This is a genomic window from Streptomyces sp. NPDC006193 (assembly GCF_040613915.1).
Lineage (GTDB): Bacteria > Actinomycetota > Actinomycetes > Streptomycetales > Streptomycetaceae > Streptomyces.
The window spans coordinates 13130-70800 of sequence record NZ_JBEXTB010000010.1 but is presented as its reverse complement, the minus strand read 5'-3'; the positions used below and the strand labels follow the sequence as shown (position 1 = coordinate 70800).

The following is a 57671-nucleotide window of genomic DNA, read 5'->3' as shown; positions in this document are numbered from 1 at the left end:
CAGCAGTACCGCGACCGCCGACAGCGCCATGCGGCCCTTGTGCGCGAAGAAGTTGCGCAACGACGTTCTCAGGACGGTCATGACGTGCGCCCCCGGGCGTCGAAGTCCTTCATGCGGTCCAGCACCTGCTCGGCCGTCGGGTTGTGCATCTCGTCGACGATCCGGCCGTCGGCGAGGTACAGCACGCGGTCGGCGTAGGAGGCGGCCACCGGGTCGTGGGTGACCATCACGATGGTCTGCCCGAGCTCGTCCACGGAGCGGCGCAGGAAGCCCAGGACCTCCGCGCCCGCACGCGAGTCGAGGTTGCCGGTCGGCTCGTCCCCGAAGATGATCTCCGGGCGGGCGGCGAGCGCGCGGGCCACGGCGACGCGCTGCTGCTGGCCGCCGGAGAGCTGGGCCGGCCGGTGCTTGAGGCGTCCGGCGAGCCCGACGGTCTCCACGACCCGCTCCAGCCACGCCTTGTCGGGCTTGCGGCCGGCGATGTCCATGGGCAGCGTGATGTTCTCTATCGCGTTGAGCGTCGGCAGCAGGTTGAACGCCTGGAAGATGAAGCCGATCCGGTCCCGGCGCAGCTGGGTGAGCTTCTTGTCCTTCAGGCCGGTGATCTCGGTCTCGTCCAGGTGGATCCGACCGCTGGTCACCGTGTCGAGGCCGGCGAGGCAGTGCATCAGGGTGGACTTGCCGGACCCGGAGGGGCCCATGATCGCGGTGAACTGGCCGCGGGCGATGTCCACGTCGACGTGGTCCAGGGCGACGACGCGGGTCTCGCCCGACCCGTACGCCTTAACGACCTGCCGGGCCCGCGCGGCAACGGCCGTACGCCCTCCAGTGCCCCCGTGCCTGGGAATGGTCACAGCCGATGTCACGGTTCGTCTCCTATTGGTTCGGCGAAGTCGGTGGACGCCGCCCCGGCTCGGGGGGTCGTCCTGTTCACGTCGATCAGTCTCGCGGCCGGCGAGGCGTCGCGCGCTGGTGCGCGGCCCCGTCCTTCCGGGGGGAAAACCCCACCCCCGCCGGTGCGGTCCGCCGCCCCCCAGCGGCGTGAAGCCAGGTTAAGGACGGCGCCCGGCCCAGGGCGTCCTCCGCCAGGACGACCCCTCCCCGAGCCGGGGTACGGAGACACCCCTAGGGGTGCTCCACCGACGGGAGGAGCCGTCGCGGCAGCCGTCTCCCCCCTCCGGTGCGGTGAGCCTCCACCCTGCCGTCGCGTCAGGGTCAAGTCACCGTGCCCGTGGGAAGCTTGCGTCCCGGTGACGGGTGCAGGGGACACGGGGCACGGGACGGCGTCCCGGCCGGGACCACGGGAGGGATGTGCGGTGGGGGGTACGACACCGGCGATTCGCGACGGAGCCGGCCGGCGGCAGGACACCCGGCGGCGGCGGGCGGTGGTCGCCGCGCTGATGCTGACGATGGCGCTGGCGGCGCTCGACGCCACCGTCGTCTCCACGGCCGTGCCGCAGATCGTCGGCGACCTGGGCGGGTTCTCCGTCTTCTCCTGGCTGTTCTCCGGCTATCTGCTCGCCGTCACCGTCACGCTCCCCGTCTACGGCAGGCTGTCCGACACCTTCGGCCGCAAGCCGGTGCTGGTGGTGGGCGCGGCCGTGTTCCTGCTGGGGTCGCTGCTGTGCGCGGCGGCCTGGAACATGGGGGCGCTCATCGCGTTCCGCATCGTGCAGGGCCTGGGCGGCGGGGCGTTGCAGGGCACGGTGCAGACACTGGCGGCCGATCTGTACCCGCTGGCGGAGCGGCCGAAGATCCAGGCCAAGCTGTCCACGGTCTGGGCGGTCTCCGCGGTGGCCGGTCCGTCGGTCGGCGGCGTGCTCGCCGCGTACGCCGACTGGCGCTGGATCTTCCTGGTCAACCTGCCGATCGGCGCCGCCGCGCTGTGGCTGGTCGTCCGTCATCTGCACGAGCCGGAGCGGGAGAGCGCGCGCCGCGCACGCGTCGACTGGGCCGGCGCGCTCGCGGTGTTCGCGTGCGGCGGGGTGCTGCTGACCGCGCTGGTGCAGGGCGGCGTCGCCTGGCCGTGGCTGTCGGCGCCGTCGCTGCTCCTGTTCGGCGCCGGCCTCGCCCTGCTCGCCGTGGTGGTGGCCGTGGAGCGGCGGGCCGCGGAGCCGATCATCCCCGGCTGGGTGTGGCGGCGCCGGACGATCGCGGCCGTCAACCTGGCGCTCGGCGCGCTGGGACTGCTGATGGTGGCGCCGGCGGTGTTCCTGCCGACGTACGCGCAGTCGGTGCTCGGACTCGCGCCCGTGGCCGCCGGGTTCGTGCTGTCGGTGTGGACGCTCAGCTGGCCGGTGTCGGCCGCCCTGAGCCAGCACGTCTACCGCAAAATCGGCTTCCGGGACACCGCGCTGCTCGGCATCGGCCTGGCGGCGCTGATCCTGTGCGCCTTCCCCTTCCTGCCGTACCCCGGGTCCTGGTGGCAGCCGGCGCTGCTGATGCTGCTGCTGGGCGGCGCGCTGGGGCTGTTCCAGCTGCCGCTGATCGTCGGGGTGCAGTCCACGGTGGGCTGGTCGGAGCGGGGCACCACCACCGCGTCGGTGCTGTTCTGCCGGCAGACCGGGCAGACCGTGGGCGCGTCCCTGTTCGGCGCCGTCGCCAACGGGGTGCTGGCCGCCCGCCTCGGCGGCGCCGGCGACCTGGACTCCGTCACGCGCGCGCTGGACGCCGGCCCCGCCCCCGAGGCCACCCGGCGGGCGATCGCCGAGGCGGTGCACGCGGTGTACCTCGGCGCGGCGGGCGCGGCGGCGCTGGCGTTCGCGGTGCTGCTGGTGGTGGCCCCGCGGCGGTTCCCGGTGCGCACGCAGTGAGCGCCCGCCCCGGCGCAGCAGCGACACGTGCGCCGGGTGCGCCGGGTGCGCCCGCGGCTATTCGAGGGCGGCCCTGCCGGTGAGCGAGATGAGCCGGTCGCGCACGGAGTCCATGTGCGCCTGGACGTCGTCCCAGGTCTCCCCGTGCTCACGCAGCACCCGCTCGGTCTCCCGGGCAATGCGCTCCTCCTGCGCACGGGCCCCGGCGACGATCTCGTCGGCACGCGCGCGCGCCTCCTCCTCGCAGCGGCGCGCGTACTCCCCGGCCTCCCCGAGCGCCCGCTCGGCGTCGCACAGCCCGGCCTCCGCCCGGCTCGCCCGCTCGGCGTGCCGGGCGTCCAGCGCCGCGATCCGCTCGGCCTCCTCGCGTTCGGCCTCGGCCCACCGTCCGGCGTGCTCCCGGGCCTGCTCGTCGAGGACGCCGGCGGTGCGCTGCCGCACGTCCCGCAGTGCCGCGAGGGCCTCACCGCGCCGCTCCTTCACCTCCCGCCGGGCGCCGACGCGGATGCCGTCGGCCTCGGCGCGCGCGGCGAGCAGCAGCTGGCGGGCGCGTTCGTCGGCCTCCGCGCGGAGCGCGTCCGCGGCTTCCCGCGCCTCCCGGCGCACTCGCTCGGCGTACGCCTCGGCCTGCGCGAGCCGGTCCAGGGCCTCCTGCCGCGCTCGCTCCCCGACGGCCGCCGCCTCCTCCAGCGCCAGCTGGAACAGGCTCCGGGCGCCCTCCCCGAGCGTCTCGTACGTCTGCGGCTCCAGCCGGGCCACCGCCTCGCGCGACCGCACGGCCTCCGCCTCCATCTCCCGCGCGAGCACGGTCAGCCGGGCGGCCCGCTCCCACGCGGCGTCGCGGTCCTCGGACAGCGCCTCCAGGTACGCGTTCACCTGGGCGGGGCGGTAACCGCGCCGGACGGTCACGAAGCCGTGCGGCGACATCGATGCGCTGCTCACCCTGGGAACCCCTCTCCACCGGACATACACGACAGGACGATTTCGCGCACATCTTGATGGACAGGGCGTAAGTGTTCATAACGCGACACTCCGCAGCCGTGTCACGGCCGGAAGCCCGCACGCCGGGAGCGGTGCGGCGGACGTTCACCCGAAGCGCCCGCCACCGGAGGGTGACGGCCGTGCGCCGAACGGGCGCACCGCACGGACGCCGCCCGGGAACGCGTCGTGCCCTCCACGCAGCACGCGTGAAGGGCACGAGGGCTCACACCGGGCCGGTGCGGACCGTACGGGCGGCGGCTACAGCAGCCCGTCCCACATCTGCTCCAGCAGCACCGACCACCAGCTCTCCGGCGAACCGAGCGCCGCCGGGTCCAGGGCGGCCAGCTGCGCCTGGAAGTCGACGGTCCAGCGGCCCGCCTGCTCCTGGTTCAGTCCGTACCGCAGCCGCCACATCCGGCCCAGCAGCGCCAGGCAGCGGACGAACTCCGGCAGGCCGGTGTTCACGAACTGCGGCGGCACCGGCGCACCGCCCGGCCCCGCCTCCACGGGCACGGCCACGATGTTCGCCGTGCCGTACTGCACACAGACCGCCTTGCCGAAGTCGGTCCCCATGACGAGGTACGACGCCGCGTCCGCGGCAGGCTGCACCCCGCGCTCGGCGGCCAGCTCCGCCAGCGTCGGCACCGGCCGGCCCGGCTGGGCCTGCGCCCAGAAGAACGGGCCCATGTCCAGCGGCAGCCCCGCCACGACCAGGGTGTGCGCCACGACCGGCGGCACGCCCTGCCGGGACACGGCCTGCTGCTCGAACCGGAAGATCCCCGGCCCGAACGCCGCCGCCAGCTCCTGCGCGATCGCCTCCGGCGGCAGCGGCGGCGCGGCCTGCACCGGCGGCAGCGGCGCCCGCACCGGCGCCGGCCGCGCGGGACCGTCCGCCACCTGGTGCAGCTCGCCCTGGTGCACCAGGAGCTGCTGCATGCCCTCCTGCCGGCTCGCGTGGTCCGTGCCGTACGGCGCGATGCTCGTGATCCGCGCCTGCGGCCACTGCTCCCGGATCATCCGCGCGCAGTAGGCGCCCGGCAGCTCGCACGACTCCAGCTCCGTGTGCAGCTCCAGCACCTGGTCCGGCGGCACGTTCATCGCCCGCAGCTCGTGGAAGATCTGCCACTCCGGGTGCGGCGTTCCCGGCGCCGAACGCCGGATCAGCTGCTGCTCCGAGCCGTCCTGCGCGCGGTAGCGCAGCACGGCCTGGTAGCCGGGGCCGACCGTCGGCTGCGCCTGCTGCGGATGCCCGTACGCGGGGGGCTGCCCCGGCACGGGGCCGCCCGGCGGCGGCATCGCACCCGGCGGCACCGGCGGCGGCATGACACCGGCCGGCATCCCGGGCGGCGGCATCACACCGGCCGGCATCCCCGGCGGCGGCATCGCACCGGCCGGCATCCCCGGCGGCGGCATCGCACCCGGCGGCGGCATCGCACCGGCCGGCATCCCCGGCGGCGGCATCGCACCCGGCGGCGGCATGGCACCGGCCGGCACCGGCGGCTGAGCACCCGGAGCGGCCGGGGGCATGCCGGGGGCGGGCGGCGGGGGCGCGCCCGGGCCGGTCACCGGCGGGGCGGACAGCACCGTCTCCGCATGATGCACGCCGCCGCCCGGGGCTCCCGGGGCGTGGGGCGGCTGGGGGGCGCCCGGAGGCTGCGGCGCGCCGGGCGCGCGGCCGGGACCGGACAGCATGGTGGCCGCGTGGTGGACGCCGCCCGGAGGCGTGCCGCCCGGAGCTCCCGCAGGCGAGGCGGGGGCACCCGCAGCGTGCGGCGCACCCGGCGCCTGCCCGCCGTCCGCGCTCCCCGGACCGGCCGGCGCGGCGCTGTCTCCGGACCCCTCCGGACCGAGCGCCGAGACCAGCTGCGTCGGCACGTACCCCGCCCCGGACCCACCCGGCGCGGGCGGTGCCGCCGCGCCCCCTGGGCGCACGCCCGGCGCTCCCGGGGCGCCCGGCGGCGGAGGCGGCGCGCCCACACCACCGCGCGCCTTCCTCGGCGGCGGCGCCGCCTTGCTCGTCGCGGCGTCCGCGATGTCCCCGGCATGCGGCGCAAGCCCCCGCTCCGGAGCACCCTGGGGAGCCCCGGGTCCCTGCGGGAAACCGTGCGGCGGGGCGGGCGGCGTGCCGCCCTGCGCCGGAGCCTGGGTGGGCACGCCCGCGGGAGGTGTGCCCGCGGCCCCCGGCGCCTGCGGCTGCCCGTACGCCGGCGCACCGGACGGCGAAGGGGGCGTGCCGCCCTGCCAGGCGCCCGGCGCGCCCGGCGCGGAGTCCTGCACTCCCGGCGCGTGCGGCACGTCGAGCGCCGGCGCGACCGTCGTCGGCGGCAGCTGGCTGCCGCCCGCCAGCAACGCCGTCGGCGCGTCCGGCGCCGCCCCCCGCGGACGCGGCGCCCCGCCGTCCGCGTCGCTGAGCGGCGGCGCGAACACCGTCGCGGGCAGCGGCACCGAACGGTCGTCCTCACCGCCGTCCGCGTTCGTGTCGGTACCGGCCCACGGCGTGGCCCCCGGCGGCGCGTCCACGGCAGCGGACGCCCCGGACGCCGGCGGCGCAGCCGTAACCCCGGACGCGCCCGGCATCCCGGCCTGCGTCCGCGCCGGCCCGGCCCCGCCCGGCGGCTCCGCGTCCGGCGCCGCCCCGCCGCCGGACCCGCGCCCCCCGTCGCCGGCGGACGCCCCCGCCTGCGCCCCGGACGCCGGCGACGCAGCCGCAACCCGGCCCGAACCCCCGGCGGCGGCCTCCGGCCCGCCGCCCGGGATCCCCAGCTTGTCCGCCGCCTCCTGCAGCCACTGCGGAGGGGTCAGCAGGAAGGACGTCTGGTTCAGATCGACCCGGGCGGCCGGCGCCGCGGCCGCGTCCCGGACCTCGTCGCCGCGGCCGTACTCCTCCTCGTACCGGCGGATCACCTCACCCACCGGCAGAGCGGGCCACAGCGTCGCCTCCCCGCTGTCCCGAGCGATCACCAGACGCTGACCGCCCGCGTCCGCACGCGGACCCTCCGCCCGGTCCTCGCCCCACACCACGAAACCCAGGTCGAACTCCCGCACCCGCACCTCACGGTGCTGGTACGCGGGCACATCACCGTTGATCCACTCCTCGGCGCGCTCCTGCGCCTGCGCGTAGGTCACCATCGTCCGCAGCTCACTCCCCCGCCGGATCCGACGACGCCGCACCGGAGGACACCGGAACGACCCGCGCGAAACCACCGTCGACCATCAGATTCGCCACCGTCTCCAGCTCCGGCGGATGACCCGCCAGCCGGGACAGGAAGACGTCGAAATCGTCACCGCACGGCAGCAGCAGCCGCTCCACCCGCTCCGCCGGCGACCACGACGGATCCACGTCCCGCACATCGTCGTACGCGCAGAACCACACCGAGCCGGCCCGCTCGCCCCGCACCTTCACCGCGAGCAGCCCGCCCTGCACGAAAGCGACCCCCAGGTAATCCTTCGTCAGATGGTCGCGCAGGCACTTGTTCACGTACACCAGGTCGTTGACCGCCGCCTCGTCCCGCACCGTGAAGAACGGCTGGTCCAGCAGCAGCCCCAACCCGGCGTCCAGCGCCGTGCCGACGGGCGCACAGCCGCCCGCCGCCTTCAGGAACGAACGGTAGGCGCCGGGAAGCCGGTAGCCCAGCTCCTCCTCGACCCCCTGCACCTGCGCCTCCGTCACCGCCACACCCGACTTCGGCAGCCGGAAGTGCGCCGGCCGCGCCTCCTGCAACGGCCGCGTCCCCCGCTTGCCGTGGTCCACCCGCGCCGTCGCCACCCCGCCGTGATGCCGCAGCAACGCCTTCACCTCGACCGGGACCAGCTCCAGCCGCCGCGTCCCCGCCACGTGGTGCCACGTCCAGCCGTGCGGCGTCGCCACGTCCGGCACCGTGTCCCACAACGCGTGCCCCGCGGCCGCCAGCGCCGCGTTCGCCGACACGTAGTCCGTCAGCCGCAGCTCGTCGACCCCGAACCCCTCCGGCGGCTCGGCGATCTCCACCGCCACACGCGCGTACGGCGAGAAATCCGGGTAACCGCGCTCATCGACCCGCACCCCCCGCGGATGACGCGCCGCCCGGACCGGATCCGGGAAGTGCACGACCTGCCCCGCATAGGCCGCGTTCGGCGGCGCGGCCCGTCCCCCGGCCTGGCTGCTGGACGGCGCCCCCAGCCCGAGCCGACCTGTCGTCATGGCGGTTGCCCCCTGCGGCGTTGTCTCTGGCCTGAACGGCGTCGTCGATCGCGGACGCCGACAGCCTATGCGGTACCCGCACCCCGGTCACCGGCCCACCGCGTCCCCGCGGACCCCACCCCTGCGCCGACACCGCGACCACTCGCCCGCCGGAGTGACCCCCCGTCACCCCGCCGTCACCACTCACTCTTGCACGGGCGTGTCGCACCGCCCCAGCTTCCCCCCCGGCCACGGCATTTGGCACCCTGTGTCCGTCGGGGGGATGCCCGGGGAGGAAGAACGACCATGAACACCTTGCAGACCGGAGGGGCCGACATGCGGGCCGGCGACCCTCGCATCGACTGGAGCGGCGCCGACACACCCCCCGCCCCCGCGCTCCGGCACCGCCGCGACGGCATCCTGCCCGCCGTGGCCGCCGCCCTCTCCGTCCGCGGCACCACCCTCACCGGCACCGCCGCCCGCGGCGACCGGCCCCCCGCCCTGCACCCCCTCGTCCAGGACTTCCTCGACACCCTCACCAGCGCCCAGCGCGACCGCTTCACCGGCCGCTGCGCCGAGACCATCCTCATCTCCCGGCACCTCGCCGCCGCCGACGCGGCCCGCAGCAGACGCGCCGCCCGCAGACCCATGACCAACGGCGAAGCCCGCAAAGCCCTCAAACACGCCAAACTCACCGCCCGCCGCATACGCGAGGACGGCGACCCCCTCCACGGCAGCTTCGCCGCCCCCTGCCGCGCCTGCACCGCCCTCAGCGCCCACTTCGGCGTCCGCATCGTCGACCCCACCCCGACCGGCGGCTGAACACCGCCGACCACCCCCGTACCACCCCGCGAGCACGACGAACGAAGGGCAGATGCACCCCGACCGCACCTCCTCCCCGCACCCGGCTCCACTCGTGCAGGGGGCGGCCCCACCCCGCTTCCCCGTCCCCGTCGACGCCGCCCTGCGCGCCGCCGGCTGGCACCCCGGACGCTGGGACATACAGCAGGCCGAGATCTGGGCCGACACCCTGCGCGCACACACCTCCCCCGCCGGACACCGGCACACCGTGTTCCCCGCAGCCGTCGAAGCCTGGGCCGAATTCGGCGGCCTCACCATCACCCCGACCGGCCCCGGCCGCCAGATCGCCCCCGCCACCCTCCACCTCGACCCCCTGCACGGCCTCCACCTCGCCCGCACCCTCGGCGACCTCGGCCGCGCCCTCGGCACCGAGCTCTGCCCCCTCGGCGAGGAGACCGACACCGCCGCCGCCCTCGCCATCGACGCCGAGGGCCGCGTCTACGCCATCGACCACACCGGCGACTGGTACCTCGGCCCCGACCTCGACCACGCCCTGGCCACCCTCGTCACCGGCATCCCCCCCGTACGCCTCACCGCCGGCTGAACACCGGCACCGGCCGAGGACACGACAGCGACCGAGGAGCACGCCAGCGGCCGAGGACACGCCACCGGCCGACCCCACGCCACCGGCCGGGAAAGGGGGCCTACGCCGCCGGAATCACCGCCGACACCCGGAACCCGCCCGCGTCCGTCGGCCCCGACACGAACACACCGCCCAGCGCCACGACCCGCTCCCGCATCCCCAGCAGACCGTTCCCGCCCGACGGCAGCCCCGCCGCCGACGCCGACGCGGGCTCCGGCGGCGGCTCGTTCTCCACCTGCATCGCGATCTCCGACGCCCGGTGCGCCAGCCGCACATACGTCTTCGCGCCCGCCGCGTGCTTGTGGACGTTCGTCAACGCCTCCTGCACCACCCGGTACGCCGTCTGCTCGACCTCCGCCGCATACCGCCGCGGCTCCCCCTCCACCGACAGATCCACCACCATCCCCGCGGCGGCCGACTGCCCGACCAGCTCCTCCAGCTCCTCCAGCCACGGCCCCTCCGCCGCGTGCTCCGCCTCCGCGACCCGGGAAGCCGCCGCCACCGCGGCCTCCCCCACCGCCGCCGCCGGCACCGGGGCGGCACGCCGGCCGGCGCCCTCCCCCGCCCGCAGCACCCCGAGCATCTCCCGCAGCTCGGTGAGCGCCTGACGGCCCATGTCCCCCACCAGAGCCGCGTTCCGCACCGCCTTCTCCGGATCCTTGCGCGCCACCGCCTGCAGGGCCGCGGCATGCACCACCATCAGACTCACCCGGTGCGCCACCACGTCGTGCATCTCCCGCGCGATCCGCGTCCGCTCCTCGTTCCGCGCCCACTCGGCGCGCTCCTCCGCCCGCTCCGCGAGCAACTGCAGCTCCCGCTCCAGCGAGTCCGCCCGCTCCCGCAGACTCTCCATCAGCCGCCGCCGCGCCCCCACGTACAGGCCCAGCAGCACCGGCGGAGCCGTCAGCCCCAGCGCCGTCGTGACCGCCGCGAACGGCACGAACCAGTCACCGAGGGTCAGATCCCCCCGCGCCATGTCCTGCCGCGCCCGCACGAACGTCACCACCGCCGTGCCCAGCAGCGACATCCCCGCCAGCGCGACGACGATCCGCCGCGGCACCTCGCACGCGGCCAGGGTGTACAGCCCCACGACCCCGAGCAGGAACCCCATCTGCGCCGGCGTGATCGCGATCGCCACCAGGACCACGGCGACCGGCCACTTCCGCCGCACCAGCAGCACCGCGCCGGCGATCACCCCGAAGACGATCGCCACCGACGCCGGGATCCCCGCGTCCCGCGCGAACGGAATCCCCTCCGCGGCGCACTCCGCCGCCGACGCCAGCGCGAGACTCCCGTCGAGCACCGCGCTGCGCCACCGTGTCCACCACCAGGGGCCGGTCAGAGCCCTGGTGTGGTCTTCCCCCGTCGTGGTCATGGCTCCAGCCTACGGGCGGCGGGTGCGGCTTTTCCGGTGAGTTTCGCCTACCTCCACACACCACCCCCGGTGACCGAACGGCCTCGAAACCGCCCACTGTCCCCCGAACCGGTGAACCGTCCCCGTTCGACCACGGAACACACCATTCCGTCCGGACGGTATGCCCATGACCCATACCCCCGCCCGCCCCACCGATGTCGAGAGCCTCCACCGACAGGCCATCGCCCCGCCCAGCAGGCACCCGCGGGCCAGGGACGACCTGCGGACCCGGGCGCGCGAGCTGCGGCTCCGGGGCTGGACGTACGACCGGATCCAGGCCGAACTGGGGTGCTCGAAGAGTTCGGTCTCGCTGTGGGTGCGGGACCTGCCGAGGCCGGAGCGACGCGGACCGGCGGAGCAGGCGAGACACGCGGCGCGCATGAGGTGGGATCACGAACTGGCGCTCCGCGACGAGGCGCGGCGGCGGACGAAGGCAGCGGCGGCAAGGGAGATCGGCGCGCTGTCCGACCGTGAGCTGTTCATCGCCGGCGTCGCCCTCTACTGGGCCGAGGGCACCAAGGACAAGCCCCACGCCCGCCGGGAGCGCGTCGCCTTCGTCAACAGCGACCCGGCCGTGATCCGCCTGTTCCTGGCCTGGCTCGACCTGCTCGGAGTGGAGCGCGACACCGTGGGCTACCGGGTGATGATCCACGAGTCCGCCGACGTCGCGGGCGCCGAGAGGTACTGGGCGGACCTGGTCGGGGCCGATCCCGGCGCTTTCGGCAAGACGACCCTGAAACGGCACAACCCGAACACCGTACGGAAGAACACCGCCGAGGGCTATCGCGGCTGCCTGGTCGTCACCGTCCGGAAGAGCGCCGAGCTGTACCGTCGCATCGAAGGCTGGTGGTACGGCATAGTAGGGGCTGCCACCGCTGCCGATCCAGCGAATCGGACATAGCGGCAATCCCGGGTCGTCTAAGGGCAAGACGTCAGATTTTGGTTCTGATCATGGGGGTTCGAGTCCTCCCCCGGGAGCTCACGGCACACGCCACCCGGCTCCGGCTCCCGACCGGCGATCCCACCGCCGGGGCCCGTGCTCGTATGGGGTGCTTCGCCCCCCGGTATCCTGCGGCTGTCACCCCCACCCATCCAGAGCCGAAGGGCAACCCCGTGAGCGCCATCCGCCCGGCAGCCGTCGTCGTTCTCGCAGCGGGTGAGGGCACCCGTATGAAGTCGGCCACACCCAAGGTCCTGCACCAGATCTGCGGCCGTTCCCTGGTCGGCCATGTGCTGGCCGCCGCCCGCGAGTTGGACCCCGAGCAGCTCGTCGTCGTGGTGGGCCACGCCCGCGAGCAGGTCACCGCGCACCTGGCCGAGATCGACCCGGGCGTGCGGACGGCCGTGCAGGCGGAGCAGAAGGGGACCGGGCACGCGGTGCGGATGGGCCTGGAGGAGCTGGGCGGGGCCGTGGACGGCACCGTCGTGGTGGTCTGCGGGGACACCCCCCTGCTGACCGCGGACACGCTCCGGCGGCTGGCCGGGACGCACCACGCCGACGGCAACGCGGTGACCGTGCTGACCGCCGAGGTGCCGGACGCGACCGGGTACGGCCGGATCGTGCGGGACCGGGCGACGGGCGCCGTGACCGCGATCGTGGAGCACAAGGACGCGACCGAGGCCCAGCGGGCGATCTCGGAGATCAACAGCGGGGTGTTCGCGTTCGACGGGGCGCTGCTGGCGGACGCGTTGAAGAAGGTGCGGACGGACAACAGCCAGGGTGAGGAGTACCTCACGGACGTGCTGGGGATCCTGCGGGAGGCCGGGCACCGGGTGGGGGCCTCGGTGGCCGCCGATCACCGGGAGATCGCCGGGATCAACAACCGGGTGCAGCTGGCCGAGGCGCGCCGGATCCTGAACGACCGGTTGCTGACGCGGGCGATGCTCGACGGGGTGACGGTGGTGGACCCGGCGACGACCTGGGTGGATGTGACGGTCACCTTCGGGCAGGACGCGGTGGTGCATCCGAACACGCTGCTGACGGGGTCGACGCACGTGGCCGAGGGCGCGGAGGTCGGTCCGAACAGCCGGCTGAAGGACACGCGGGTGGGGGCGGGCGCCCGGGTGGACAACACGGTGTCCGAGGGGGCCCGGATCGGCGCCGGGGCGAGTGTGGGGCCGTACGCGTATCTGCGGCCCGGTACGCGGCTGGGCGCGAAGGGCAAGATCGGTACGTACGTGGAGACGAAGAACGCGTCGATCGGTGAGGGGACGAAGATCCCGCACCTGTCGTACGTGGGGGACGCGACGATCGGTGAGTACACGAACATCGGCGCCGCCAGTGTGTTCGTGAACTATGACGGTCAGGACAAGCACCACACCACCGTCGGGTCGCATTGCCGGACGGGTTCGGACAACATGTTTGTGGCTCCTGTCACGGTCGGGGACGGCGCCTACACGGCTGCCGGGTCCGTGATCACGAAGGATGTGCCGCCCGGTTCGCTGGCCGTGGCCCGCGGTCAGCAGCGGAATATCGAGGGTTGGGTGGCGCGCAAGCGTCCGGGGAGCGCTGCGGCGAAGGCGGCCGAGGCGGCGTCCCGGCGTGGTGGGAGCGAGGACTGACCGGAAACGGGTGCGCCAAACACGGCGTACCGTGATAAGTGCACATGCGCGCACGTGGACCTGCGCCGTTGTGCACTGCACCCCTACCAGCTGATACGGCCTCTCATGCCCAGCCGAGAGGTCGCCGAGCAGCCGGCTGGCTGAGACAACCTCTGAGGAGACTGTGCTGTGACCGGGATCAAGACGACCGGCGAGAAGAAGTTGATGTTCTTCTCCGGCCGCGCCCACCCCGAGCTTGCCGAGGAGGTCGCCCAGCAGCTGGGTGTCGGGGTCGTCCCGACGAAGGCCTTCGACTTCGCCAATGGTGAGATCTACGTCCGTTACCAGGAGTCGGCGCGTGGTGCGGACTGCTTCCTGATCCAGAGCCACACGGCTCCGATCAACAAGTGGATCATGGAGCAGCTGATCATGATCGACGCGCTGAAGCGCGCGTCGGCGCGTTCGATCACGGTGATCGTGCCGTTCTACGGTTACGCGCGGCAGGACAAGAAGCACCGGGGTCGTGAACCGATCTCGGCGCGTCTGATCGCGGATCTGATGAAGACGGCGGGCGCCGACCGGATTCTGACGGTGGACCTGCACACGGACCAGATCCAGGGTTTCTTCGACGGGCCGGTGGACCACCTGTTCGCGCTGCCGCTGCTGGCGGACTACGTGGGCAAGAAGGTGGACCGGGAGAAGCTGACGGTCGTGTCGCCGGACGCGGGCCGGGTGCGGGTGGCGGACCGGTGGTGCGACCGGCTCGGTGCGCCGCTGGCGATCGTGCACAAGCGGCGTGACAAGGACGTGGCGAACCAGGTGACGGTCCACGAGGTCGTGGGCGAGGTCAAGGGCCGGGTGTGCGTGCTGGTCGACGACATGATCGACACGGGTGGGACGATCTGTGCGGCTGCCGACGCCCTGTTCGCGCACGGTGCGGAGGATGTGATCGTGACGGCGACGCACGGTGTGCTGTCGGGTCCGGCCGCGGACCGGCTGAAGAACTCGCGGGTGAGTGAGTTCGTGTTCACGAACACGCTGCCGACGCCGGGTGAGCTGAACCGCGAGCTGGACAAGATCACGGTGCTGTCGATCGCGCCGACGATCGCGAGCGCGGTGCGTGAGGTGTTCGAGGACGGGTCGGTGACCAGCCTCTTCGACGAGCAGTGAGGTTTCTGCGCGGCTCCTGCCGGGGCTAGCTGGAGATCCTTTTGGGTGCGGCCTCCCCTCCGAGTAAACTGCTGGAGTTGCTCGGCGAGGGAGGCCGTGTCCGTGTGTGCGGGCATGGCGGTCCGTTATCGACGCGCTCTTCGTAGCAGGCCGTTCGTGGCCGGGTGACCACGTCCGTTCCGATTTCCTACGAGGAGTGATCCGCATGTCCGAGGTGAAGCTCACCGCCGAGACCCGCACCGAGTTCGGCAAGGGCGCCGCCCGTCGCATCCGCCGTGACAACAAGGTTCCGGGTGTCCTGTACGGCCACGGTTCCGAGCCGCTGCACCTGACCCTGCCGGGTCACGACCTGCTGCTGGCGCTGCGTACCCCGAACGTCCTGATCTCCCTGGACATCGACGGCAAGTCCAACGAGCTGGCGATCCCGAAGGCCGTGCAGCGCGACCCGCTGAAGGGCTTCCTGGAGCACGTCGACCTGCTGCTGGTCAAGCGGGGCGAGAAGGTCACGGTCGAGGTCCCGGTGCACACCGAGGGCGAGCTGGCCCCGGGCGGCAACCTGCTGGAGCACGTCCTGGACGCGCTGCCGGTCGAGGCCGAGGCCACGCACATCCCGGAGCAGGTGTCCGTGTCGATCGAGGGCCTGGAGGCCGGCGCCTCCGTCCTGGCCAAGGACATCGCCCTGCCGAGCGGCGTGACCCTGGCCGTGGACGAGGACGCGGTGGTGCTGCAGGTGCTGCAGGCCCAGGTCGAGGAGACCGAGGGCGAGGCCGCCGAGGGTGAGGAGGCGGCCGAGGCCTGATCCTCGCCGTCGTCGTCGACCGGTCAGCCGCTGCTTCCCTCGCCGGGAGCGGCGGCTGGCGCGTATCAAGGAGACATGGACGTGACCACCCCCGCCAGTGACCCCTGGCTGATCGTCGGGCTCGGCAATCCCGGGCCGGAGTACGCCGCGAACCGGCACAACGTCGGTTTCATGGTGGCCGATCTGCTCGCCGAGCGGATCGGGGGGAAGTTCAAGCGGGCGGGCAAGGCGCAGGCCCAGGTGCTGGAGGGGCGGATCGGTCCGGTGGGGCCGGCCGGCCGCCGGGTGGTGCTGGCGAAGCCGATGTCGTACATGAACCTGTCGGGCGGGCCGGTGAACGCGCTGCGGGACTTCTACAAGGTGCCGCTCGCGCAGGTGGTGGCGGTCCATGACGAGCTGGACATCGACTACGGCACGCTGCGGCTGAAGCTGGGCGGCGGTGACAACGGGCACAACGGTCTGAAGTCGATGACGAAGGCGATGGGGCCGGGGTATCACCGGGTGCGGTTCGGGATCGGCCGGCCGCCGGGGCGGATGCAGGTGGCCGACTTCGTGCTGAAGGACTTCTCCTCGGCGGAGCGCAAGGAGCTCGACTATCTGGTGGACCGTGCGGCGGACGCGGTGGAGTGCCTGGTGACGGAGGGTCTTCAGCGGGCGCAGAGCGCGTACAACTCCTGACGCGTCCGGTGCCGGGAACGCGGGTGCCCCCGGGGTCCGAGGACCTCGGGGGCACCCTTTCGGCCGTTGCGGGGTCAGCCGGTGTTGCGCAGGCCGGCGGCGACGCCGTTGACGGTGAGGAGCAGGGCTCGGGAGAGCAGCGGGTCGGGTTCGGCGCCGGCGGCCGCGGCGTCGCGCTGGCGCTTGAGCAGGGCGACCTGGAGGTAGGAGATCGGGTCGAGGTAGGCGTCGCGGATGGCGAAGGTCTGCTTCAGGACGGGCTGGGCGTCGAGGAGTTCGCTCTCGCCGGTGATGCGGAGGACCTCGCGGACGGTCAGCTCGTGCTCGGCCTTGATGGTGTCGAACACGTGCTTGAGCTCGTCGGGGACGAGGGTGTCGACGTAGTGCTGGGCGATCCGCAGGTCCGTCTTGGCGAGGGTCATCTCGACGTTGGAGATGAAGTTGCGGAAGAAATGCCACTGCTGGTGCATCTCGTCGAGCACGGTGTCCAGGCCGGTCTCGCGCAGGGCCTTGAGGCCGGAGCCGACGCCGAACCAGCCGGGGACGATCTGCCGGGACTGGGTCCAGCCGAACACCCAGGGGATGGCGCGCAGGCCGTCGAGGCCGGCGCCGGAGTCGGGGCGGCGGGAGGGCCGGGAGCCGAGGTGCAGGTCGGCGAGCTGGTCGACGGGGGTGGAGGCGAAGAAGTACGCCGGGAGGTCGGGGTCCTCCACCAGGCGCCGGTAGGCGGCGTGGGCGGCGTCGGAGACGACGTCCATGGCCGCGTCCCAGCGGGCGAGCGCCTCGTCGGACTGGCGGGGCGCGGTGTGCAGGGCGGAGGCCTGGAGGGTGGCCGCGACGGTCAGTTCCAGGTTCTCCCTGGCCAGGGAGGGGATGAGGTACTTGTCGGAGATGACCTCGCCCTGCTCGGTGACCTTGATCTCGCCTTCGAGGGTGCCCCAGGGCTGGGCGAGGATCGCGTCGTGGGAGGGGCCGCCGCCGCGGCCGACGGTGCCGCCGCGGCCGTGGAAGAGGCGCAGGCGCACGCCGTAGCGGTGGGCGACGTCGCGCAGCCGGCGCTGGGCGCGGTGGATCTCCCACTGGCTGGTGGTGATGCCGCCGAACTTGGAGGAGTCGGAGTAGCCGAGCATGACCTCCTGGACGTCGCCGCGCAGCGCGACCAGGCGCCGGTAGGACGGGTCGGAGAGCATGTCCTCGAGGATGGTGTCGGCGGCGCGCAGCTCGTCGGTGGTCTCCAGGAGGGGGACGATGCCGATCTTGGCCCAGCCGGCGTGGAGGTCGACGAGGCCGGCCTCGCGGGCGAGGACGGTGGCGGCGAAGACGTCGTCGGCGCCCTGGCACATGGAGATGATGTAGGACTCGATGACCTCGGGGCCGAAGACCTCCAGGGCCTTCTTGACGGTCTGGAAGACGCCGAGGGTCTTCTGCCCGGCCGCGTCGACGGGTGCCGGGGTGGGGGCGAGGGGCCTGCGGGAGCGCAGTTCCTTGGCGAGGAGCTTGGCCCGGTACTCGCGGGGCATGTCGGCGTAGCGCCAGGACTCCTCGCCGAGCCGGTCGAAGAGCTGGCCGAGGGCGTGGTGGTGGGCGTCGGCGTGTTCGCGGACGTCCATGGTGGCGAGCTGGAGGCCGAAGGCGGCGAGGGTGCGGATGGTGCGGGCGAGGCGGCCGTCGGCGAACAGGCCGCCGCGGTGTTCGCGCAGGGAGGTCTGGATGATCCGCAGGTCCCTGAGCAGTTCGCCGGTGCCGAGGTAGTCGCGGCCGTCCTCGTGGGGGGTGCCCTTGGCGAGGCGCTGCTTGGTGTTCTCCAGCTTCTGCCGGATGCAGGTGGCCTTGAGCCGGTAGGGCTCCTCGGCGTTGAGGCGCTTGTAGCGGGGGCTGATCTCGGGGAGCCGTTCGAGGTCGGCCTTGAGGGAGTCCAGGAGTTCCTCGGTGGCTCCGGCGTAGCGGATGGAGTTGGAGAGCAGCCCGCGCAGCTCGTCGATGGTCTCCAGGGCGTCGTTGATGCCGTGTTCGTGCTGGAGGATGAGGACGTCCCAGGTGACCTGGGGGGTGACGTTGGGGTTGCCGTCGCGGTCGCCGCCGATCCAGGTGCCGAAGGTGAGGGGGCGGGTGTCGTCGGGCAGCTTGACGCCGACGCGCTCCAGTTCGGCGGTCAGGTCCTCGAGGACGTCGCCGACGGCGCCGGCGTGCAGTTCGTCGAGGTAGTAGATGGCGTTGCGGGCCTCGTCGGCGGGCTCGGGCCGGACGACCCGCAGTTCGTCCGTCTGCCACACCAGGTCGATGTTCTCGGCGAGGCGGGTGTCGTGGCGGCGGCGGTCGGAGTCGAGGACGGGGGTGTCCAGGAGCTCGGCGATGCGCCGGAGCTTGTTGAGGACCGACCGGCGTGCGGCCTCGGTGGGGTGGGCGGTGAAGACCGGGCGGACGTTGAGGTTCTGGACGGTCTGCCGCAGGTGCTCGGGGTCGGCGTCCTTGAGCCGGTCGGCCGTGCGGGCGAGCAGGCCGCCCTCGGCGGCGCGCCGGGCGCGCAGTTCCCGGCCGCGGTGCACCTGTTCGGTGACGTTGGCCAGGTGGAAGTAGGTGGAGAAGGCGCGGACCAGCTTGGCCGCGGTCTCCAGTTCCGTGCCGCGCAGCAGTTCGGCGGCGGCTTCGCCGTCCTCGCGGGTGAGGCGGCGGACCTTCTCCACGAGTTCGAGGAGTTCGGGGCCCTCCTGCCGGACGAGGGTCTCCCCCAGGAGGTCGCCCAGCCGGCGGATGTCGGCGCGCAGCGCGCTGCCGGTCGTGGTGGTCTGGTCGTCGGCACTGCTCACAGGTGCGGCTCCTTGCAGTGTTGAAGCTCGTCTGGGAGGGAACCCGGCCGGCTACCAGGCGGCGGGTGCCGCATAGGGGCCGGAGCGTCCGGGAAGGAAACTTCAGCGGACCGCGCTGTCCGACCGAGTCCAAGGATAGGTGCCTCGGTGGACGCGCAGGCTCTGGGGCTCTTGCCGCCGCTCCGCACACTGTCATACTTACGATTCCGTAGGTTACGGAACCGTAGGGAAAGGGTCGTCGAGGCCCTCCCGGTCCCGGCGGCCCGCGCCTGTCTTGACCCTCGACCCCACAGGGGACGCGTATGACCTCTAGTTCCGATGTGATCGAAGAAGCCCGCAAGGCCACCGACACACCCCCGTCCGCCACCCTGGGCGGCGAGCAGAAGCGTTCGATCGAGCAGATCACGCTGCTCCTGTTCATCGTGGTGCCGTTCCTGGCACTGGTGGCGGCCGTGCCGCTGGCCTGGGGCTGGGGGGTGAGCTGGCTCGACCTGGGCCTGCTGGTCTTCTTCTACTTCCTGGGGTGCCACGGCATCACGATCGGTTTCCACCGGTACTTCACCCACGGTTCGTTCAAGGCCAAGCGGCCCCTCAGGATCGCGCTGGCGATCATGGGGTCGATGGCCGTGGAGGGCCCCCTGGTGCGCTGGGTGGCCGATCACCGAAGGCACCACAAGTTCTCCGACGCCGAGGGCGACCCGCATTCGCCGTGGCGGTTCGGGGAGACGGTCCCGGCGCTGATCAAGGGCCTGTGGTGGGCGCACATCGGCTGGATGTTCGACGAGGAGCAGACGCCGCAGGACAAGTACGCGCCGGACCTGATCAAGGACAGGACGATCCGGACGATCTCCCGCCAGTTCGTGCTGTGGACGGTCGTGTCCCTGGGGCTGCCGCCGCTGATCGGCGGTCTGGCGACGATGTCCTGGTGGGGCGCGTTCACCGGTTTCTTCTGGGGTTCGCTCGTCCGGGTGGCGCTGCTGCACCACGTGACGTGGTCGATCAACTCGATCTGCCATGCGGTCGGCAAGCGGCCGTTCAGGTCGCGGGACCGTTCGGGCAACGTCTGGTGGCTGGCGGTCCTGTCCTGCGGTGAGTCCTGGCACAACCTGCACCACGCCGACCCGACCTCGGCGCGGCACGGTGTGATGCGCGGCCAGATCGACTCCTCGGCCCGCCTCATCCGCTGGTTCGAGCTGCTCGGCTGGGCGTACGACGTGCGCTGGCCGTCACGCTCGCGTATCGATTCCCGCCGCAACACCGGGGAGGGCGGCGACCGGCGGCGGAAGGAGACGGCCGAGGCGGCATGATGGACGCCGTGGCGACCGACTCGAGCAGTGCAGGCAATGACAAGCAACGGCGGACCCGCCGGACCCGTATGACCGGTGCCGAGCGCCGCCAGCAGCTGCTGGAGATCGGTCGCACCCTCTTCGCGGCCAAGGGCTTCGAGGGCACGTCGGTGGAGGAGATCGCGGCGAAGGCCGGGGTGTCCAAGCCGGTGGTGTACGAGCACTTCGGCGGCAAGGAGGGGCTGTACGCGGTGGTGGTCGACCGCGAGATGCGGCGTCTGCTGGACATGGTGACCGGCTCGCTGACCGCCGGCCACCCCCGCGAGCTGTGCGAGCAGGCGGCGTTCGCCCTCCTGGACTACATCGAGGAGTACACGGACGGGTTCCGCATCCTGGTGCGGGACTCCCCCATCCCCCAGTCCACGGGCACCTTCGCCTCCCTCATCTCCGACATCGCCACCCAGGTGGAGGACATCCTGGGCCGCGAGTTCAAGAGCCGCGGCTTCGATCCGAAGCTCGCCCCGCTGTACGCGCAGGCCCTGGTCGGCATGGTCGCGCTGACCGGCCAGTGGTGGCTGGACGTGCGGCGCCCGAAGAAGGCGGAGGTGGCGGCGCACCTGGTGAACCTGGCGTGGCACGGCCTGGACGGGCTGGAGCCGAGGCCGCGGCTGATAGGGCACCGCAAGAGCTGACGGCGGCGCCCGGCCGTGGAGGACGCGTGCTCACGCCTCCTTCACGGCCACCGCGAACAGCCGCCGGAACGGCAGGACCGTGCCGTACGGGGCGCTCGGGTAGGCCTCGCGGAGCAGGTCCCGGTAGGCGGTGAGGAAGGCGTCGCGGGCCTCCGGGTCGTCGGCGAGCGCGGTCAGGGCGGGCCGCAGACCGGTGCCCTTCACCCAGTCCAGGACGGGGTCCTCGCCGGGCAGGACGTGGAGGTACGTCGTCCGCCACACGTCGGTCGCGCAGCCGAGGCGGGCCAGGCGGTCCAGGTAGGCGCCCGGGGTGTGCACGGAGTCGGTGCGGCGCAGCACGCCGGCGAGACGGGAGCGCCAGCGGGGGGTGGCGGCGAGTTCGCGCATCAGGACGTGCAGCGGGGCGTCGAGGTTGTCGGGGACCTGGAAGGCGAGGACGCCGCCGGGTACGAGGGCGGCGGTCCAGTCGGCGAAGCGGTCGGCGTGGCCGGGCACCCACTGGAGGGTGGCGTTGGAGACGATCAGGTCGTGCGGCTCGCCGGGCGTCCACGTCCGCACGTCGGCGTGGGCGAAGTCGAGCCGGCCTCCCCCGGCGGTCGGCCCCTCGTGGCCGGCGCGGGCGGCGCCGAGCATCTCGGGCGAGTCGTCGTAGCCGGTGATGTGCGCCGTGGGCCAGCGTCCGGCGAGCCGGGCGGTGGCGTTGCCGGGGCCGCAGCCGAGGTCGGCGATGCGGGGCCGGGCGCCGGGCAGTGGGGGGATGCGGGCGAGCAGGTCGGCGAAGGGCCGGGCGCGGTGGCCGGCGTGGCGGAGGTACTGGGCGGGATCCCAGGCGGGCGTCGTCATGTCCCTCACCTTCCCCGGCGGATTCTCTCGTCGTCAAGATGCTTGATGCCGAGAGGCTTTGCATCAAGAGACTCTACGTCGACACAACCACTACACTGATCTCCATGGAGGACGAGGTCGATCGGCTGGTCGCAGCGTGGCGCCGGGAGCGTCCGGACCTCGACGTGGAGCCGCTGGAAGTGCTCAGCCGGGTGAGCCGACTCGCCCGGCACCTGGACCGCGCCCGCCGGCTCGCCTTCGCCGAGCACCAGCTGGAGCCCTGGGAGTTCGACGTGCTGACCGCGCTGCGGCGCGCCGGGACGCCGTACCAGCTCTCCCCGGGCCAGCTGCTGACCCAGACCCTGGTCACCTCGGGCACGATGACCAACCGGATCGACCGGCTGGCGAAGAAGGGCCTGGTCGAGCGGCTGCCCGACCCCAGCGACCGGCGGGGTGTGCTGGTCCGGCTGACGGACGAGGGCCGGGACCGCGCGGACCAGGCGCTGGCCGGCCTGCTGGAGCAGGAGCGGGCCATCCTCGCCGAGCTGTCCGGCGCCCAGCGCGCCGAACTGGCCGGGCTGCTACGCCAGCTGACCGCCCCGTTCGACAACATCCCCGGTTAGGTCCACCGGCCCCACCCCGGCCCGCCGGGCGAGCGCCACCGCGGCCAGCGTCGAGTGCACGCCCAGCTTCCCGAGGACGTTCTGCATATGGGTGCGGACGGTGTGCGGGGAGAGGAACAGCCGCTCGGCGACGGCCTTGCGGCCGAGCCCGGCGACCATGCAGCGCAGCACCTCCCGCTCCCTCGGGGTGAGGGACTCCACCAGCCGTTCGCTCTCCGTGCGGTGCCTGCGCGCGGCCGTCAGCTCCCTGAGCACGCCGGTCAGCAGCGGCGGCGGCAGATGGGTCTCGTCGCGCAGCACGCCCCGGATCACCGTCAGCAGCCGCGACAGGGAGCAGTCCTTGGCGACCCAGCCGGAGGCGCCGGCCTGCAGCGCGAGGGCCGCGCGGCGCGGGTCGTCCTTCTCGGCGAGGACGACGACCCGGACACGGGGATGGGCGGCGCGGACGCCGGTGACGAGCGAGATCCCGTCGACCAGGGCCTCCTCGTCGCCCGCCTGCACCGGCACGGCCGGGCGGGCGCCGGGCAGGGCGCCGCCGAGGTCGGCGTCGACCAGCAGGACGTCGAAGCGGCGGCCCTCGCCGGCGGCGCGCTCCAGGCAGCGCAGGGCGGCCGGGCCGCTGCCGGCGGCGGAGACGTCCACGTCCGGTTCGGCGGCCAGGGCCGCGGCCAGCGACTCGGCGAAGATGCGGTGGTCGTCCACGACCAGGACTCGGATGCGCACCACGAAACCCCCTTCCCCGGGCTCCGCACGGAGCAGGGGATGACCAAGGTCCACAGACCGACGACCCGCGCGGGGACGGCGACCGCGGCTCGGGAGCGCCGCAACGGCCGCCGCCGTTGCGGAGAGTGCTACCCCCACCGCGGGCGCCGTACCCGCCTGTCTCGCCCCCTGAGGGCACCGGCCCCCACCGGTGCTGCTCCTCAGAGTACGGACGGGAGCACGCGGCGGAAGACGATTTCCAGAACTGGCCGTCCGGCGCGCTTATGGTGTGCCGCATGTTTCGTATCGAGGCGGAAGTCGACAAAGGCCGACGCGATCTGCTCCGCAAGCGGCTGCGGGAGACCAACACGGCGGCGTCCCCGGTGCTGTCGGCGCTGCGCGGCACGCCCGCCGAACGCGAGGCCCCGCTGCACGTGTGGGCACTGGACGGCGAGGGCGGCCTGGCGGGCGGCCTGGTCGGCCACACCTGGACCAGCTGGCTGCATGTGACCTACCTGTGGGTCGACGCCCGCCACCGCGGCGCGGGCCTCGGCTCGCGTCTGCTGGCCCGCGCGGAACACCTCGCCCGCACCGAGCGCGCCTGCACCGCCTCCCGCCTGGAGACCTGGGACTTCCAGGCCCCGGCGTTCTACGAGAAGCAGGGCTACGAGGTGGTGGGCGTGGTCCCGGACTACCCCCCGGGGGTGACGGAGTACCTCCTGGCCAAGCGCCTGCGCTGACGCGGAGGCCCCGGCGGCGGGGTCCCGCGCCCGGGGACGCCGCCGGCCCCGCGCACACCGGGCGTGCGCGGGGCCGGGCGTGCGCGGGGCCGGTGCGGATCGTCGCGGGTGCGCCTCAGAGCAGCCGGCCGGCGCCCGCGGAGGGCACCGCCTCGAAGACCCGCGGAAGGGTGCGGCCGGCCGCCGCGAAGGCCTCCTCCAGCGTCTTCGTCAAGGTGCCCACGTCCGTCGCCTCCGCCAGGACGATCGCCGAGCCGCCGAAGCCGCCGCCGGTCATGCGGGCGCCCAGGGCGCCGGCGGACAGGGCGGTGTCGACGACCAGGTCCAGCTCCGGGCAGGAGATGCGGAAGTCGTCGCGCAGGGAGGCGTGGCCCTCGGTGAGCACCGGGCCGATGGCGCGGGGGTCGTCCGCGCGCAGCAGGGCGACCGTGCGTTCGACCCGCTCGTTCTCCGTCACCACGTGCCGGACCAGGCGGACGACCTCCTCCTCGCCGCCGAGGCGGGCGAGGGCCGCGTCCAGCCCGTCGTAGGGGACGTCCCGCAGGGCGTCGACGCCGAGCAGCGCCGCGCCCTTCTCGCAGCCCGCCCGGCGCTTGCCGTACTCGCCGCCGCTGTGGGCGTGCTGGACCCGGGTGTCCACGACCAGCAGGCGCAGGCCCGCGGCCGCGAGGTCGAAGGGGATCTGCTGCTGGGACAGGTCCCGGGTGTCGAGGAAGAGGGCGTGGCCCGCCTCGCAGCAGGCCGATGCCGTCTGGTCCATGATCCCGGTGGGCGCGCCGACGTAGACGTTCTCGGCGCGCTGGCACAGGCGGGCCTGCTTCCAGCGCGGCAGGCCGAGGCCGTACAGGTCGTCGAGGGCGAGGGCGGTCACGACCTCCAGGGCCGCCGAGGAGGACAGGCCCGCGCCCGTCGGGACCGTGGAGGAGAGGTGGACGTCGGCGCCGGTGACCGCGTGGCCCGCCTCGCGCAGGGCCCAGACCACGCCCGCCGGGTACGCGGTCCATGCGCCGTCGCTCCGGGGCGCGAGGTCGTCCAGCCGCAGTTCCACGGCGGGGCCGCCGATGTCCGCCGAGTGCAGGCGCAGGACGCCGTCGTCCCGGCGGGAGACGGCCGCGAGCGTACGGTGCGGCAGCGCGAAGGGCATGACGAAGCCGTCGTTGTAGTCGGTGTGCTCGCCGATGAGGTTGACCCGGCCCGGCGCCGCCCACACGCCCTGAGGCTCCGCCCCGTACAGCTCGGCGAAGCGCTCGGCGACCTGCTGTGCCCCCACTAGTGCTCCCTCGTGATGCTCTGCGCGAACCGCCATGCGTCCGCGACGATGTCCGCGAGATCCGCGCGGCTCGGGTTCCAGCCCAGTTTCTCGCGGGCGGTGTCGGCCGAGGCGACCAGGACCGCCGGGTCGCCGCCGCGGCGCGGGGCGACCACCTCGGGGATGGGGTGGCCGGTGACCCGGCGGGCGGTCTCGATGACCTGGCGGACGGAGAAGCCGTTGCCGTTGCCGAGGTTGCAGATCAGGTGCTCGCCCGGCCGGGCCGCCTTCAGGGCCAGCAGGTGCGCGTCGGCGAGGTCGGCGACGTGGATGTAGTCGCGCACGCAGGTGCCGTCGGGGGTGGGGTAGTCGTCGCCGTAGACCGAGATGGCGTCCCGCCTGCCCTGGGCGACCTGGAGGACCAGGGGGATGAGGTGCGACTCGGGGTCGTGGCGCTCGCCGCAGGGGCCCTCGGCGCCGGCGACGTTGAAGTAGCGCAGGGAGACCGCGGCCAGGCCGTGGGCGTGCGCCTCGCCGGTGATCATGTGGTCGACGGCGAGCTTGGAGGCGCCGTAGGGGCTGGTCGGCCTGGTGGGGGCGGTCTCCGGGATCGGGACCTGCTCCGGCTCGCCGTAGGTGGCCGCCGTGGAGGAGAAGACCAGCGTGCGGACGCCCGCTTCGCGCATCGCGGCGAGCAGGGCCATGCTGCCGCCCACGTTGTTGTCCCAGTACTTCTCCGGCTTCACCACCGACTCGCCGACCTGCGAGTACGCGGCGAAGTGCAGCACGCCGTCGTAGGAGGGGTCGAGCCACTTGCCCGCGTCGCGGACGTCGCCCTCGAGGAACGCGGCGCCGGCGGGGACGCCCTCGCGGAAGCCGGTGGAGAGGTTGTCGAGGACGGTGACCTCGTGGCCGGCCTCCAGCAGGTGCTGGGCCACGACACTGCCGACGTATCCCGCGCCACCCGTCACCAGGTACTTCATGAACTCGCTACCTCTCGCAGTCGTTTCGCCGCGCGCTCCGGCGGCACATCGTTGATGAACACGCTCATGCCGGACTCGGAACCCGCGAGGAACTTCAGCTTGCCGGAAGTGCGGCGGATGGTGAAAAGCTCGAGGTGCAGCGCGAAGTCGTCCCGCGTCACGGCGGAGCCGTCCCCGGGTTCCCCGGCCGGGCCGAACGGCGCCTGGTGCCAGGCCGCGATGTACGGCGTCGGACCCGCGGGGCCCTCGCCCCCGTCCGCCCGCCCGTCGAAGATCCGGTCGAAGCGCCGCAGCAGTTCCAGGTAGACCCGGGGGAACTCCGTGCGCGCCGCCTCGTCCAGGGCGAGGAGGTCGGGCACGCGGCGCCTGGGGTAGAGGTGGACCTCGTACGGCCAGTGCGCCGCGTACGGCACGAACGCCGCCCAGTGTTCGCTCTCCAGGACGACCCGCTCACCGGCGAGCTCCCGCTCCAGCACCGCGTCGAACAGGTTCTGTCCGCCGGTGGCCTCCTTGTGCGCGGCGAGCGAGCGGAGCATCAGCGCGGTGCGGGGGGTGGTGAACGGGTAGGCGTAGATCTGTCCGTGCGGGTGTCCGAGCGTCACGCCGATCTCGGCGCCCCGGTTCTCGAAACAGAAGACCTGCTCGACGGAGGGCAGATGCGACAGCTCCGCGGTGCGGTCGGTCCAGGCGTCCAGCACCAGCCGCGCCTGCTCCTCGGTGAGGTCGGCGAAGGAGGCGTCGTGGTCGGAGGTGAAGCAGACGACCTCGCACCGGCCGGAGTCGCCCGCCAGCGAGGGGAAGCGGTTCTCGAAGACGACGACGTCGTACGAGGAGTCCGGGATCTCGCTGAGCCGCCCGTCGCGGGTCGGGCACAGCGGGCACTCGTCGGCGGGCGGGTGGTAGGTGCGGCCCTGGCGGTGGGAGGCGACGGCGACCGCGTCGCCGAGCAGCGCGTCGCGCCGGATCTCGGACGTGGTGACCGTACGGTCCAGCGGCCGGCGGTCCACCGCGTCCCGCACGGTGTCGTCCCGCAGGTCGTAGTAGATCAGCTCCCGGCCGTCGGCCAGCCGGGTCGACGTCTTCTTCACGCCGGACTCCTCACGTCCCGCACCCAATCACTCAACACAATCAAACATAACAGATCACAACTCGACAACGCTGAGAATCATCACGATCAAACAAAGAACATCAACAGAAGTGTTCAAATACTGAACACGGGGGCGTAGGTTCCGCACTGATCAGTTCGCGCAACGAAGCGAGTTCCCCATGCAAACCGCTACCTCTCTGGCGGCGGAGCTACGGCTCCCCACCAACTGGCTGGACTACACGATCCTGGTGATCTACTTCGTCGTGGTCCTCGGCATCGGCTTCGCCGCCCGCCGTTCGGTGAAGACCAGCCTCGACTTCTTCCTCTCCGGCCGCTCGCTGCCCGCCTGGATCACGGGCCTCGCGTTCATCTCGGCGAACCTGGCGGCCACCGAGATCCTCGGCATGGCCGCGAACAGCGCCCAGTACGGCGCGTACACCGTGCACTGGTACTGGATCGGCGCCATCCCCGCGATGGTCTTCCTGGGCCTGGTGATGATGCCGTTCTACTACGGCAGCAAGGTCCGCTCGGTCCCCGAGTTCCTGCTGCTGCGGTTCGACCGCGGCGCCCACCTGCTCAGTTCGATCCTGTTCGCGTTCGCCGCCATCCTGATCGCGGGCGTCAACCTCTACGCCCTCGCGATCGTCGTGGAGGCACTGCTCGGCTGGCCGCAGTGGGTGGCCATCGTGGTCGCCGGTGCCTTCGTGCTCGCGTACATCACCCTGGGCGGCCTGTCCTCGGCGATCTACAACGAGGTGCTGCAGTTCTTCGTGATCCTCGCCGCCCTCATCCCGATCACCGTCCTCGGCCTGAAGAAGGCCGGCGGCTGGGGCGGCCTGACCGACAAGCTCACCGCGGACCACGGCGCCGACTTCACCACGGCCTGGGGCGGCACCGGCATCGGGCACGCCAACCCGCTCGGCGCCAACTGGCTGACCATCGTCCTCGGCCTCGGCTTCGTGCTGTCCTTCGGCTACTGGACCACCAACTTCGCCGAGGTGCAGCGCGCCCTGTCCGCGAAGAACCTCTCCGCCGGGCAGCGGACCCCGCTGATCGCCGCCTACCCGAAGATCTTCATCGTCTTCCTGGTGATGATCCCCGGCCTGGTCGCCGCCGCGCTGGTGCCGAAGTTCGGCACCGCCGCCTCCGGCTACCAGTACAACGACGCCATCCCCTACCTCATGCAGGAGCTGCTGCCCAACGGCGTGCTCGGCATCGCCGTCACCGGTCTGCTGGCCGCCTTCATGGCGGGCATGGCGGCGAACGTGTCGTCCTTCAACACGGTGTTCACCAACGACATCTGGGCGAAGTACGTGGTGCGGGGCCGCGAGGACGGGTACTACGTGCGGTTCGGCCGCCTGATCACCGCGATCGGCGTCTGCGCCTCCGTCGGCACGGCGTTCCTGGCGTCCTCGTTCTCGAACATCATGAGCTACCTGCAGACGCTGTTCTCCTTCTTCAACGTGCCGATGTTCGTCGTCTTCATCGTCGGCATGTTCTGGAAGCGCGCGTCCGCGAAGTCCGGCTTCTGGGGCCTGCTCGCCGGCACCACGGCGGCCATGGTCAACTACTTCGTCTTCTACAAGAAGGGCATCATCTCCATCCCGTCCGACCAGGGTGCCAACTTCGTCTCCGCGATCGCGGGCTTCGTCGCCGGCGCGGTCGTGATGTTCGCGGTGTCCCTGTTCACCAAGCCGAAGCCGGCACAGGAGCTGCAGGGCCTGGTCTACGGCACCCGCTCCCCCGGCATGTCCGAACCGCCCGCCGTGGGCGACGACGCCTGGTACCGCAGGCCGGCCCTGCTGGGCTGGGGCGCGGTCGTCCTGGCCGCCGTCTGCTACATCCCGTTCTCGTTCTGACGCGGGAGGATCGAGGAAACCATGACCGAGAACCCTGACCACCCCCGCCGTCCGCTGCACTACACCGAGCAGGACGTCCAGCGGGAGGTCTCCGAGCTGGAGACGAAGTCGGCGACCGCGGCCCGCATCTTCGACCTGCGCCGCATCATCGGCGGCCTGTTCGTGCTGTACGGCGTGATCGTCACGATCACCGGCATCACCGACTCGCAGGCCGCGATCGACAAGGCCGAGGGCGTCAACATCAACCTCTGGACCGGGATCGGCATGCTGCTCCTGGGCGTGTTCTTCCTGGCCTGGCTGAAGCTGCGGCCCACTCCGCCGCCGCTGCCCGCGGAGGGTCCGGCCGAGGACACGGAGTAGTTCCGGGGCCGACGGGCCGTACGCCGACGAACGGGTCCGGGGCCGACGGGCCGTACGCCGGTTGCGGGCGCGTGGGGTTGCTCGCGCAGTTCCCCGCGCCCCTTCCGCGCGCCTTCCGGGCGCCGGCCGGGACGCCTACTCCGGTGCCGTCCCGCCGACGCCGCCCAGCGGGCCCACGCGGTCCAGCAGGCCGGTCCGCGCGGCCAGCGCCGCCGCCTCCAGACGCGACCCCACCCCCAGCTTCATCAGTACCCGCTGCACATGCGTCCGGGCGGTGCTCGGCGCGATCCCCATGCCCGCGGCGATCCGCCGGGTGTCCTCCCCCTCGGCGACCCGCACCAGCACCTCCACCTCGCGCGGCGTCAGCATCTCCAGCAGCCGCTGCGCCTCGTCGTCGGGCTGCGCGGCCGGGTTCAGCAGCTCGCCGAAGGCCCCCTGGAGCAGCTGCGGCGCCACCGCCGCCTCACCGGCCCGGGCCTTGACGATGGCCCGTTCGACCCCCTCGATCCGCTCGTCGTGCCGCACGTAGCCGGACGCGCCCGCGGCGAAGGCCGCGGCTATCCCGCGCGGCGACGGGACCGGCCCCAGCACCAGCACCGCCACCTGCGGCCGCTCCCGCTTTATCTTCACCACCGGGTCGAACGCCCCCGGCTCGGCCGGCGCGGCGGTGCCCAGCAGACACACCTCCGGCGCCCGCGCGATCACCAGGTCCGCCGCCCCCGCGGCCGGCGCCGCCGCCGCGAGCACCCGGTGTCCGCGCAGCTTGAGCGCCGACGCCAGCGCCTCCGCGAGCAGGCGATGGTCGTCGACGACCATGAGCCGTGCTCCCATAGACCAACCCCCCAGTCCCCCGGGCCCCCGCCCTTCATGCCCCGCCCTTCATGCCCCCGGAAGCTACACGCTTGTTCGACCTCGCGCTGCCCCTCTCCACGAGAAGTGCCCCGGATCGATGAATCCGGGGCACTTCTCGGCATGTCACCCGTGCGGGTGAGGCCGGCGGTGGCGGTGTGTCAGCCGTCCGTGCCGAAGGCCATCACCAGGTAACGGTCGTAGGACGCGGACGACTTGCTGGCGTACACCGCCGACATGTACAGGCGGCCCCTGCCGAAGAGGAGCTCCGCGTACTCGGGCAGCAGACCGGTCTCCCCCTCGCGCACGCTGCGCGTCGCCGGGTTCTCCAGCAGCTCGGTCTGCTCGAACGAACCGCCGTCGATGCTGACGACCTGGCCGCCCTTGTCGTACGGCGGCGCCTTGTAGGCGATCAGGTTGCCGCCGTCCATGCGCAGGGGGGACAGGGTGTAGCCGTCGCCGGCCTCGGCGCGCTGGCCGGTCTGCTTGCCGGTCCTCAGGTCGAAGGCGACGATCTCGTTGGTCCGGGAGTACCGGCCCGAACCGTCGTGCGTCCTGGTCATCAGGTACAGCCTGCCGTTGCCGGCGACGACCTGCCGGCAGCCGTCGACGAGGGTGATGCCGTCGCAGCGGCCCCCGTACGTGTCGGCGGAGGCGGGGATGCGGGCGAGCAGCTGGCCGGTCCTGTTGTCGACGGAGAAGTAGTCCGAGACGCCGCTGCCGCTCCTGCCGACGTCGGCGGCGACCACCAGCGGGTCGGTGGAGACGACGGCCGCGTACTCGATGCCGTCGGGCATCTTGTACTCGGAGAGGACCTTGCCGCTCTTCGGGTCGAGGGTCTGGATGTGCAGCTGCCGGTTGTCGTACTCGCCGCACTTGCGCACCGCCACCAGCCGGTCGCCGCCGCCGTAGCCGGCGTCGTAGCAGGTGTCGTCCTGCTTGGGCTGCCACAGCGACGTGCCGGTGTCGATGTCGAACGCCGCGCCGCCCTCGTAGCTGCCGACCGCGACGGTGTGCTGGGCGACCGCCACGTTCTGCAGGGTGATCGGGAAGTCACCCGACTTGATCGACTTCGTCCACAGTTTCTTCCCGGCGGCGAGGTCGATCGCCGCGACCCGGCTGCATCCCGCGGAGGAGTTCTTGGGGGGCATCCGGGGCTGGAAGGTGATCGCCGTCCGGCCGTCCGCGGTGACGTGGCGGGCGGCCGCGCAGACCGGGCCGGGCAGCTTGATCGTCCACAGCTCGGTGCCCTTCGCCGGGTCGTAGCCGACGATCTCGGCGATGCCGCTCTTGGCGTACACCGTGTCCGTCAGCCACGAACCCGAGGTGACGACCGTGCCGTCGCTCTCGGGCAGCGGCACCTTGAAGAGCAGCCTGGCGGAGGGGTCGGCGGGCGCCTTCTCCTCGCCGCCGGAGGCGCCCGAGCCCTTCCGGCCGCCGCCGGCGCCGCCGGAGGAGGCGGCGCTGCCGTGCCGCGTGCCGTCGTCGCCGGAGGACCGGGCGTACCAGACGCCGCCGCCGACGATCAGCGCGATGGCGACGACCGCCGCCACGACGATGAACAGCGCGGTGTTGTTCCGCCCGCCGCCCCTCCCGGGCCCGGACGGCATCGGCGCGGTCGGCGGCAGGCCCGGGCCCGGACGGCCGTAGCCGGGCGGCACGGGCGGCACGGGGTGCGTGGGCTGGGCGTAGGGGTTCGCCGGCTGGGCGGGGTACGCCGGGTACGCCGGGGGCTGCTGGGCGTACGGGTTCTGCTGGACGCCGGGGTAGCCGTAGCCGGGCTGGGCCGGCGGCTGCGGGGGTGCGGGCGGGGGGTAGCCGTAGCCCGGCGGCGGGGCCTGCGGGGGCTGGGCCGGCGGCGGGGGCGGCTGGTTCGGGGGCGGCTGGTTCGGGGGCTGCGGGGGCTGGCCGGGGGGCGGCGGCTGGGTCATGGGGCGGGTTACCTCGGTGACGCTCGAAGGCCGGACGGCGGAGGGGACGCGGGAGGGGACGGCGGGGGCCGGGGCGGTGCGCCGGGCTCAGCCGCCGAAGGCCATGATCAGCTTCTCCTTCGCGTCGTCGCGGCCGGACAGCCGGCCCGCGGAGAGGAAGAACCGCCCGCCGGACCAGTCGACGACCCCGTCGTAGAAGGCGTTCTCGGCCCCGGCGGCGCGCTGCGGGTTCTGCAGCAGCCTGGTCACCCGGTGGGAGGAGCCGGTCACCGGGATCGACACCACCTGGCCGCCCGCGTCGTACGACGGCTGCACATACGCGACGAGCTTGCCGTCCTCGACCTTCACCGGGGACATCGGCTTGTCCGCCGGGGACTTCGCCCGCCACTTCTCCTTGCCGTCGGCGAGGCCGATGGCGACGATCTCGTTGGCGCTGAGGGTGGAATCGGTGGGCAGGTACAGCGTGTCGGCGTCGACCGCGACGCCCCGGCAGCCCTGCAGGTCGCGTTCGAGGATCGCCCAGCCGCAGCGGGGGGCGAACTTCTCGTCGACCTCGACCTCGGAGCGGAACTTCCCGTCCGCGGTGAAGGTGGAGATGTTCCAGGCCTTCTTCTCCCGGTTGGTCAGGTAGACCACGAGCGGGTCGACGGAGTACGTCCGGGAGACCTCCCAGCCCTTCTTGACGGGCTGGGTCCAGCGGACCCGGCCCGTCGCCGGGTCGAGTTCCTGGATCTCGTCGTGCGCGGTGCCGGTGCCCGCGCCGCAGGAGGCGACCTGGATCAGCCGGCCGGTGCCGCCCGCGAACGCGGCCGGGAAGCAGGCCGCGCCGTACTTCTTCTTGTCGTACAGCTTCCTGCCGCTGCCGATGTCGTAGGCCGTGCCCGACTGGGACCGGCCCACCATCAGGGTGTCGCCGCTGACCGTCAGTTCGACGCTCAGGGCGCTGTCGAACAGTCCTCCGTCGGCGACCTCGGCGCTCCAGCCCTTCTCGCCGGTGGCCAGGTCGAGCTGCTGCAGCCGGTTGCACTTGGCGCGCTCGCTGGCGCCGCTCATGTACGCCACGACGATCTTGTCGTCGGCCGACTTCTGCGGGGTGACCGCGCAGATCTTCTGCGGGAAGGCGACCGGCCCCCAGGCGGTCTTCCCGTCCCCGGCGTCGAAGGCGAAGACCTGCTTGTACGCCGCCTTCACCGCCGTGTCGCCGGTGATCCACATGCCGGGCGCGTCGGCGCCGGAGGCCGGGGCGTCCGGCGCGGGCTTGTACCAGAGCACCCTGCCCTCGCCGGATCGGCGGCCCTCGTTCAGGTGCTCCGGGTCGTCACCGGCGGCGGGTGCGGACGGCGTGCCGGAGGCGGACCGCCCGGGGGTGTCGCTGGGCGCGGCCACGGGCTTCTTCGCACCCTCGCCGGAGTCGCCGGTGACCGCGTACACGGTGCCGCCGATGACGAGCAGCGCGGCCACCGCGGCGCCGGCGATCAGCGCCGTCTTCTTCCCGGATCCGCCGGGGGCGGCGCCGGGCACGCCCGGGTACGGCGGCTGCGGGTGCCCGTAGCCGGGCTGCGGCCCGTACGGGCCCGGCTGCTGCGGGGGCTGCGGGTAGCCGTAGGGACCCGGTGCGCCGGCGTACGGGCCCGGCTGCGGATAGCCGTAGCCCGGCTGGGGCTGCGGCGGGGGTCCGGCGGGCGGCTGCGGCGCACCGAAACCCTGCGCGGGAGATGCGGGCGGGGCCCCGAACCCCGCCGGCGCGGGCGGCGTCTGGGGGGCGCCGAAACCACCCGGCGCGGGAGGCGCTGCCGGAGCGCCGAAGCCGTCCGGCGCCGGAGGCGTCTGCGGGACACCGGAGTTGCCCTGCGCGGGCGGGGTGTCGGGGGCGCCGGAACCGCCCTGCGCGGGCGGTATTCGGGGAGCGCCGAAGCCGTCCGGCGCCGGAGGCGTCTGCGGGACACCGGAGTTGCCCTGCGCGGGCGGGGAGTCGGGGGCGCCGGAACCGCTGTGCGCCGGTGGGGTCTCCGGCGTGCCGGGGCCGCTCTGTGCGGGCGGGGTCTTCGGGGCGCCGTGGTCACCGCCCTGCGGCGACTGGTCCTGCGGCGCCCCGGAAGCGTTGTGCGGCGGCTGGTTGGGCGGCTGAGTCATCAGCGCTCTCCCCCTCGTTCACTGATTTTTAGCCACGCCCCGAGGTTCGTTCACGGACCCAAGGTCGTACGCAGACAGGTGTCAGACGGCTCTTTCTATCACCCGGCGCCGACAGCGCACCGGCCCGCGTCCGCCCCTGTTCCCAAGGGCGGACCGGGCCGTGATGCCGCCGTTACGCGCCTTCGCGCCCCCGGCGCGCGCGGCGCACGCGCCCCCTGGCGTGCCCCGGCGCGAGAGGGGGAAAGGTCAGGCGTCTTCCGCCAGTTCCAGCCAGCGCAATTCCAGTTCCTCGCGCTCGCCGGCCAGCTCCCGCAGCTGGGCGTCGAGTTCGGCCACCTTCGCGAAGTCGGTGGCGTTCTCGGCGATCTGGGCGTGCAGCCGGGACTCCTTCTCGGAGATCTTGTCCAACTGGCGCTCGATCTTCTGGAGTTCCTTCTTGGCGGCGCGCTGGTCGGCGGCGCTCCGCTCCGGCGCGGCGGGCCGGGGCGCCGCGGCGGCGGTCTGCGCGGCGACCGCCTCCTCCATGCGGCGCCGCCGCTCCAGGTACTCGTCGACGCCGCGCGGGAGCATCCGCAGCGTGCCGTCGCCGAGCAGGGCGAACACCCGGTCCGTCGTGCGCTCCAGGAAGAACCGGTCGTGGGAGATGACGATCATCGAGCCGGGCCAGCCGTCGAGGAGGTCCTCCAGCTGGGTGAGGGTCTCGATGTCGAGGTCGTTGGTGGGCTCGTCCAGGAACAGGACGTTGGGCTCGTCCATGAGCAGCCGCAGCAGCTGCAGCCTGCGCCGCTCACCGCCGGAGAGGTCCCCCACCGGGGTCCACTGCTTCTCCTTGGTGAAGCCGAAGGTCTCGCAGAGCTGCCCGGCGGTCATCTCGCGCCCCTTGCCGAGGTCGACGCGCTCGCGGACCCGCTGGACGGCCTCCAGCACCCGCCACTCGGGGTCGAGTTCGGCGACCTCCTGGGAGAGGTAGGCGAGTTTGACGGTCCTGCCGACGGCGATACGGCCGCCCGCCGGCTGCTCCTCGCCCTCGCTGCGGGCCGCCGCGGCCATCGCGCGCAGCAGGGAGGTCTTGCCGGCGCCGTTGACGCCGACCAGACCGATGCGGTCGCCGGGCCCGAGCTGCCAGGTGACGTGCTTGAGCAGCACCTTGGGGCCGGCCTGGACGGTGACGTCCTCCAGGTCGAAGACGGTCCTGCCCAGCCGCGAGGAGGCGAACTTCATCAGCTCGCTGCTGTCCCGGGGCGGCGGCACGTCCGCGATCAGCTCGTTGGCGGCCTCCACGCGGAAGCGCGGCTTGGACGTCCGGGCGGGCGCCCCGCGCCGCAGCCAGGCCAGCTCCTTGCGGATCAGGTTCTGCCGCTTGACCTCCTCGGTGGCGGCGATCCGCTCGCGTTCGGCGCGGGCGAAGACGTAGTCCGAGTAGCCGCCCTCGTACTCGTACACGGCGCCGCGCTGCACGTCCCACATGCGCGTGCACACCTGGTCCAGGAACCACCGGTCGTGGGTCACGCAGACCAGCGCCGAGCGCCGGTTGCGCAGGTGTTCGGCGAGCCAGGCGATGCCCTCGACGTCGAGGTGGTTGGTGGGCTCGTCCAGGACGATCAGGTCCTGTTCCTCGATGAGCAGCTTGGCCAGCGCGATCCGGCGCCGCTCGCCACCGGACAGCGGCCCGATGACGGTGTCCAGGCCCTTCGGGAAGCCCGGCAGGTCCAGCCCGCCGAACAGCCCGGTCAGCACGTCCCTGACCTTGGCGTCGCCGGCCCACTCGTGGTCGGCCATGTCGCCGATGACCTCGTGGCGGACGGTCGCCGCGGGGTCGAGGGAGTCGTGCTGGGTGAGCACGCCGAGCCGCAGCCCGCCGGAGTGCGTGACCCGCCCGGTGTCGGCCTCCTCCAGCTTCGCCAGCATCCGGATCAGCGTCGTCTTGCCGTCGCCGTTGCGTCCGACCACACCGATGCGGTCGCCCTCGGACACCCCCAGGGAGATCCCGTCCAGGAGGGCACGCGTGCCGTACACCTTGCTGACGTTCTCGACATTGACCAGGTTGACGGCCATTTCACTCCTGTGCGCGGGGGTCGGTCAGCCTTCTAGCGTAGGGCCTCGGGGGGCGGGGGCCGCGGGAACGGACGGGCGGTCGCCGCTAGCGGACCGTCGCGCCCGGCACCGGCCCCGCCGCCGTCCGCGCCGACGCGCACGTGCCCGACGACCGCAGCGCCTGCGCGATCGTCCGCGCCGACCCGGCGTCGCGCGCCAGGAAGGCGGTGGTCGGTCCCGACCCGGAGACCAGCGCGGCCAGCGCACCGGCCTCGCGTCCCGCCTCAAGCGTGTCCGCCAGTTCCGGGAACAGGGACAGCGCGGCCGGCTGCAGGTCGTTGGAGACGGCGGCGGCCAGGGCGTCGGGGTCGCCCTTCGCCAGGGCCGCGAGGAGGTCCGGCGAGGCGACCGGCTCGGGGACGCTCAGGCCCTCGGTCAGCCGGTCGAACTCGCGGAACACCGCCGGGGTGGACAGCCCCCGCCCGGCCGTCGCGAACACCCAGTGGAAGGTGCCGCCGGTCTCCAGCGCCGTGAGCCGCTCGCCCCGGCCGGTGCCGAGCGCCGCGCCGCCGACCAGGCTGAACGGCACGTCGCTGCCCAGTTCGGCGCAGATGTCGAGCAGCTCGGCGCGTGTGGCGCCCGTGCCCCACAGGGTGTCGCAGGCGAGCAGCGCGCCCGCGCCGTCCGCGCTGCCGCCCGCCATGCCGCCGGCGACCGGGATGTCCTTGGCGATGTGGATGTGCACGTTCGGCTCGATGCCCCGGCGTCCGGCGAGGGCGACCGCGGCGCGCGCGGCGAGGTTGGTGCCGTCCAGGGGGACCTGCCCGGCGTCCGGGCCCTCGCAGGTGACGCGGAGCCCGTCGGCGGGGGCGACGGTGACCTCGTCGTACAGGCCGACGGCGAGGAAGACGTTGGCGAGGTCGTGGAAGCCGTCGGGGCGGGCGGCGCCGACCGCGAGCTGGACGTTGACCTTGGCCGGCACCCGTACCGTGACGCTCACCCGGCGCTCCCCGCGTGCTCGGCGATCCGCGCGAACTCCTGGACCGTCAGCGCCTCCCCGCGCGCCTGCGGCGGCACTCCGGCGGCGACCAGGGCCGCCTCGGCCGCCGCCGCGGACCCCGCCCAGCCGGCGAGGGCGGCCCGCAGGGTCTTGCGGCGCTGGGCGAAGGCCGCGTCGATCACCGCGAAGACCTGCTCCTTGGTGGCGGTCGTCCTGATCGGCTCGGTGCGCCGGACGAGGGACACCAGCCCGCTGTCGACGTTCGGCGCGGGCCAGAAGACGGTGCGCCCGATGGCCCCGGCCCGCTTCACCTCCGCGTACCAGTTGGCCTTGACGGAGGGCACGCCGTACACCTTCGAGCCCGGCGCGGCGGCCAGCCGGTCGGCGACCTCCGCCTGCACCATCACCAGCGTCCGCTCGATGCTCGGGAAGGTGTCGAGCATGTGCAGCAGCACCGGCACGGCCACGTTGTACGGCAGGTTCGCCACGAGGGCCGTCGGCGCGGGGCCGGGCAGCTCGGTGACGTGCATGGCGTCGGCGTGGACCAGCGCGAACCGGTCGGCGCGCTCCGGCATGCGCGCGGCGACGGTCGCGGGCAGCGCGGCGGCGAGCACGTCGTCGATCTCGACGGCGGTGACCCGGTCGGCGACCTCCAGCAGCGCGAGGGTGAGCGAGCCGAGCCCCGGGCCGACCTCCACGACCACGTCGTCGGGCCGGACCTCGGCGGTGCGGACGATACGGCGGACCGTGTTGGCGTCGATCACGAAGTTCTGGCCGCGCTGCTTGGTGGGGCGGACGCCGAGCGCTGCGGCGAGTTCACGGATGTCGGCCGGGCCGAGGAGGGCGTCGGGGATGGGGCTGCTCACGGGACAAGGGTACGGGGGTGCGGACACCGGGGACGCCGGGGCTGCCGCCGGGCGACCCGAGGGGCGGGCCCACCCGGCGGGCGCGGGAGCCGCACCCCGGCCCACCCGGCGGGCGCGCGGGCCGCACCCCGGACCACCCGGCGGACGCGGACGCGGCGCCCCGGCGGGCGCGGGGGCCCGCGCGGCGGGCCGGTGCGCGGCCGGGGTTCCGGGTCACCCGTGCAGGCGTGCCCCGCAGTGCGGCCAGGGGCTCGCCCCCCGGCGCACGTACAGCTTCTTCGCGCGGTACGTCTGCTCCGCCGCCGAGGCGTCCTGGGGGCGGCCGCTGCCGCCGAGGCTGCGCCAGGTGCGCGTGTCGAACTGGTACAGCCCGCCGTACGTCCCCGAGGGGTCGACCGCGTGCGCCCGGCCGCCGGACTCGCACGCGGCGAGGGCACGCCAGTTCAGGTGGTCGGCGCCCCGCACGGACGTCGGCCGCGGCCTGGTGCCCACCTTCACCACCTGGGTGCGCGGCTTGCGCACCACCTCGGTCCGCTCCCGGCGGGGCCGCTGCCGGACGCCGTTGACGGTGCGCACCAGATAGGTGGTCCGCCTGAGTCCGGGCCGCCCGCGCCGGACGACGACCTCGGTGCCGCGCAGGAGGGAGGGATCCGCGGTCCGCTCGGTCCGGAACGGGATCCGCTCCTCGCGGACCTCCCGGCCGTCGCGCACCCGCAGCACGGTCACCGTCTGCCCGTCGCGCGGGAAGCTGTCCGGCGCCACGGAGGTGGTGTCCTGGCCGCGCAGGGTCACCCCGGCCTCCTCGACCGCCCGGCGGACGGTGGCGGCGTTGGTGCGGACGGTCCGGGCCCGGCCGTCGGCCAGCACCGTCACCGCGCGTTCGGTGCGCACGTCGAGGGCGAACCCGGCGCGTCCGATGCGCTGGGAGCGTGAGGCCGACAGGTGCGCGCCCTCGGCGCGCACCCCCAGTTCGTCGAGGGCGCCTTCCACGGTGCGCGCCGTCGTCCACACCTGGCGCCGCCGGCCGTCCAGCGTGAGCCGGACGGGGCGTCCGTACCGCACCGCCACCGCGTCGCCGTCGGCGAGTTCCGCGCCGGGGGCCGGCGCGACCATGTCGTGCGCGCCCACGCGCACGCCTTCCTCGGTGAGCAGTTCGCCCACGTCGTCGGCGAACGTGTACAGGGTGCGCCGGCTGCCGTCGACGCTCAGCTCGACCGCCTTGTCCTGGGCGACGAAGGCCGTGGTGCCGCCGGCCAGGAAGGCCACGACCAGGGCCTGCGGCAGCAGACGGCGCACGGCGGACTCCGGGCGCACGGCGGACCGCGCCCTGCGCCGGCGCCCGGCCCGTCCGGCGGCTCCCGGAGCCCGCCGAGGCGTCCCCGCCGCCTCGGCGGGCTCCGCCGCCCCTGCGGCGCCCGCTGCCTGCCGGGCCCGGACCGTCCCGGGCGCGGGCTCGGTGACGTAGTGCGCCTGGGCCTCGTAGGCGGGCCGGTAGGTGTCCTCGTACACGCCGTACGGCAGCGGCTCCGCGGTGCGGGGGGAGGCGCCGTGGCCGTAGGGGCCGTACGCCTCGTGCTGTGACTTGCTCACGCCGACACGCTCCAGAAGGCCAGAGGGGTCCGGATCGGGCCCCCGCAACCTAACGGAGCGGACGTCACTCTCCAAAGCGACGCGACTACGGACCGTCGCTGAACGACCCGGCCGGACGGCAGGCGCGCGGCCGGGCTCAGTAACCGAAGGCGCGCGCGGTGTTCGCGCCGAGCGCGGTCGCCATGGTGTCCTCGTCGACCCCGCGGACGGCGGCCATCGCGCGGACCGTGACCGGCACGAGATACGGGGCGTTGGGCCGTCCGCGGTACGGCGCCGGGGTCAGGAAGGGCGCGTCGGTCTCCACCAGGACCAGCTCCAGCGGGGCGACGGCGAGCGCGTCCCGCAGGTGCTGCGCGTTCTTGAAGGTGACGTTCCCGGCGAAGGACAGGAAGTAGCCCTCGCGGGCGCAGACGGCGGCCATCTCGGCGTCGCCCGAGTAGCAGTGGAAGACGGTGCGCTCCGGCGCGCCCTCCTCCTTCAGGATGCGCAGCACGTCGGCGTGGGCGTCGCGGTCGTGGATGACGAGCGTCTTGCCGTGCCGCTTGGCGATCTCGATGTGGGCGCGGAAGGACCGCTCCTGTGCCGCCATGCCCTCGGGCCCGGTGCGGAAACGGTCCAGGCCGGTCTCGCCGACGCCCTTCACCTGCGGCAGCCCGGCCAGCCGGTCGATCTCGGCGAGGGCCTCGTCCAGCGCCGCGTCGCCGCCGGGCGCGCGGGCGCCCTGCCGGGACCAGCCGTCGGGGTCGCCGTGGACGATGCGCGGGGCCTCGTTCGGGTGGAGGGCGACGGTGGCGTGCACGCTGTCGTGGGCGGCGGCGAGCTGCGCGGCCCACTGCGAGCCCTTGAGGTCGCAGCCGACCTGGACGACCGTGGTGACGCCCACCGCCGCGGCCTTCGCCAGGCCCTCCTCGACGGTGCCGGACTGCATGTCGAGGTGGGTGTGCGAGTCGGCGACGGGCACCTGGAGGGGTGCGGGCAGCGGCGGCGGCGCGTTCTTGTCGTCCTTGGTGTTCCGGCCGGCGTTCGAAGGCATGCCCCGATCCTACGGAAGGGGCACGCCCCCGCGGGCCGGTGCTCCGCTCAGCCGGACCTGCGCTGGAAGGGGTGCAGCAGACCGGCGAGGTGCCGGCGGTGCGGCAGCCCCGCCGGCGCGGGAGCCGGCGGGCCCGCCGGCGGCACCCGGCGGGGCTGCCGCCCGGTCGCGCCGCGCGCCGACGACACCTGGCCCGCGCGCATGATCCGCACGACGCGGCCCTCGCAGTTCTGGCAGCCCGGCCGGCTCAGCGGCGACGGCACGACCCGGCCGTCGGCCACGTACAGCACGAACGCGGCGCCCCCGGCGTCCGTGTGGTGCTCTATCTCGTACGACTGCTCCCAGCCGTGCCCGCAGCGCATGCAGGCGAAGGCGTACGACTCGTGGACGACGGCCGTGGCCGTACCGCGGAGGCCGCTCGGCCCTGTGCTCTCACTCATGCCAGCTCCCTGGTCGGTGGGGGGGGGCGTCCCTGCGACCAGTGGACTGCGGCGACGCGGCCGTGGCACGCGTCCTGCCGAGTGTTGGAGCCGATTTGGGCATCGCTTGCCGGACCGCCTCGGGTGGGGCGGGTGGGCTTTGCCTTCGTCGTCGGCCTTTTGCCCCGTCATGGGGCGCACGCGGGGCGCCACGGCGCCCGGACGGCCCGCACTACCCGCCGGCGCGCTTGGCCGCGACCACGGCGTCGAACACCACCCGCTTCGGCAGCCCCGCCTCCGCCGCGACGGCCGCGATGGCCTCCTTGCGGCGCTCGCCCGCCTCCTCCCGCACCCGCACCCGGCGCACCAGTTCCGCCGCGTCGACCTCCTCGGGCCCGGTGTCGGGGGCGCCCTCGACCACGACCGTGATCTCCCCGCGCACGCCCTCGGCGGCCCACCCCGCCAGCTCGGCCAGCGGGCCGCGCCGCACCTCCTCGTAGGTCTTGGTCAGCTCGCGGCAGACGGCGGCCCGCCGGTCCGCGCCGAAGACCTCGGCCATGGCGGCGAGGGTGTCGTCGAGCCGGTGCGGGGCCTCGAAGTAGACGAGGGTGCGCCGCTCGGCCGCGACCTCGCGCAGCCGCGACAGCCGCTCGCCGCTCTTGCGCGGCAGGAAGCCCTCGAAGCAGAACCGGTCGACAGGCAGCCCGGACAGGGCGAGGGCGGTGAGCACGGCGGACGGCCCCGGTACGGCGGTGACCTGGATGTCCTGCTCCACCGCGGCGGCGACCAGCCGGTACCCGGGGTCGGAGACCGAGGGCATGCCGGCGTCGGTCACCAGCAGCACGCGCGCGCCGCCGAGCAGGTCCTGGACCAGTTCGGGGGTGCGGGCGGCCTCGTTGCCCTCGAAGTACGACACGACGCGGCCCTTGGGCGTGACGCCCAGCGCCTGGGTGAGCCGGCGCAGCCGCCGGGTGTCCTCGGCGGCGACGACGTCGGCGCCGGCGAGCTCCTCGGCGAGCCGGGGCGGGGCGTCCGCGATGTCGCCGATGGGGGTACCTGCCAGGACAAGGGTTCCAGTCACACCCCCATCCTCCCAGGAGCTCCGGGGCCGCTCCGGGGCCGGCCCCGGAGCGGCCCCGCGTCACCACCGGTACCGCACATGCGCGGGACTCGCACAGGACGGTTCCCTACGATGGCGCGGTGACCAGTACCGCGTCCTCCATGGACCTCCGGCAGGACCAGGCGCCGCACGACCGGCGGCCGGCGTGGCAGCAGCGGCTGCGCCGATTCGGGTACGCACCGGCGAAGGACGCGCCCGCGGGCGACGTGCGCGACCGGCTGGCGCCGCCGTACGCCGAGCCGGGTCCGCGGCTGTGGCGGGCGCTCGGCGTGCCGCCGGTCCTCGCCGGCCGGCTCACCCGCTGGTCGGGCTGGGGCGGGCCGCTGCTGGTGACGCTGGTGGCGGGCCTGACGCGGTTCTGGAACCTGGGCCGGCCGGACGCGGTGATATTCGACGAGACGTACTACGCCAAGGACGCGTGGGCGCTCGTCCACCGCGGCTTCGAGGTCAGCTGGGACAAGTACGGCAAGCACGCCAACGACCTGGTGCTGCGGCAGCACGACGCGATCGCCCTCCCGACCGATCCGTCGTACGTGGTGCACCCGCCGGTCGGCAAGTACGTGATCGGGCTCGGCGAGCTGCTGTTCGGGTTCGACCCGTTCGGCTGGCGCTTCATGACGGCGCTGCTGGGGACGCTGAGCGTGCTGATGCTGTGCCGGATCGGGCGCCGGATGTTCCGCTCCACGTTCCTCGGCTGCCTCGCGGGCGCGCTGCTCGCGGTGGACGGGCTGCACTTCGTGATGAGCCGGACCTCGCTGCTCGACGGGGTGCTGATGTTCTTCGTGGTGGCCGCGTTCGGCTGCCTGATCCTCGACCGGGACCGGTCGCGGGCCAGGCTCGCCGCCGCGCTGCCCGTGGACGCCTCCGGCCGGGCCCGCCCGGACGCGCACGTCGCCGACACCTTCCGCTTCGGCCCGCGGCCCTGGCGCTGGGCGGCAGGGCTGATGCTGGGCCTGGCCGCCGGCACGAAGTGGAACGGCCTGTACGTCCTGGCCGCGTTCTGTGTGATGACCGTGCTGTGGGACGTCGGCGCCCGCAAGGTGGCCGGCGCCCGTCACCCGTACGCGGCCGCGCTCAAGTACGACACCGGTCTGGCCTTCGTGGCGACGGTCCCGGTGGCGCTGGTCGTGTACACGGCCTCGTGGACGGGCTGGATCCTCTCCCCGGCCGACGGCACCGGCGGCTACTACCGCAACTGGGCGGCCACCGACGGCAGGGGCGGCGCCTGGTCGTTCCTGCCGGACTGGCTGCGCAGCCTGTGGCACTACGAGCACGAGGTGTACACCTTCCACGTCCACCTGACGCAGCAGCACACCTACCAGTCCAACCCGTGGAGCTGGATCGTGCTGGGCCGCCCGGTGTCGTACTTCTACGAGTCCCCCTCCCCCGGCGCGGACGGCTGCCCCGCGGACGCGGGCGGCAAGTGCGCCCGGGAGGTGCTCGCGATCGGCACGCCGCTGCTGTGGTGGGCGGCCTGCTTCGCGCTCGCCTACGTGCTGTGGCGCTGGGCGTTCCGCCGCGACTGGCGGGCCGGCGCCATCGCCTGCGGCGTCGCGGCGGGCTACCTGCCCTGGTTCCTGTACCAGGAGCGCACGATCTTCCTCTTCTACGCGGTCGTCTTCGTGCCCTTCCTGTGCCTGGCGCTCGCCATGATGCTCGGCGCGGTCGTCGGCCCCCCGGGCTCCACCGACACCCGCCGCGTGATCGGCGCGTCGGCGGCGGGCGTCCTGGTCCTGCTGATCGCCTGGAACTTCATCTACTTCTGGCCGGTCTACACGGGCCAGGCCATCCCGATCGACTCCTGGCGCGCACGGATGTGGCTGGACACCTGGGTCTAGCCGGCGCCGGGACCGGGGCGGTCCCCCCCGTGGCCGGTGGACGGCTCACGGGACGAGCGCGGTTCGCGGAGCGGCTGGTATGACTGGGGGATGCAGGAAGAGACCGCGCGGTCGGCGATCGACACGTTCATCTCCGCGTTCAACGCCTCGGAGGACAGCTATGTGACGGCGCTGCTCTCCCAGGCCCTGACCTCGGACGTGGTCTTCTGGGGGCCGCTGGGCCGCAGCGAGGGGATCGAGGCGGTCGAGCGGTTCGTGCTGGACATCCGGCGCCACCCGGCGGGGACCGGCACGATGGTGCGCTGTTCGGCGGTGGACATGCCCGGCGAGTGGGCCCGGTACCAGTGGGTCTTCACCACTCCGGGCGGAGGTCCCCGCCTGGCGGGCACGGACGTCGTCCATCTGCGGCGCAGCCTCATCGACCAGGTGATCGTCTTCGCGGGGGAGATCGAGCCGTCCGCCTCCTGAGCGAGGTGCCCGGACACCTGGGCGCGGGCCGGGGACGTGTGCGTTCGGACAAATCTCGGCAAGTTCGAACACAGGTGCACCGCAACCGCTTACAGTGCTCCCAGAGCCTGTCTTTTGAACGCGTTCGAATCGGCGTGTCGGCAGGCGTTCCACGGGGAAGCGGGGAGGACGCGCGCCATGCGCAACGGGGTCAAGGCGGTCGTCACCGCCGGGGTGTGCGTCGCGCTGCTGGGCGGTGCGGGGTACGGGCTGTACACGGTCGCGGCCGCCCTCAGCGGTGACGGCGGCACGGCGTCCGTCAAGAGCGGTCCCCCCAGCGGCACGGAGGTGCGGGAGACGACCGCCGGGTTCTTCGCCGCCTGGGAGAAGGGCGACGCGGCGACGGCGGCGTCGTACACGAACTACCCGGAGGCGGCCCGGAGCCTCCTGGCGGCCTACGGCGGCGACGCGCACATCCGCGGGGTGCGCATCGCCCCGGGGAAGGCCACCGGCGACACCGTGCCGTTCCGGGTGGAGGCGACGGTGTCGTACGGCGGCAGGTCGCGGCCCCTGGCCTACCGGAGCACGCTGACCGTCGTCCGCGGCAGGACCTCGCACCGCGCGCTGGTCGACTGGCAGCCCTCCGTCGTCCACCCCCGGCTGGGCAAGGGGGACACCCTGGTCACCGGTGATTCGGCCGCGCCCGCGATCGAGGCCGTGGACCGCGACGGCACGGTGCTGACGCGCAAGAGGTTCCCCTCCCTCGGCCCCGTCCTGGACGAGCTGCGCGGCCGGTACGGCGACCGGACCGGCGGCCGGCCCGGTGTGGAACTCGTGATCCGCCACCGGGCGGGCGCGGACGGCACCCGGCCCGCGGACACCCCTCTCGTCACCCTCGCCGAGGGCAGGCCGGGCAGGCTCCCGACGACGCTGAGCGCGAGGGCGCAGACCGCGGCCGAGGCGGCCGTGCAGAAGCACGCCGACTCCTCCGTGGTGGCCGTCGAAGCCAGCACCGGGGAGATCCTGGCCGTCGCCAACAACCGCATGGACGGCTTCAACGCGGCCTTCCTCGGGACACGCGCCCCCGGCTCCACCCTGAAGATCGTCAGCGCCGCGGCCCTCATCGACAACGGCGTGACCACGGCGGGCGGACCGGCGCCCTGCCCGCCGGAGGCCATGTCGAACGGCCAGACGTTCCACAACCTCGAGGGCCTGCGCCCGGACCCCCGCGCCACGCTCGCCGACAGCTTCGCCCGCTCCTGCAACACCGCGTTCGTGAAGTTCGCCGACGAGGTGGAGGCGGACACTCTGACCAGGGAGGCCGGGGAGCGGTTCGGGCTCGGGCGCAACGACTGGCAGATCGGTGTGCCGACCTTCGACGGCCGGGTGCCCGCCGCCGGCGGCCCCGACAAGGCGGCCGCGCTGATCGGCCAGGGCCAGGTCCAGATGAACCCGCTGAACCTGGCCTCCGTGACGGCGACCGCGATGACCGGCGCCTTCCGCCAGCCGGTGATCGTGCCGCTGCGGCTGGACGGCCGCACACCGGCCCGCGCGCGGGGGCTGCCGCCCGGCACGGTCCGGCAGCTGCGCGCCATGATGAACCGCACCGCGCGCAGCGGCACCGCCGCCGGGGTGATGGCCGGGCTGGGCGGCGACGTCGGCGCCAAGACGGGTTCGGCGGAGGTCGACGGGGAGACCAGGCCGGACAGCTGGTTCACCGGGTACCGGGGCGACGTCGCCGCGGCGGCGATGGTGCAGGACGGCGGGCACGGCATCGACGCGGCCGGTCCGATTGTCGCAAGCGTGCTACGGAACGCCACCTGAGATCATCCGCGCCGGCGGGGCCTTTAAGGTGAAGGGCGTCGTGGGGACGTGTGAGGGCTGCGGGGACCCTGGGGAAGGCGCGGAGGAACTGAGACCGTGGGCAAGAGAAGGCGTGTCGCCGAGGGGCGGAAGACCCGTCCCGCCGTACTCGGCGGGATGATCGCCGTGGTGGTCGGCGGCGCCGGGTTCGGCGTCTACGCGCTGTACGGCGGCGGGGCCGCGGCCGACGACCGGGCCGCCACGGCCGGTCACGCACGCGTCCGGACCGGCCCGCTGACCGCGGCCGAGGTGCGCACGGCCGGGACGCGCTTCCTCACGGCCTGGCAGCAGGGCAGGATCCGCGAGGCGGCCGCCGCCACCGACCGGCCGGCCGCCGCCGCCGAGCTGCTCACCGGGTACGCCGAGGACGCCCACCTGAAGGACGTCGTGCTCACGCCGGGGAAGGCCAAGGGCGCCCGGGTGCCGTTCTCCGTCGAGGCGACGGTCTCGTACAAGAAGGTCGCCAAGCCGCTGCGGTACAGCAGTTCCCTCACGGTCGTGCGGCGGCCGGGCGACGGCCGGCCGCTCGTCGACTGGCACTCCGCGGTGGTCCACCCGGACCTCAGGGACGGCGACACGCTCGTCACCGGCGAGTCCGGCACCCCGCCCGTCAAGGCGCTGGACCGCGACGGCGGCGAGCTGACCGCCGCCCGGTACCCGTCCCTGGGCACGGTGCTGGACGGGCTGCGGGAGAAGTACGGCAAGAAGGCGGGCGGCAGCGCGGGCGTCGAGCTGCGCGTGGTGCGCGGCAAGGAGGCCAAGGCCGCGAAGCTGTCCGACAGGACGCTGGTGGAGCTGAGCGAGGGCACCCCGGGCACCGTGCGGACGACGCTCAGCCCGGCCCTGCAGGCGGCGGCCGAGCGGCAGGTGGCCAAGCGCGCGCGTGCCTCGGTGGTCGCCCTGCGGCCCTCGACCGGGGAGATACTCGCGGTCGCCAACAGCGGGCACGGCTTCAACACCGCCTTCCAGGGCTCCCTCGCGCCCGGCTCCACGATGAAGATCGTCACGTCGTCGCTGCTGATCGAGAAGGGTCTGGCGGCGGCGGACAAGAAGCACCCCTGCCCCAAGACCTTCAAGTACGGCGGCTGGACCTTCCACAACGACGACGACTTCCAGATCAAGGGCGGCACCTTCAAGGCGAGCTTCGCCCGGTCCTGCAACACCGCCTTCATCAGCCAGGCGAAGAAGCTGAAGAACGACGACCTGACCAAGCAGGCCCAGCAGGTCTTCGGCCTGGCGAGGAACGACTGGGCGGTCGGCGTGCCCACCTTCGACGGCTCGGTGCCGGTGCAGTCGGCGGCCCAGATGGCGGCCTCGCTGATCGGGCAGGGCGGGGTGCGGATGAACCCGCTGAACATGGCGTCGGTCGCGGCCACCGTGAAGGCGGGCGCGTTCCACCAGCCGTACCTGGTCGCGCCGTCGGTGGACCACCGGAGGCTGGCCACCGCGCCGCGCACCATGTCGGCCAGGACGCTGTCGCAGCTGCGCGGGCTGATGCGGTACACGGCCGCGGCCGGGACCGCCGCGGAGGCGATGGCGGGCCTCGGCCCGGACTACGGCGCGAAGACCGGCTCCGCCGAGGTCGACGGGCAGAAGAAGCCGAACGGCTGGTTCACCGCCTACCGCGGCGACCTCGCCGCCGCGGGCGTGGTCCAGGCGGGCGGCCACGGCGGCGACACGGCCGGCCCGATCGTGGCGACGCTGCTGCGGACCGGCGGCTGACGGCGTCCGCCGGCCGGGCGGCGGGTCAGCCGCCCACCGGCCGGGCGGTGTAGGTGCGGCGGAGGAAGCGGGACAGCGCCTTCGACTCGAACTGCACCACCGAGACCCCGTGGTCGGTGTGGAACTCCACGACGGCCTGCACGCGTCCGCACGGCCACACCCGGACGTCGCCGCTCTCGGCGGGGGCGCGCAGTCCCCGTTCGAGGAGCGCGCGGGAGAGCGTCCACTCGTGCGGGCCGGGAAGGCCGACCCGGACCGAGCGCGGGTCGCGGTCGGGGTCGTAGCGCAGGACGACGGGGACGGCGCCCGGGTCCTCCTCGTCGGTGACGATGTGGGCGCGCGCGTACTGCTCGACTACAGCCATCGGACCGCCCTCTCACGCTGCGTGACCCATGGGAAAGCTGTGAATCCGCTTTCTTCCAATGTCGCACATTTCCCGGCGCGCGCCCCGGCCGAGTCGAGACTCCGTCTTACTTGCAAACCCTTCGCAACAAAGCCCTAAAATCAAACGGTGCACGTACCTGACGGATTCATCGACGCCCCGACCTCCGCGGTCACCGGAGCGGTCGCCGCCGGCGCCCTCGCGGTGAGCCTGCGCGGCGCCCGCCGCGAACTCGACGAACGCACGGCCCCGCTGGCCGGTCTGGTCGCCGCCTTCATCTTCGCCGTGCAGATGCTCAACTTCCCGGTCGCGGCCGGGACCAGCGGCCATCTGCTGGGCGGCGCCCTGGCCGCGATACTCGTCGGCCCGTGCACGGCCGTGCTGTGCGTGTCGGTCGTCCTGCTCATGCAGGGCGTCCTGTTCGCCGACGGCGGGCTGACCGCGCTCGGCGTGAACATCACCGACATGGCGATCGTCACGACGGTGGTGGCCTACGCCGTCTTCCGCGGCCTGCTCGCCGTGCTCCCCCGCAAGCGCCGCTCCGTGACCGTGGCCTCCTTCGTCGCCGCGCTGGTGTCCGTGCCGGCCGCCGCGGTCGCCTTCACGCTGATCTACGCGGTCGGCGGCACCACCGACGTCGCCATCGGCAAGGTCGCCACCGCCATGGTCGGCGTGCACGTGCTGATCGGCATCGGCGAGGCGGTCATCACCGCGCTGACGGTCGGCGCCGTCATCGCCGTACGCCCCGACCTGGTGCACGGCGCGCGCGGCCTGCGGCAGCGGCTCCGGCTGCGGGTGAACGGCGAACTGGTGGACGCGCCCGCCGCGCCCGTGGCGGTGCGCGCCTCGCGCCGCACGCTGTGGGTGACCGGCCTGGTCACCTCCCTGGTCCTCGCCGGTTTCGTCAGCTTCTACGCCTCCGCCGCCCCGGACGGCCTGGAGAAGGTCGCGCACGACGAGGGGATCGACAGGAAGGCGCGGGAGCACGCGGCGGCCGGCTCGCCGCTGGCCGACTACGGCGTCGAGGACGTCTCCGACGCCCGGCTGTCCGGCGGACTCGCGGGCGTGATCGGCGTCGGCGCGACGGTCGTGGCGGGCAGCGCGGTCTTCCGGGCGGTGCGCCGGCGCCGCGACGGGGACCCGGCCGGCGTGGACACCGGCGTCTGACGTGGGAGCGGGACACACCCACCGGCTCTACCGGCACGCGCACTCGCCCGTGCACGGGCTGCCGCCGCACACCAAACTCGCCGCCGTCTTCCTCTTCGTGGTGGTCGTCGTGTCGACCCCGCGCGAGGCGATGTGGGCGTTCGCGGTGTACGCCGTGCTGCTCGCCTGCGTCGCCCACCGCGCGCGCGTGCCCGCCGGCTTCCTGCTGCGGCGGCTGCTGATCGAGGTGCCGTTCGTCGCGTTCGCGGTGCTCATGCCGTTCGTCGCGGAGGGCGAACGGGTGCAGGCGCTGGGGCTGTCGCTGAGCGTGAACGGGCTGTGGGGCGCCTGGAACGTGCTCGCCAAGGGCACCCTCGGCGTCGCCGCCTCCGTCCTGCTGGCCGCCACCACCGAGCTGCGCGAGCTGCTGCTCGGGCTGCAGCGGCTGAAGCTGCCGCCGCTGCTCGTGCAGATCGCCTCCTTCATGATCCGCTACGGGGACGTCATCACCGACGAGATGCGCCGGATGCGGATCGCCCGGGAGTCGCGCGGCTTCGAGGCGAAGGGCGTACGGCACTGGGGCGTGCTCGCGAAGTCCGCGGGCGCGCTGTTCATCCGTTCCTACGAGCGCGGGGAGCGTGTCCACCTGGCCATGGTGAGCCGGGGGTACGCCGGTTCGATGCCGGTCATCGACGAGGTGACCGCCTCCCGCGCCCAGTGGTCGTACGCCCTCGCGCTGCCCTGCGCCGCCCTCGTCGTCTGCCTGCTGGGATGGATGCTGTGATGGACGCTGTGACAGCTTCTCTGGAGGTCTCCGGCCTCGCCTTCGCCTACCCCGACGGCCACCAGGCCCTGTTCGGGGTCGACTTCTCCCTCGCCCGCGGTGAACGGGTCGCGCTCCTCGGCCCGAACGGCGCCGGCAAGACGACGCTGGTGCTGCACCTGAACGGCATCCTGAGCGGCGGCGCCGGCACGGTGACCGTGGCCGGACTGCCCGTCGGCAGGCAGCACATGGCCGCGATCCGGCAGAAGGTCGGCATCGTCTTCCAGGACCCCGACGACCAGCTGTTCATGCCGACCGTGCGGGAGGACGTGGCGTTCGGGCCGGCCGCCGCCGGGATCAAGGGGGCCGCGCTCCAGGAGCGGGTGCGCACCGCTCTGGAGCGGGTCGGCATGCAGGACTTCGCCGACCGGCCGCCGCACCACCTGTCGTTCGGGCAGCGCCGCCGCGTCGCGGCGGCGACCGTGCTCGCCATGGAGCCGGAGATCCTCGTCCTGGACGAGCCCTCCTCCAATCTGGACCCCGCCTCCCGCCGCGAACTCGCCGACATCCTGCGCTCCCTGGACGTCACCGTGCTCATGGTCACGCACGACCTGCCGTACGCCCTGGAGCTGTGCCCGCGCTCCCTCGTCCTCAGCGACGGTGTGATCGTCGCGGACGGCCCGACCGCCGAACTGCTCTCCGACGACGCGCTGATGCGGGCGCACCGGCTGGAACTGCCGTTCGGCTTCGATCCGAGGGCCGCGACCCGGGGCGCGTGAGGCTCCGCGACGGCCGGGAAGCGGCCGGCGTACCGCTGCGGTGACGATCGCCCCGGCCGATGACGACCCGAGGAATCCCAGGCGGACAGCGGCTGTTGCACCCACTGTCGAAGGCGAGCCGGAAGGACAGAGGGACGTGGACGTGAACGGCGTGGTGGCCGAGGGCTTCGAGCCGGTCAGGGAGGCGTTCGCCGCGAACTTCTCGCGGCTCGGCGAGCGGGGCGCCGCCGTCGCCGTCTACCGCGACGGGCACAAGGTCGTGGACCTGTGGGCGGGCGCCCGGGACGTCGACGGCCCGGCCGGCGCGGCCCCCTGGGAGCAGGGGACCGCGCAGATCGTGCGCTCCGCGACCAAGGGCGTCGCCGCCGCCGCGCTGCTGCTCCTGCACCAGCGCGGCGAGCTGGACCTGGACGCCCCGGTCGGCGCGTACTGGCCGGAGTACAAGGCCGCCGGCAAGGAACGCACACGCGTCCGGCACCTGCTCGCGCACCGGGCGGGCGTGCCCGTGCTGGACCGCCCGCTGACCCCCGCGGAGGCCGCCGACCCCGACCTCGGCGCCGCGGCCGTCGCCGCGCAGGCCCCGGTGTGGGAGCCGGGCGCCGACCACGGCTACCACGCCCAGACCTACAGCTGGCTGACCGGCGAGCTGATCCGGCGCGTCACCGGCCGCCCGGCCGGCGAGTGGATCGCCGACGAGATCGCCCGGCCCGTCGGCGCGGACCTCTGGCTCGGCCTGCCGCAGGCCCAGCGCGCGCGGGTGGGCCGCGTCGGCCCGGTGGACGCCCCGGAGAACACCGGCGCGCTGCGGACCCGCCCCAAGCGGGCGGTGGCCGAGGCGTACGCCGACCCGGACTCCCTGACCCGCCGCGCCTTCGCCGCGATCACCCCGCTCCCCGACGAGAACGCCCCCGCCTACCGCGCCGCCGCCCTGCCGGCCTCCAACGGCATCGCCACCGCCGACGGACTGGCCCGCTTCTACGCCGCGCTGATCGGCGAGGTGGACGGCGGCGCCCGGCTGTTCACCCCGCAGACCATGGAGCTGGCCCGCGCCGGGCAGTCCGCCGGACCGGACCGGGTCCTGGTGGTGAACACCCGCTTCGGCCTCGGCTACATGCTGCACGGCGCCGCCTCGCCGCTGCTCTCCCCCGGCTCCTTCGGCCACCCCGGCCGGGGCGGCGCGCTCGGGTTCGCCGACCCGGAGACGGGCATCGCCTTCGGCTACGTCACCAACGGCTTCCGCACGAGCGTGACGGCGGACCCGAGGGCGCAGGCGCTGGTGCGGGCGGTGCGGGCCGCGCTCGCCTGACCGGATCAGACGTGGATCGGGTGCGAGGTCCGCCCGGACTCCGCGTCGATCTCCTCGTGGGCCTTGGTCAGCAGCTGCATGGCCAGTTCGTTCAGGGCGCGGGCGCCGGCGATCTCCTCGCCGACCCGGGGCTGGTTGGCGTCCACGCGGTGCCGGCTGGCGCGGCCGTGGGCCCGTACCTCGGAGCCGTCCGGCAGGCGCAGCATGGCCACCGCCCGCGTGTGCTGATCGTCCTCCATGAACTCCAGCTCGACGTGCCATCCCACAGCGGTGTGCATCATGACGACCACCTCCGACCACCACTGCTTCCAGGGTGCGCCACGGCCCCCGGCCCGTCATGTCGGCGCCGCGCCCCGCCCCCGCAGCGGGCGTCTCGCCCGCGTTCCGGCCGGGACCCCTCGACCAGGCGCCCTGCGGCCTGCACACCACCGGCGCGATCGCGTCTCCCGGCTCGACACGGGACAGCGCCCGGACGACGGCGAAGGCCGGTGAGGGCGCTCCCGTCGCGACGGGGGCCCTCACCGGCCGTTTCCGGTGTCAGGAGCGGTGGGTCAGGCGCGTACCAGTTCCTTCTCCTCGTCGAGGCCGGCGTGGGCGCGCAGTCCCTCGCCCTCGACGTCGACGTTGGGCAGCGCGCGGTCCAGCCACTTCGGCAGCCACCAGGCCCGCTTGCCGAGGAGGGCGAGGACCGCCGGGACGACGGCCATGCGGACGACGAACGCGTCGAAGAAGACGGCGATCGCGAGGCCGAAGCCGATCATCTTGATCATCGATTCGCTGGAGCCGATGAAGCCGGAGAAGACGGCGATCATGATGACGGCGGCGGCGGTCACGACGCGCGCGCCGTGCTTGAAGCCGGTCACGACGGCCTGGCCGGGCGTCTCGCCGTGGACGTACGCCTCCCGCATGCGGGTCACCAGGAACACCTCGTAGTCCATGGCGAGGCCGAAGACGACGCCCACCATGAAGATCGGCATCATCGACATGACCGGGCCGGTCTCCTCGACGTTCATCAGGCCGGACAGCCAGCCCCACTGGAAGACCGCGACGACGGCGCCGAGCGCGGCGAGCACCGACAGCAGGAAGCCGAGGGCCGCCTTCAGCGGGACGAGCACCGAGCGGAAGACCACGATCAGCAGGAGGAAGGCCAGGCCGACCACCAGGGCGAGGTAGGGCAGCAGGGCGTCGTTCAGCCGCTGGGAGACGTCGATGTTCATCGCCGTGGCACCGGTGACGAGGACCGTGGAGTCGGTGTCCCGCGCGATGTCCGTGCCCTTGTCGCGGATGGCGTGGACCAGTTCCTCGGTCGTCGCCGAGGACGGCTTGGACTTGGGGACGACGGTGATGGTCGCGGTGTCGCCGGCCTTGTTGGGCGTGGCCGGGGTGACCGTGACGACGTTCTTCAGACCCTTGATCTCGTCGCCCGCCTCGGCGAACGCGGCCTTCGGGTCGGCGCTGCCCTTGGCGTCGACGACGACCATCAGCGGTCCGTTGAAGCCGGGCCCGAACCCTTCGGAGAGGAGGTCGTAGGCACGGCGCTGGGTGGTGGAGGCGGGCTGGGAGCCGTCGTCGGGCAGGCCGAGCTCCAGGGAGCCGGCCGGGACCGCCGCCGCGCCGAGGCCGACCACGCCGAGGAGGAGGACGGCGACGGGGCGGCGGACGACGAAGCTGGCCCAGCGGGTGCCCATGTTGGGACGGCCGGGGTTCTTCTGCGTACGGCCGCCGCCGAGCAGCCTGCTCTTCTCACCGGTCGGCCGGACCCTGCGGCCCGCGTAGCCGAGGAGCGCGGGGATCATCGTCAGGGCGATCAGGACGGCGATGGCGACGGTGCCCGCCGCGGCCACGCCCATCTTCGTCAGCATCGGGATGTTGACGACGGACAGGCCGACCAGGGCGATGACGACGGTCAGGCCGGCGAAGACGACCGCGGAGCCCGCGGTGCCGACGGCGCGGCCGGCCGCCTCCTCGCGTTCGCGGCCCTCGGCGAGCTCGGCGCGGTAGCGGGAGACGATGAACAGGGCGTAGTCGATGCCGACGGCGAGGCCGATCATCGTGGCCAGGGTGGAGGTGGTGGAGCCGAGGTCCAGGGCGGAGGCGAGCGCGGAGATCGAGGAGACGCCGATGCCGACGCCGATGATCGCGGTCAGCAGCGGCAGCCCCGCGGCGAGCAGGGAGCCGAAGGTGATGACGAGGACGACGGCGGCGATCGCGATGCCGATGATCTCGCTGGAGCCGGTCTCGGGCGTCGCGTTGAGCGCGTCACCGCCGACCTCGACGGTCAGCCCGGCGTCCCGCGCGTGCCGGGCGGCCTCCTTCAGGGCGTCCCGGGAGGAGTCCTCCAGTTCCATGCCGGAGACCTTGTACTTCACGGAGGCGTAGGCGATGGCGCCGTTCCTGCTGACCGCGTGCGCGGTGTAGGGGTCGGCGACGGAGGCGACCTGGGAGCCGCTTCCCAGCTCCTTGACGGTCTCCTCGACGACCGCCTTGCGGGCGGGGTCGGTGATCTTCCCGCCGCTGGGCGCCTTGAAGACGACCCGTGCGGTGGCGCCGTCGGCGCTCATACCGGGGTAGCGCTGTTCCAGCAGGTCGAAGGCCTTCTGGGCCTCGGTGCCGGGGATGGAGAAGGACGAGTTGCCGGCTGCGGGCGCGGACGCGGCGCCCACCCCGGCGAGGGTGAGCAGCGCGACCCATATGAGGGCGACGAGGTGCCGTCGCCGGAAGGCGAGCCGGCCGAGTTTGTAGAGGAACGTGGCCACGGAGGCGTACTCCCGGTCAGGTCGTGGGTTCAGCTGGGCAGGGATGATCAGCCCGACGACGTGAGCGGTGACGTCAGGTGGAGGCTGGTTGAGGGGACTGTCAGTCGGTTCGCACGCCGAGGGCGGGGAGGACCACGGCGTCGATGTACGAGGTGAGGAAGGCCCGGGTGGGCGGCTGGTCGTCCAGCAGCGCCCGGGTGGCGAAGCCGCCGACCATCATGTGCAGCAGGAAGTCGATCGCCGGGCAGTCCGGGCGGACCTCGCCCCGGTCGACCGCCCGCTGCAGCACCTGCCGGAACCCGCCCATCTCGGGGTCGATGATCTGGTCCCGGAAGGCCTGGCGCAGATCGTCGTTGTGGTGCATCGCCATGGCGATGCCCCGCATCAGCGCCGAGTTCTGCTCCATGGTGCAGTCGTCCTCCAGCGCCACGAGGGCGTGGAGGTCACCGCGGAGGGAACCGGTGTCGATCTCCTCCAGGTGGCTGGGCTTGAAGTGCCGCAGCGCCTTGACGACCAGTTCGGCCTTGCCGCCCCACTGGCGGTAGAGCGTGGCCTTGCTGGAACGGGTGCGGGCGGCGACGGCGTCCATGGTGAGGGCGTCGTAGCCGACCTCCCGGAGCAGGTCGAGCACGGCCTCGTACAGTTCGGCCTCGCGCTCGGGCGTGATCCGGCTGCGGCGCGTCGCCGCGACCGTCTCGGGCATGCCCCTCACCTTCCCGCTGCGGAACCTTCTCGTCGTACATCCCGACCATACCCCGAGAAGCCAACGAAACGAAACCGTTTCGTACGTGTGCTGGGTCACGAAGGTGAAGAACCCATAAGGATCCATCAGGTTCCGGACGCCCCCGCCCACGAGTTGCTGCCGCCGTGCGCCCGGAAAAGCATGGGGAGGTGAGCTATCTGCGCCTTCCGCACCTCAGCGGCGACCTGCTGTGCTTCGTGGCCGAGGACGACCTCTGGCTGGCCCCCCTCGACGGCCCCGGCCGCGCCTGGCGGCTCACCGCGGACCGCACCAAGGCCGGCCACCCGCGCTTCGCGCCCGACGGCCGGCGCATCGCGTACACGAGCTGGCGCAGCCTCGTCCCGGAGATCCACCTCGTCGACGTCGACGGCGGTCCCGCGCGGCAGCTCACGTACTGGGGCAGCGCCGACACCCGGGTGTGCGGCTGGACCCCGGAGGGCGACATGCTGGCCGTCGCCTCGCACGGCGAGCCCTTCTCCTACTTCACCTGGGCCTACAAGGTCCCCACCGACGGCGATCCGGGCGGGCGGCTGCCCTGGGGCCCGGTCGCCGACATACAGGTCGCCGACCTCGACGGCGAGCGCAGGACGCTCCTCCTCACCGGCACCCCGCCGCACGAGCCGGCCGCCTGGAAGCGGTACCGCGGCGGCGCCACGGGCCGGCTGTGGCTGCACGGGCAGCGGCTCCTGCCCGGCCTCGAAGGCCATCTGGCGTGCCCCCTGTTCGTCGCCGGCCGGATCGCGTTCCTCTCCGACCACGAAGGCGTCGGCAACCTGTACTCCTGCGCCCACGACGGCTCCGACCTGCGCCGCCACACCGATCACGACTCCTTCTACGCCCGGCACGCCTCCAGCGACGGCGAGCGGGTGGTCTACCAGTGCGGGGGCGACCTGTGGCTGGTGGACGACCTCTCCCCGGCCGGCGCACCGCGCAGGCTGGACGTCCGGCCGGCCGGACCGCGCACCGGCCGCCGCCGCTACCAGGTGCCGGCCGCGCAGAACGTCGACGGCATCTCCGTGGACGAGACCGGCCGGGCCAGCGCCGTCGTCGTCCGCGGCAGCCTGTACTGGCTCACCCACCGCGACGGGCCCGCCCGCACGATCACCGACACGCGCGGCGTCCGGGTACGGCTGCCGGAGATGCTCGGCTCCACCGGTCAGGCGGCCTGCGTGACCGACGCCGAGGGCGAGGACGCCGTCGAGATCGTCCACCTCCCGCGCGCGACCGGCGGCCGGTCGCCCCGCCGGCTGGCCTCCGGCGCACTCGGGAGGGTCCTGGAGCTGGTCTCCGATCCGCTGGGCGAACGGCTGGCCGTCGCCTCCCACGACGGACGGCTGCTGCTGATCGACGTGACGGAGGAGACGGGTCCCGGCCCGGCCGAGGGCACGGAGGCGCGTCCGGACGCGGCCGGAGGCACGGAGGCGCGGCCGGACGCGGGCAGAGGCACGGAGGCGCGGCCGGACGCGGCCTCAGGCACGCGGGAGGCCGGTCCGGACGCCCCCGGAGGCAGCGGTGACGCGGGGAGCGGGAGACCCGGGGGCACGCAGGAAGCCGGAGGCGCAGAGCCGCCCGGAAGCACGGAGACCGGACCGGACGCGGCCGGAGGCACGGAGGCGCGGCCGGACGCGGCCTCAGGCACGCGGCAGGCCGGTCCGGACGCCCCCGGAGGCAGCGGTGACGCGGGGAGCGGGAGACCCGGGGGCACGCAGGAAGCCGGAGGCGCAGAGCCGCCCGGAAGCTACG

The 57671-nt window shown here is 73.6% G+C and carries 48 protein-coding genes, 1 tRNA gene and 1 pseudogene (1 of these 50 cut by a window edge); 24 read left to right on the top strand and 26 right to left on the bottom strand.

Going from position 1 to position 57671, the window contains the following annotated elements; genetic code table 11:
* Both ABZ261_RS12910 and ABZ261_RS12905 read right to left on the bottom strand, forming a co-directional pair.
* Positions 1 to 81 carry the start of an FtsX-like permease family protein gene (locus ABZ261_RS12910; protein ID WP_356858333.1) on the bottom strand. It extends 2502 nt beyond the left edge of the window, so the window shows 81 of its 2583 coding nt (coding positions 1–81); its start codon is at positions 79 to 81; the stop codon falls past the left edge of the window.
* Entirely contained in the window at positions 78 to 866 is a 789-nt protein-coding gene (locus ABZ261_RS12905; protein ID WP_356858331.1) for an ABC transporter ATP-binding protein, read from the bottom strand. The genes ABZ261_RS12910 and ABZ261_RS12905 overlap by 4 nt, the downstream gene beginning before the upstream one ends.
* A gap of 450 nt (positions 867 to 1316) precedes the next feature.
* Here ABZ261_RS12905 and ABZ261_RS12900 point away from each other — a divergent pair, with 450 nt between their 5' ends.
* Positions 1317 to 2813, top strand: a complete 1497-nt coding sequence (locus ABZ261_RS12900; protein WP_356858329.1) for an MFS transporter — start codon at positions 1317 to 1319, stop codon at positions 2811 to 2813.
* A gap of 57 nt (positions 2814 to 2870) precedes the next feature.
* On the opposite strand, the gene ABZ261_RS12895 is transcribed toward ABZ261_RS12900, so the two are convergent.
* The 3 genes from ABZ261_RS12895 to ABZ261_RS12885 form a co-directional block, all read right to left on the bottom strand.
* A complete protein-coding gene (locus ABZ261_RS12895; RefSeq protein ID WP_356858327.1) occupies positions 2871 to 3755 on the bottom strand; it encodes a cellulose-binding protein in 885 nt (294 codons plus the stop codon).
* 297 nt (positions 3756 to 4052) lie between these two features.
* Entirely contained in the window at positions 4053 to 6923 is a 2871-nt protein-coding gene (locus ABZ261_RS12890; RefSeq protein ID WP_356858325.1) for an SUKH-4 family immunity protein, read from the bottom strand.
* 10 nt (positions 6924 to 6933) lie between these two features.
* A complete protein-coding gene (locus ABZ261_RS12885) occupies positions 6934 to 7974 on the bottom strand; it encodes an SMI1/KNR4 family protein (protein ID WP_356858323.1) in 1041 nt (346 codons plus the stop codon).
* A gap of 285 nt (positions 7975 to 8259) precedes the next feature.
* Between ABZ261_RS12885 and ABZ261_RS12880 the strand changes: the two genes are divergently transcribed.
* The gene (locus tag ABZ261_RS12880; protein ID WP_356858321.1) at positions 8260 to 8775 is read left to right on the top strand and encodes a YwqJ-related putative deaminase; all 516 of its coding nucleotides are present in this window, start codon (positions 8260 to 8262) and stop codon (positions 8773 to 8775) included.
* Between the two features lie 52 nt (positions 8776 to 8827).
* Positions 8828 to 9358 carry an SUKH-3 domain-containing protein gene (locus tag ABZ261_RS12875; RefSeq protein WP_356858319.1) on the top strand — a complete coding sequence of 177 codons (531 nt, stop codon included), beginning with the start codon at positions 8828 to 8830 and terminating at the stop codon, positions 9356 to 9358.
* Positions 9359 to 9458: 100 nt separating this feature from the next.
* Here the strand turns inward: ABZ261_RS12875 and ABZ261_RS12870 are convergent, their stop codons facing one another.
* A complete protein-coding gene (locus tag ABZ261_RS12870; protein WP_356858317.1) occupies positions 9459 to 10772 on the bottom strand; it encodes a histidine kinase in 1314 nt (437 codons plus the stop codon).
* Positions 10773 to 10938: 166 nt separating this feature from the next.
* Between ABZ261_RS12870 and ABZ261_RS12865 the strand changes: the two genes are divergently transcribed.
* The 6 genes from ABZ261_RS12865 (at position 10939) to pth (ending at position 15999) form a co-directional block, all read left to right on the top strand.
* Complete coding sequence (locus tag ABZ261_RS12865) at positions 10939 to 11712, top strand: hypothetical protein (protein WP_356858315.1); 774 nt, start codon at positions 10939 to 10941, stop codon at positions 11710 to 11712.
* A gap of 6 nt (positions 11713 to 11718) precedes the next feature.
* Positions 11719 to 11789 (top strand) — tRNA-Gln (locus ABZ261_RS12860).
* Between the two features lie 135 nt (positions 11790 to 11924).
* Complete coding sequence (gene glmU / locus ABZ261_RS12855; RefSeq protein WP_356858313.1) at positions 11925 to 13373, top strand: bifunctional UDP-N-acetylglucosamine diphosphorylase/glucosamine-1-phosphate N-acetyltransferase GlmU; 1449 nt, start codon at positions 11925 to 11927, stop codon at positions 13371 to 13373.
* Positions 13374 to 13541: 168 nt separating this feature from the next.
* Positions 13542 to 14522 (top strand): ribose-phosphate diphosphokinase, encoded by a 981-nt coding sequence (locus tag ABZ261_RS12850; protein WP_356858311.1) that lies wholly within the window; start codon positions 13542 to 13544, stop codon positions 14520 to 14522.
* A 205-nt stretch (positions 14523 to 14727) separates the two neighbouring features.
* Complete coding sequence (locus ABZ261_RS12845; RefSeq protein WP_356858309.1) at positions 14728 to 15321, top strand: 50S ribosomal protein L25/general stress protein Ctc; 594 nt, start codon at positions 14728 to 14730, stop codon at positions 15319 to 15321.
* Between the two features lie 75 nt (positions 15322 to 15396).
* Complete coding sequence (gene pth / locus ABZ261_RS12840) at positions 15397 to 15999, top strand: aminoacyl-tRNA hydrolase (RefSeq protein ID WP_356858307.1); 603 nt, start codon at positions 15397 to 15399, stop codon at positions 15997 to 15999.
* Positions 16000 to 16073: 74 nt separating this feature from the next.
* Here the strand turns inward: pth and ppc are convergent, their stop codons facing one another.
* Complete coding sequence (gene ppc, locus ABZ261_RS12835) at positions 16074 to 18806, bottom strand: phosphoenolpyruvate carboxylase (protein ID WP_356858305.1); 2733 nt, start codon at positions 18804 to 18806, stop codon at positions 16074 to 16076.
* Positions 18807 to 19108: 302 nt separating this feature from the next.
* Here ppc and ABZ261_RS12830 point away from each other — a divergent pair, with 302 nt between their 5' ends.
* Positions 19109 to 20113, top strand: coding sequence for a fatty acid desaturase (locus ABZ261_RS12830; RefSeq protein ID WP_356858303.1), 1005 nt, complete (start codon positions 19109 to 19111; stop codon positions 20111 to 20113).
* Complete coding sequence (locus tag ABZ261_RS12825) at positions 20110 to 20784, top strand: TetR/AcrR family transcriptional regulator (RefSeq protein ID WP_356858302.1); 675 nt, start codon at positions 20110 to 20112, stop codon at positions 20782 to 20784. Before ABZ261_RS12830 ends, ABZ261_RS12825 begins: the two co-directional genes overlap by 4 nt.
* A gap of 30 nt (positions 20785 to 20814) precedes the next feature.
* Here ABZ261_RS12825 and ABZ261_RS12820 read toward each other — a convergent pair whose 3' ends face one another.
* Positions 20815 to 21627 (bottom strand): trans-aconitate 2-methyltransferase, encoded by an 813-nt coding sequence (locus ABZ261_RS12820; RefSeq protein ID WP_356858301.1) that lies wholly within the window; start codon positions 21625 to 21627, stop codon positions 20815 to 20817.
* A 104-nt stretch (positions 21628 to 21731) separates the two neighbouring features.
* Between ABZ261_RS12820 and tamR the strand changes: the two genes are divergently transcribed.
* A complete protein-coding gene (tamR, locus tag ABZ261_RS12815; RefSeq protein WP_356858299.1) occupies positions 21732 to 22229 on the top strand; it encodes a MarR family transcriptional regulator TamR in 498 nt (165 codons plus the stop codon).
* On the opposite strand, the gene ABZ261_RS12810 is transcribed toward tamR, so the two are convergent.
* Positions 22188 to 22955, bottom strand: coding sequence for a response regulator transcription factor (locus ABZ261_RS12810; protein ID WP_356858297.1), 768 nt, complete (start codon positions 22953 to 22955; stop codon positions 22188 to 22190). The genes tamR and ABZ261_RS12810 overlap by 42 nt on opposite strands.
* Positions 22956 to 23227: 272 nt before the next feature.
* On the opposite strand from ABZ261_RS12810, the gene ABZ261_RS12805 reads away from it, so the two are divergent.
* Complete coding sequence (locus ABZ261_RS12805) at positions 23228 to 23671, top strand: GNAT family N-acetyltransferase (protein WP_356858295.1); 444 nt, start codon at positions 23228 to 23230, stop codon at positions 23669 to 23671.
* A gap of 115 nt (positions 23672 to 23786) precedes the next feature.
* Here ABZ261_RS12805 and galK read toward each other — a convergent pair whose 3' ends face one another.
* The 3 genes from galK to galT are packed head-to-tail and all read right to left on the bottom strand — an operon-like array spanning position 23787 to position 26991.
* Positions 23787 to 24941, bottom strand: coding sequence for a galactokinase (gene galK / locus ABZ261_RS12800; protein ID WP_356858293.1), 1155 nt, complete (start codon positions 24939 to 24941; stop codon positions 23787 to 23789).
* Positions 24941 to 25903, bottom strand: a complete 963-nt coding sequence (gene galE, locus ABZ261_RS12795) for a UDP-glucose 4-epimerase GalE (RefSeq protein WP_356858291.1) — start codon at positions 25901 to 25903, stop codon at positions 24941 to 24943. Before galE ends, galK begins: the two co-directional genes overlap by 1 nt.
* Positions 25900 to 26991: a galactose-1-phosphate uridylyltransferase gene (gene galT / locus ABZ261_RS12790; protein ID WP_356858289.1), complete on the bottom strand. Its 1092-nt coding sequence runs from the start codon at positions 26989 to 26991 to the stop codon at positions 25900 to 25902. The genes galE and galT overlap by 4 nt, the downstream gene beginning before the upstream one ends.
* A 178-nt stretch (positions 26992 to 27169) precedes the next feature.
* On the opposite strand from galT, the gene ABZ261_RS12785 reads away from it, so the two are divergent.
* Together ABZ261_RS12785 and ABZ261_RS12780 are read left to right on the top strand one after the other, a co-directional pair.
* On the top strand, positions 27170 to 28849 hold the full coding sequence (locus tag ABZ261_RS12785) for a sodium:solute symporter family protein (RefSeq protein ID WP_356858287.1): 1680 nt from the start codon (positions 27170 to 27172) through the stop codon (positions 28847 to 28849).
* A gap of 21 nt (positions 28850 to 28870) precedes the next feature.
* Positions 28871 to 29209, top strand: coding sequence for a hypothetical protein (locus ABZ261_RS12780; protein ID WP_356858285.1), 339 nt, complete (start codon positions 28871 to 28873; stop codon positions 29207 to 29209).
* Between the two features lie 135 nt (positions 29210 to 29344).
* Here the strand turns inward: ABZ261_RS12780 and ABZ261_RS12775 are convergent, their stop codons facing one another.
* From ABZ261_RS12775 to rsmI, 10 genes are all read right to left on the bottom strand, one after another.
* Complete coding sequence (locus tag ABZ261_RS12775; protein ID WP_356858283.1) at positions 29345 to 30040, bottom strand: response regulator transcription factor; 696 nt, start codon at positions 30038 to 30040, stop codon at positions 29345 to 29347.
* A gap of 179 nt (positions 30041 to 30219) precedes the next feature.
* Positions 30220 to 31989, bottom strand: coding sequence for a PQQ-binding-like beta-propeller repeat protein (locus ABZ261_RS12770; RefSeq protein ID WP_356858281.1), 1770 nt, complete (start codon positions 31987 to 31989; stop codon positions 30220 to 30222).
* A gap of 87 nt (positions 31990 to 32076) precedes the next feature.
* Positions 32077 to 34122 carry a PQQ-binding-like beta-propeller repeat protein gene (locus ABZ261_RS12765; RefSeq protein ID WP_356858279.1) on the bottom strand — a complete coding sequence of 682 codons (2046 nt, stop codon included), beginning with the start codon at positions 34120 to 34122 and terminating at the stop codon, positions 32077 to 32079.
* Between the two features lie 246 nt (positions 34123 to 34368).
* Positions 34369 to 36177 carry an ABC-F family ATP-binding cassette domain-containing protein gene (locus tag ABZ261_RS12760; protein ID WP_356858277.1) on the bottom strand — a complete coding sequence of 603 codons (1809 nt, stop codon included), beginning with the start codon at positions 36175 to 36177 and terminating at the stop codon, positions 34369 to 34371.
* 85 nt (positions 36178 to 36262) lie between these two features.
* On the bottom strand, positions 36263 to 37156 hold the full coding sequence (locus tag ABZ261_RS12755) for a 4-(cytidine 5'-diphospho)-2-C-methyl-D-erythritol kinase (protein WP_356858275.1): 894 nt from the start codon (positions 37154 to 37156) through the stop codon (positions 36263 to 36265).
* Positions 37153 to 38022: a 16S rRNA (adenine(1518)-N(6)/adenine(1519)-N(6))-dimethyltransferase RsmA gene (gene rsmA, locus ABZ261_RS12750; protein ID WP_356858273.1), complete on the bottom strand. Its 870-nt coding sequence runs from the start codon at positions 38020 to 38022 to the stop codon at positions 37153 to 37155. Before rsmA ends, ABZ261_RS12755 begins: the two co-directional genes overlap by 4 nt.
* A gap of 213 nt (positions 38023 to 38235) precedes the next feature.
* Positions 38236 to 39612 carry a ubiquitin-like domain-containing protein gene (locus ABZ261_RS12745; protein ID WP_356858271.1) on the bottom strand — a complete coding sequence of 459 codons (1377 nt, stop codon included), beginning with the start codon at positions 39610 to 39612 and terminating at the stop codon, positions 38236 to 38238.
* A 136-nt stretch (positions 39613 to 39748) separates the two neighbouring features.
* A complete protein-coding gene (locus ABZ261_RS12740) occupies positions 39749 to 40645 on the bottom strand; it encodes a TatD family hydrolase (RefSeq protein WP_356858269.1) in 897 nt (298 codons plus the stop codon).
* A gap of 47 nt (positions 40646 to 40692) precedes the next feature.
* On the bottom strand, positions 40693 to 41085 hold the full coding sequence (locus tag ABZ261_RS12735; protein ID WP_356858267.1) for a hypothetical protein: 393 nt from the start codon (positions 41083 to 41085) through the stop codon (positions 40693 to 40695).
* A 211-nt stretch (positions 41086 to 41296) separates the two neighbouring features.
* Entirely contained in the window at positions 41297 to 42145 is an 849-nt protein-coding gene (gene rsmI, locus ABZ261_RS12730) for a 16S rRNA (cytidine(1402)-2'-O)-methyltransferase (protein ID WP_356858265.1), read from the bottom strand.
* A gap of 119 nt (positions 42146 to 42264) precedes the next feature.
* On the opposite strand from rsmI, the gene ABZ261_RS12725 reads away from it, so the two are divergent.
* The 4 genes from ABZ261_RS12725 to ABZ261_RS12710 all read left to right on the top strand — a co-directional run bounded on the left by ABZ261_RS12725 (position 42265) and on the right by ABZ261_RS12710 (position 48054).
* Positions 42265 to 44022, top strand: a complete 1758-nt coding sequence (locus ABZ261_RS12725) for a phospholipid carrier-dependent glycosyltransferase (protein WP_356858263.1) — start codon at positions 42265 to 42267, stop codon at positions 44020 to 44022.
* A 90-nt stretch (positions 44023 to 44112) separates the two neighbouring features.
* Complete coding sequence (locus ABZ261_RS12720; protein ID WP_356858261.1) at positions 44113 to 44490, top strand: nuclear transport factor 2 family protein; 378 nt, start codon at positions 44113 to 44115, stop codon at positions 44488 to 44490.
* A 177-nt stretch (positions 44491 to 44667) separates the two neighbouring features.
* Positions 44668 to 46293, top strand: a complete 1626-nt coding sequence (locus ABZ261_RS12715; protein WP_356858259.1) for a penicillin-binding transpeptidase domain-containing protein — start codon at positions 44668 to 44670, stop codon at positions 46291 to 46293.
* A 96-nt stretch (positions 46294 to 46389) separates the two neighbouring features.
* Entirely contained in the window at positions 46390 to 48054 is a 1665-nt protein-coding gene (locus tag ABZ261_RS12710; protein ID WP_356858257.1) for a penicillin-binding transpeptidase domain-containing protein, read from the top strand.
* Positions 48055 to 48079: 25 nt separating this feature from the next.
* On the opposite strand, the gene ABZ261_RS12705 is transcribed toward ABZ261_RS12710, so the two are convergent.
* Positions 48080 to 48418 (bottom strand): SsgA family sporulation/cell division regulator, encoded by a 339-nt coding sequence (locus ABZ261_RS12705; protein ID WP_356858255.1) that lies wholly within the window; start codon positions 48416 to 48418, stop codon positions 48080 to 48082.
* Positions 48419 to 48565: 147 nt separating this feature from the next.
* Here ABZ261_RS12705 and ABZ261_RS12700 point away from each other — a divergent pair, with 147 nt between their 5' ends.
* The 4 genes from ABZ261_RS12700 (at position 48566) to ABZ261_RS12685 (ending at position 52430) form a co-directional block, all read left to right on the top strand.
* On the top strand, positions 48566 to 49603 hold the full coding sequence (locus tag ABZ261_RS12700) for an energy-coupling factor ABC transporter permease (protein ID WP_356858253.1): 1038 nt from the start codon (positions 48566 to 48568) through the stop codon (positions 49601 to 49603).
* A gap of 1 nt (position 49604) precedes the next feature.
* Entirely contained in the window at positions 49605 to 50366 is a 762-nt protein-coding gene (cbiQ, locus tag ABZ261_RS12695) for a cobalt ECF transporter T component CbiQ (RefSeq protein WP_356858251.1), read from the top strand.
* Positions 50366 to 51124 carry an ABC transporter ATP-binding protein gene (locus ABZ261_RS12690; RefSeq protein WP_356858249.1) on the top strand — a complete coding sequence of 253 codons (759 nt, stop codon included), beginning with the start codon at positions 50366 to 50368 and terminating at the stop codon, positions 51122 to 51124. Before cbiQ ends, ABZ261_RS12690 begins: the two co-directional genes overlap by 1 nt.
* 136 nt (positions 51125 to 51260) lie before the next feature.
* Positions 51261 to 52430: a serine hydrolase domain-containing protein gene (locus ABZ261_RS12685; protein WP_356858247.1), complete on the top strand. Its 1170-nt coding sequence runs from the start codon at positions 51261 to 51263 to the stop codon at positions 52428 to 52430.
* A gap of 5 nt (positions 52431 to 52435) precedes the next feature.
* On the opposite strand, the gene ABZ261_RS12680 is transcribed toward ABZ261_RS12685, so the two are convergent.
* The 3 genes from ABZ261_RS12680 to ABZ261_RS12670 form a co-directional block, all read right to left on the bottom strand.
* Positions 52436 to 52711: a DUF1876 domain-containing protein gene (locus ABZ261_RS12680; protein ID WP_356858245.1), complete on the bottom strand. Its 276-nt coding sequence runs from the start codon at positions 52709 to 52711 to the stop codon at positions 52436 to 52438.
* Between the two features lie 270 nt (positions 52712 to 52981).
* Entirely contained in the window at positions 52982 to 55186 is a 2205-nt protein-coding gene (locus ABZ261_RS12675; protein ID WP_356858243.1) for an MMPL family transporter, read from the bottom strand.
* A gap of 100 nt (positions 55187 to 55286) precedes the next feature.
* A complete protein-coding gene (locus tag ABZ261_RS12670; RefSeq protein WP_356858241.1) occupies positions 55287 to 55889 on the bottom strand; it encodes a TetR/AcrR family transcriptional regulator in 603 nt (200 codons plus the stop codon).
* A gap of 188 nt (positions 55890 to 56077) precedes the next feature.
* Here ABZ261_RS12670 and ABZ261_RS12665 point away from each other — a divergent pair.
* Positions 56078 to 57671: pseudogene (locus ABZ261_RS12665) on the top strand (peptidase S41); the annotation flags it as partial.

Coding starts and splice junctions, on each gene's coding strand:
- ABZ261_RS12890 (WP_356858325.1), bottom strand. CDS start 6,923: ATGGTGACCTACGCGCAGGCGCAGGAGCGCGCCGAGGAGTGGATCAAC.
- ABZ261_RS12885 (WP_356858323.1), bottom strand. CDS start 7,974: ATGACGACAGGTCGGCTCGGGCTGGGGGCGCCGTCCAGCAGCCAGGCC.
- ABZ261_RS12880 (WP_356858321.1), top strand. CDS start 8,260: ATGAACACCTTGCAGACCGGAGGGGCCGACATGCGGGCCGGCGACCCT.
- ABZ261_RS12875 (WP_356858319.1), top strand. CDS start 8,828: ATGCACCCCGACCGCACCTCCTCCCCGCACCCGGCTCCACTCGTGCAG.
- ABZ261_RS12870 (WP_356858317.1), bottom strand. CDS start 10,772: ATGACCACGACGGGGGAAGACCACACCAGGGCTCTGACCGGCCCCTGG.
- ABZ261_RS12865 (WP_356858315.1), top strand. CDS start 10,939: ATGACCCATACCCCCGCCCGCCCCACCGATGTCGAGAGCCTCCACCGA.
- ABZ261_RS12845 (WP_356858309.1), top strand. CDS start 14,728: ATGTCCGAGGTGAAGCTCACCGCCGAGACCCGCACCGAGTTCGGCAAG.
- pth (WP_356858307.1), top strand. CDS start 15,397: ATGGACGTGACCACCCCCGCCAGTGACCCCTGGCTGATCGTCGGGCTC.
- ABZ261_RS12830 (WP_356858303.1), top strand. CDS start 19,109: ATGACCTCTAGTTCCGATGTGATCGAAGAAGCCCGCAAGGCCACCGAC.
- ABZ261_RS12825 (WP_356858302.1), top strand. CDS start 20,110: ATGATGGACGCCGTGGCGACCGACTCGAGCAGTGCAGGCAATGACAAG.
- ABZ261_RS12820 (WP_356858301.1), bottom strand. CDS start 21,627: ATGACGACGCCCGCCTGGGATCCCGCCCAGTACCTCCGCCACGCCGGC.
- tamR (WP_356858299.1), top strand. CDS start 21,732: ATGGAGGACGAGGTCGATCGGCTGGTCGCAGCGTGGCGCCGGGAGCGT.
- ABZ261_RS12805 (WP_356858295.1), top strand. CDS start 23,228: ATGTTTCGTATCGAGGCGGAAGTCGACAAAGGCCGACGCGATCTGCTC.
- galE (WP_356858291.1), bottom strand. CDS start 25,903: ATGAAGTACCTGGTGACGGGTGGCGCGGGATACGTCGGCAGTGTCGTG.
- ABZ261_RS12785 (WP_356858287.1), top strand. CDS start 27,170: ATGCAAACCGCTACCTCTCTGGCGGCGGAGCTACGGCTCCCCACCAAC.
- ABZ261_RS12780 (WP_356858285.1), top strand. CDS start 28,871: ATGACCGAGAACCCTGACCACCCCCGCCGTCCGCTGCACTACACCGAG.
- ABZ261_RS12775 (WP_356858283.1), bottom strand. CDS start 30,040: ATGGGAGCACGGCTCATGGTCGTCGACGACCATCGCCTGCTCGCGGAG.
- ABZ261_RS12770 (WP_356858281.1), bottom strand. CDS start 31,989: ATGACCCAGCCGCCGCCCCCCGGCCAGCCCCCGCAGCCCCCGAACCAG.
- ABZ261_RS12765 (WP_356858279.1), bottom strand. CDS start 34,122: ATGACTCAGCCGCCCAACCAGCCGCCGCACAACGCTTCCGGGGCGCCG.
- ABZ261_RS12760 (WP_356858277.1), bottom strand. CDS start 36,177: ATGGCCGTCAACCTGGTCAATGTCGAGAACGTCAGCAAGGTGTACGGC.
- ABZ261_RS12740 (WP_356858269.1), bottom strand. CDS start 40,645: ATGCCTTCGAACGCCGGCCGGAACACCAAGGACGACAAGAACGCGCCG.
- ABZ261_RS12735 (WP_356858267.1), bottom strand. CDS start 41,085: ATGAGTGAGAGCACAGGGCCGAGCGGCCTCCGCGGTACGGCCACGGCC.
- ABZ261_RS12720 (WP_356858261.1), top strand. CDS start 44,113: ATGCAGGAAGAGACCGCGCGGTCGGCGATCGACACGTTCATCTCCGCG.
- ABZ261_RS12715 (WP_356858259.1), top strand. CDS start 44,668: ATGCGCAACGGGGTCAAGGCGGTCGTCACCGCCGGGGTGTGCGTCGCG.
- ABZ261_RS12705 (WP_356858255.1), bottom strand. CDS start 48,418: ATGGCTGTAGTCGAGCAGTACGCGCGCGCCCACATCGTCACCGACGAG.
- ABZ261_RS12690 (WP_356858249.1), top strand. CDS start 50,366: ATGGACGCTGTGACAGCTTCTCTGGAGGTCTCCGGCCTCGCCTTCGCC.
- ABZ261_RS12680 (WP_356858245.1), bottom strand. CDS start 52,711: ATGATGCACACCGCTGTGGGATGGCACGTCGAGCTGGAGTTCATGGAG.
- ABZ261_RS12670 (WP_356858241.1), bottom strand. CDS start 55,889: ATGCCCGAGACGGTCGCGGCGACGCGCCGCAGCCGGATCACGCCCGAG.